The organism is Pseudoalteromonas sp. Ld20, from assembly GCF_045064175.1.
Classification (GTDB): domain Bacteria; phylum Pseudomonadota; class Gammaproteobacteria; order Enterobacterales; family Alteromonadaceae; genus Pseudoalteromonas; species Pseudoalteromonas neustonica.
This window is the reverse complement of the sequence record NZ_JBISHB010000041.1, coordinates 57,672-114,372: the sequence shown is the minus strand read 5'-3', so window position 1 is coordinate 114,372 and position 56,701 is coordinate 57,672. Positions and strand designations below refer to the sequence as shown.

At 40.3% G+C, this 56,701-nt stretch carries 55 protein-coding genes and 7 tRNA genes; 41 read left to right on the top strand and 21 right to left on the bottom strand.

From position 1 onward, the window contains the following. Positions 1-167 precede the first annotated feature (167 nt). Positions 168-809, top strand: coding sequence for a GNAT family N-acetyltransferase (locus ACJJVX_RS16215; protein ID WP_054205447.1), 642 nt, complete (start codon positions 168-170; stop codon positions 807-809). Between the two features lie 666 nt (positions 810-1,475). Here the strand turns inward: ACJJVX_RS16215 and ACJJVX_RS16210 are convergent. Together ACJJVX_RS16210 and ACJJVX_RS16205 are read right to left on the bottom strand one after the other, a co-directional pair. Next, on the bottom strand, positions 1,476-1,775 hold the full coding sequence (locus tag ACJJVX_RS16210) for a DUF3301 domain-containing protein (protein WP_054205446.1): 300 nt from the start codon (positions 1,773-1,775) through the stop codon (positions 1,476-1,478). Further along, positions 1,776-2,804 carry a DUF3549 family protein gene (locus ACJJVX_RS16205; RefSeq protein WP_054205525.1) on the bottom strand — a complete coding sequence of 343 codons (1,029 nt, stop codon included), beginning with the start codon at positions 2,802-2,804 and terminating at the stop codon, positions 1,776-1,778. It abuts the gene before it with no gap. A 104-nt stretch (positions 2,805-2,908) separates the two neighbouring features. Between ACJJVX_RS16205 and ACJJVX_RS16200 the strand changes: the two genes are divergently transcribed. From ACJJVX_RS16200 to ACJJVX_RS16190, 3 genes are read left to right on the top strand one after another with little or no spacing between them, the layout of a single operon-like run. Then, positions 2,909-3,229, top strand: a complete 321-nt coding sequence (locus ACJJVX_RS16200; RefSeq protein ID WP_054454201.1) for a YqcC family protein — start codon at positions 2,909-2,911, stop codon at positions 3,227-3,229. Beyond that, positions 3,222-3,986, top strand: a complete 765-nt coding sequence (truC, locus tag ACJJVX_RS16195) for a tRNA pseudouridine(65) synthase TruC (protein ID WP_054205444.1) — start codon at positions 3,222-3,224, stop codon at positions 3,984-3,986. Before ACJJVX_RS16200 ends, truC begins: the two co-directional genes overlap by 8 nt. Then, complete coding sequence (locus tag ACJJVX_RS16190) at positions 3,986-4,435, top strand: flavodoxin (RefSeq protein ID WP_054205443.1); 450 nt, start codon at positions 3,986-3,988, stop codon at positions 4,433-4,435. The genes truC and ACJJVX_RS16190 overlap by 1 nt, the downstream gene beginning before the upstream one ends. Positions 4,436-4,485: 50 nt before the next feature. Here ACJJVX_RS16190 and ACJJVX_RS16185 read toward each other — a convergent pair whose 3' ends face one another. Together ACJJVX_RS16185 and gloB are read right to left on the bottom strand one after the other, a co-directional pair. Then, entirely contained in the window at positions 4,486-6,069 is a 1,584-nt protein-coding gene (locus ACJJVX_RS16185) for a LysM peptidoglycan-binding domain-containing protein (protein ID WP_054454206.1), read from the bottom strand. A gap of 136 nt (positions 6,070-6,205) precedes the next feature. After that, a complete protein-coding gene (gene gloB, locus ACJJVX_RS16180; RefSeq protein ID WP_054454208.1) occupies positions 6,206-6,991 on the bottom strand; it encodes a hydroxyacylglutathione hydrolase in 786 nt (261 codons plus the stop codon). Positions 6,992-7,043: 52 nt separating this feature from the next. On the opposite strand from gloB, the gene ACJJVX_RS16175 reads away from it, so the two are divergent. After that, positions 7,044-7,802, top strand: a complete 759-nt coding sequence (locus tag ACJJVX_RS16175; protein ID WP_054454210.1) for a class I SAM-dependent methyltransferase — start codon at positions 7,044-7,046, stop codon at positions 7,800-7,802. Here ACJJVX_RS16175 and ACJJVX_RS16170 read toward each other — a convergent pair. Together ACJJVX_RS16170 and rnhA are read right to left on the bottom strand one after the other, a co-directional pair. Continuing rightward, positions 7,773-8,636, bottom strand: a complete 864-nt coding sequence (locus ACJJVX_RS16170) for an MBL fold metallo-hydrolase (RefSeq protein WP_054454212.1) — start codon at positions 8,634-8,636, stop codon at positions 7,773-7,775. The genes ACJJVX_RS16175 and ACJJVX_RS16170 overlap by 30 nt on opposite strands. An 85-nt stretch (positions 8,637-8,721) precedes the next feature. Next, positions 8,722-9,189, bottom strand: a complete 468-nt coding sequence (gene rnhA, locus ACJJVX_RS16165; protein WP_054454215.1) for a ribonuclease HI — start codon at positions 9,187-9,189, stop codon at positions 8,722-8,724. Positions 9,190-9,257: 68 nt separating this feature from the next. Between rnhA and dnaQ the strand changes: the two genes are divergently transcribed. From dnaQ to ACJJVX_RS16115, 10 genes are all read left to right on the top strand, one after another. Continuing rightward, positions 9,258-9,971 (top strand): DNA polymerase III subunit epsilon, encoded by a 714-nt coding sequence (dnaQ, locus tag ACJJVX_RS16160; protein ID WP_054205437.1) that lies wholly within the window; start codon positions 9,258-9,260, stop codon positions 9,969-9,971. Positions 9,972-9,979: 8 nt separating this feature from the next. Next, positions 9,980-11,356 (top strand): TIGR03503 family protein, encoded by a 1,377-nt coding sequence (locus tag ACJJVX_RS16155; RefSeq protein WP_054454217.1) that lies wholly within the window; start codon positions 9,980-9,982, stop codon positions 11,354-11,356. A gap of 98 nt (positions 11,357-11,454) precedes the next feature. Beyond that, positions 11,455-11,531, top strand: a tRNA-Asp gene (locus ACJJVX_RS16150). A 26-nt stretch (positions 11,532-11,557) separates the two neighbouring features. Further along, a tRNA-Asp gene (locus ACJJVX_RS16145) sits at positions 11,558-11,634 on the top strand. A gap of 41 nt (positions 11,635-11,675) precedes the next feature. Beyond that, positions 11,676-11,752: transfer RNA gene (locus ACJJVX_RS16140), tRNA-Asp, on the top strand. Between the two features lie 30 nt (positions 11,753-11,782). Then, positions 11,783-11,859: transfer RNA gene (locus ACJJVX_RS16135), tRNA-Asp, on the top strand. A gap of 38 nt (positions 11,860-11,897) precedes the next feature. After that, positions 11,898-11,974, top strand: a tRNA-Asp gene (locus tag ACJJVX_RS16130). Positions 11,975-12,011: 37 nt separating this feature from the next. Further along, positions 12,012-12,088, top strand: a tRNA-Asp gene (locus ACJJVX_RS16125). A 54-nt stretch (positions 12,089-12,142) separates the two neighbouring features. Continuing rightward, positions 12,143-12,219: transfer RNA gene (locus ACJJVX_RS16120), tRNA-Asp, on the top strand. 293 nt (positions 12,220-12,512) lie between these two features. After that, positions 12,513-13,226, top strand: coding sequence for a helix-turn-helix domain-containing protein (locus tag ACJJVX_RS16115; RefSeq protein ID WP_054454220.1), 714 nt, complete (start codon positions 12,513-12,515; stop codon positions 13,224-13,226). A 68-nt stretch (positions 13,227-13,294) separates the two neighbouring features. Here ACJJVX_RS16115 and ACJJVX_RS16110 read toward each other — a convergent pair whose 3' ends face one another. Then, positions 13,295-15,220: a S9 family peptidase gene (locus ACJJVX_RS16110; protein WP_054205621.1), complete on the bottom strand. Its 1,926-nt coding sequence runs from the start codon at positions 15,218-15,220 to the stop codon at positions 13,295-13,297. A 163-nt stretch (positions 15,221-15,383) separates the two neighbouring features. Between ACJJVX_RS16110 and ACJJVX_RS16105 the strand changes: the two genes are divergently transcribed. Together ACJJVX_RS16105 and ACJJVX_RS16100 are read left to right on the top strand one after the other, a co-directional pair. Further along, on the top strand, positions 15,384-15,974 hold the full coding sequence (locus ACJJVX_RS16105) for an ATP-binding cassette domain-containing protein (RefSeq protein WP_405632400.1): 591 nt from the start codon (positions 15,384-15,386) through the stop codon (positions 15,972-15,974). Beyond that, positions 15,971-17,080: a DUF6136 family protein gene (locus ACJJVX_RS16100; protein WP_054454222.1), complete on the top strand. Its 1,110-nt coding sequence runs from the start codon at positions 15,971-15,973 to the stop codon at positions 17,078-17,080. The genes ACJJVX_RS16105 and ACJJVX_RS16100 overlap by 4 nt, the downstream gene beginning before the upstream one ends. A 9-nt stretch (positions 17,081-17,089) precedes the next feature. Here ACJJVX_RS16100 and fadE read toward each other — a convergent pair whose 3' ends face one another. Next, complete coding sequence (fadE, locus tag ACJJVX_RS16095) at positions 17,090-19,546, bottom strand: acyl-CoA dehydrogenase FadE (protein WP_054454223.1); 2,457 nt, start codon at positions 19,544-19,546, stop codon at positions 17,090-17,092. Positions 19,547-19,831: 285 nt separating this feature from the next. Between fadE and ACJJVX_RS16090 the strand changes: the two genes are divergently transcribed. Continuing rightward, positions 19,832-20,596 (top strand): class II glutamine amidotransferase, encoded by a 765-nt coding sequence (locus ACJJVX_RS16090; protein ID WP_054205625.1) that lies wholly within the window; start codon positions 19,832-19,834, stop codon positions 20,594-20,596. A 114-nt stretch (positions 20,597-20,710) separates the two neighbouring features. Here the strand turns inward: ACJJVX_RS16090 and ACJJVX_RS16085 are convergent, their stop codons facing one another. From ACJJVX_RS16085 to cmoA, 5 genes are all read right to left on the bottom strand, one after another. Then, positions 20,711-21,496, bottom strand: coding sequence for a DUF3108 domain-containing protein (locus ACJJVX_RS16085; protein WP_405632573.1), 786 nt, complete (start codon positions 21,494-21,496; stop codon positions 20,711-20,713). After that, on the bottom strand, positions 21,450-22,097 hold the full coding sequence (purN, locus tag ACJJVX_RS16080; protein WP_405632396.1) for a phosphoribosylglycinamide formyltransferase: 648 nt from the start codon (positions 22,095-22,097) through the stop codon (positions 21,450-21,452). The genes ACJJVX_RS16085 and purN overlap by 47 nt, the downstream gene beginning before the upstream one ends. Then, positions 22,097-23,149, bottom strand: a complete 1,053-nt coding sequence (purM, locus tag ACJJVX_RS16075) for a phosphoribosylformylglycinamidine cyclo-ligase (protein WP_054205628.1) — start codon at positions 23,147-23,149, stop codon at positions 22,097-22,099. The genes purN and purM overlap by 1 nt, the downstream gene beginning before the upstream one ends. 191 nt (positions 23,150-23,340) lie before the next feature. Further along, positions 23,341-24,309 (bottom strand): tRNA 5-methoxyuridine(34)/uridine 5-oxyacetic acid(34) synthase CmoB, encoded by a 969-nt coding sequence (gene cmoB, locus ACJJVX_RS16070; RefSeq protein WP_054205629.1) that lies wholly within the window; start codon positions 24,307-24,309, stop codon positions 23,341-23,343. A gap of 15 nt (positions 24,310-24,324) precedes the next feature. After that, entirely contained in the window at positions 24,325-25,050 is a 726-nt protein-coding gene (gene cmoA / locus ACJJVX_RS16065; protein ID WP_054454227.1) for a carboxy-S-adenosyl-L-methionine synthase CmoA, read from the bottom strand. Positions 25,051-25,165: 115 nt separating this feature from the next. On the opposite strand from cmoA, the gene ACJJVX_RS16060 reads away from it, so the two are divergent. Continuing rightward, the gene (locus ACJJVX_RS16060; RefSeq protein WP_054205631.1) at positions 25,166-25,852 is read left to right on the top strand and encodes a DUF3334 family protein; all 687 of its coding nucleotides are present in this window, start codon (positions 25,166-25,168) and stop codon (positions 25,850-25,852) included. Positions 25,853-25,999: 147 nt separating this feature from the next. On the opposite strand, the gene ACJJVX_RS16055 is transcribed toward ACJJVX_RS16060, so the two are convergent. Beyond that, on the bottom strand, positions 26,000-27,256 hold the full coding sequence (locus tag ACJJVX_RS16055) for an adenylosuccinate synthase (RefSeq protein WP_054205632.1): 1,257 nt from the start codon (positions 27,254-27,256) through the stop codon (positions 26,000-26,002). 122 nt (positions 27,257-27,378) lie between these two features. On the opposite strand from ACJJVX_RS16055, the gene ACJJVX_RS16050 reads away from it, so the two are divergent. Then, positions 27,379-28,269 (top strand): LysR family transcriptional regulator, encoded by an 891-nt coding sequence (locus tag ACJJVX_RS16050; protein ID WP_054454230.1) that lies wholly within the window; start codon positions 27,379-27,381, stop codon positions 28,267-28,269. 123 nt (positions 28,270-28,392) lie between these two features. Continuing rightward, the gene (locus ACJJVX_RS16045) at positions 28,393-29,406 is read left to right on the top strand and encodes a DUF5924 family protein (RefSeq protein WP_054454232.1); all 1,014 of its coding nucleotides are present in this window, start codon (positions 28,393-28,395) and stop codon (positions 29,404-29,406) included. A gap of 56 nt (positions 29,407-29,462) precedes the next feature. Here the strand turns inward: ACJJVX_RS16045 and ACJJVX_RS16040 are convergent, their stop codons facing one another. Both ACJJVX_RS16040 and ACJJVX_RS16035 read right to left on the bottom strand, forming a co-directional pair. Continuing rightward, entirely contained in the window at positions 29,463-29,963 is a 501-nt protein-coding gene (locus tag ACJJVX_RS16040; RefSeq protein WP_054454234.1) for a M48 family metallopeptidase, read from the bottom strand. A gap of 38 nt (positions 29,964-30,001) precedes the next feature. Then, positions 30,002-30,850 carry a DUF72 domain-containing protein gene (locus ACJJVX_RS16035; protein ID WP_054454236.1) on the bottom strand — a complete coding sequence of 283 codons (849 nt, stop codon included), beginning with the start codon at positions 30,848-30,850 and terminating at the stop codon, positions 30,002-30,004. A 270-nt stretch (positions 30,851-31,120) separates the two neighbouring features. Between ACJJVX_RS16035 and aspS the strand changes: the two genes are divergently transcribed. From aspS to ACJJVX_RS16020, 3 genes are all read left to right on the top strand, one after another. After that, positions 31,121-32,899, top strand: a complete 1,779-nt coding sequence (gene aspS, locus ACJJVX_RS16030; protein WP_342883456.1) for an aspartate--tRNA ligase — start codon at positions 31,121-31,123, stop codon at positions 32,897-32,899. A 219-nt stretch (positions 32,900-33,118) separates the two neighbouring features. Beyond that, positions 33,119-33,346, top strand: a complete 228-nt coding sequence (locus ACJJVX_RS16025) for a hypothetical protein (RefSeq protein ID WP_054205638.1) — start codon at positions 33,119-33,121, stop codon at positions 33,344-33,346. Then, positions 33,339-33,929, top strand: a complete 591-nt coding sequence (locus tag ACJJVX_RS16020; RefSeq protein WP_054454240.1) for a pentapeptide repeat-containing protein — start codon at positions 33,339-33,341, stop codon at positions 33,927-33,929. The genes ACJJVX_RS16025 and ACJJVX_RS16020 overlap by 8 nt, the downstream gene beginning before the upstream one ends. Positions 33,930-33,959: 30 nt before the next feature. On the opposite strand, the gene ACJJVX_RS16015 is transcribed toward ACJJVX_RS16020, so the two are convergent. Then, a complete protein-coding gene (locus ACJJVX_RS16015; RefSeq protein ID WP_054205640.1) occupies positions 33,960-34,283 on the bottom strand; it encodes a hypothetical protein in 324 nt (107 codons plus the stop codon). A gap of 175 nt (positions 34,284-34,458) precedes the next feature. On the opposite strand from ACJJVX_RS16015, the gene ACJJVX_RS16010 reads away from it, so the two are divergent. Then, on the top strand, positions 34,459-35,211 hold the full coding sequence (locus tag ACJJVX_RS16010; protein WP_054205641.1) for an alpha/beta hydrolase: 753 nt from the start codon (positions 34,459-34,461) through the stop codon (positions 35,209-35,211). Positions 35,212-35,242: 31 nt separating this feature from the next. Beyond that, entirely contained in the window at positions 35,243-37,249 is a 2,007-nt protein-coding gene (locus tag ACJJVX_RS16005; RefSeq protein ID WP_405632385.1) for a DUF2207 domain-containing protein, read from the top strand. 61 nt (positions 37,250-37,310) lie between these two features. Here the strand turns inward: ACJJVX_RS16005 and ACJJVX_RS16000 are convergent, their stop codons facing one another. Then, positions 37,311-38,513 carry an alpha/beta fold hydrolase gene (locus ACJJVX_RS16000; RefSeq protein ID WP_405632382.1) on the bottom strand — a complete coding sequence of 401 codons (1,203 nt, stop codon included), beginning with the start codon at positions 38,511-38,513 and terminating at the stop codon, positions 37,311-37,313. 267 nt (positions 38,514-38,780) lie between these two features. Between ACJJVX_RS16000 and ACJJVX_RS15995 the strand changes: the two genes are divergently transcribed. Together ACJJVX_RS15995 and ACJJVX_RS15990 are read left to right on the top strand one after the other, a co-directional pair. Beyond that, positions 38,781-39,620: an isopenicillin N synthase family oxygenase gene (locus ACJJVX_RS15995; protein ID WP_054455511.1), complete on the top strand. Its 840-nt coding sequence runs from the start codon at positions 38,781-38,783 to the stop codon at positions 39,618-39,620. 364 nt (positions 39,621-39,984) lie between these two features. Beyond that, positions 39,985-41,409, top strand: coding sequence for a DEAD/DEAH box helicase (locus ACJJVX_RS15990; RefSeq protein WP_054205646.1), 1,425 nt, complete (start codon positions 39,985-39,987; stop codon positions 41,407-41,409). Between the two features lie 46 nt (positions 41,410-41,455). On the opposite strand, the gene ACJJVX_RS15985 is transcribed toward ACJJVX_RS15990, so the two are convergent. Further along, positions 41,456-42,199: a DUF3307 domain-containing protein gene (locus ACJJVX_RS15985; protein WP_054455513.1), complete on the bottom strand. Its 744-nt coding sequence runs from the start codon at positions 42,197-42,199 to the stop codon at positions 41,456-41,458. Next, positions 42,196-42,822: a hypothetical protein gene (locus ACJJVX_RS15980; protein WP_405632379.1), complete on the bottom strand. Its 627-nt coding sequence runs from the start codon at positions 42,820-42,822 to the stop codon at positions 42,196-42,198. The genes ACJJVX_RS15985 and ACJJVX_RS15980 overlap by 4 nt, the downstream gene beginning before the upstream one ends. A 189-nt stretch (positions 42,823-43,011) precedes the next feature. Between ACJJVX_RS15980 and ACJJVX_RS15975 the strand changes: the two genes are divergently transcribed. The 13 genes from ACJJVX_RS15975 to ACJJVX_RS15915 all read left to right on the top strand — a co-directional run bounded on the left by ACJJVX_RS15975 (position 43,012) and on the right by ACJJVX_RS15915 (position 54,751). Further along, entirely contained in the window at positions 43,012-43,551 is a 540-nt protein-coding gene (locus ACJJVX_RS15975) for an NYN domain-containing protein (RefSeq protein WP_405632377.1), read from the top strand. Between the two features lie 126 nt (positions 43,552-43,677). Continuing rightward, positions 43,678-44,106 (top strand): hypothetical protein, encoded by a 429-nt coding sequence (locus ACJJVX_RS15970; RefSeq protein WP_054455517.1) that lies wholly within the window; start codon positions 43,678-43,680, stop codon positions 44,104-44,106. A gap of 1 nt (position 44,107) precedes the next feature. Next, the gene (locus tag ACJJVX_RS15965; protein ID WP_054205650.1) at positions 44,108-44,320 is read left to right on the top strand and encodes a helix-turn-helix transcriptional regulator; all 213 of its coding nucleotides are present in this window, start codon (positions 44,108-44,110) and stop codon (positions 44,318-44,320) included. A 364-nt stretch (positions 44,321-44,684) separates the two neighbouring features. Beyond that, a complete protein-coding gene (gene nagK / locus ACJJVX_RS15960; protein WP_054205651.1) occupies positions 44,685-45,599 on the top strand; it encodes an N-acetylglucosamine kinase in 915 nt (304 codons plus the stop codon). Beyond that, positions 45,599-46,717 carry an N-acetylglucosamine-6-phosphate deacetylase gene (nagA, locus tag ACJJVX_RS15955; protein ID WP_054205652.1) on the top strand — a complete coding sequence of 373 codons (1,119 nt, stop codon included), beginning with the start codon at positions 45,599-45,601 and terminating at the stop codon, positions 46,715-46,717. Before nagK ends, nagA begins: the two co-directional genes overlap by 1 nt. Before the next feature lie 64 nt (positions 46,718-46,781). Further along, complete coding sequence (gene nagX / locus ACJJVX_RS15950; RefSeq protein WP_054455519.1) at positions 46,782-47,927, top strand: transmembrane glucosamine N-acetyltransferase NagX; 1,146 nt, start codon at positions 46,782-46,784, stop codon at positions 47,925-47,927. 216 nt (positions 47,928-48,143) lie between these two features. Continuing rightward, positions 48,144-48,938 carry a glucosamine-6-phosphate deaminase gene (nagB, locus tag ACJJVX_RS15945; RefSeq protein ID WP_054205654.1) on the top strand — a complete coding sequence of 265 codons (795 nt, stop codon included), beginning with the start codon at positions 48,144-48,146 and terminating at the stop codon, positions 48,936-48,938. Positions 48,939-49,376: 438 nt separating this feature from the next. Continuing rightward, the gene (gene nudC / locus ACJJVX_RS15940) at positions 49,377-50,300 is read left to right on the top strand and encodes an NAD(+) diphosphatase (protein ID WP_405632372.1); all 924 of its coding nucleotides are present in this window, start codon (positions 49,377-49,379) and stop codon (positions 50,298-50,300) included. A 43-nt stretch (positions 50,301-50,343) separates the two neighbouring features. Next, positions 50,344-51,528: a cystathionine beta-lyase gene (locus ACJJVX_RS15935; protein WP_170173504.1), complete on the top strand. Its 1,185-nt coding sequence runs from the start codon at positions 50,344-50,346 to the stop codon at positions 51,526-51,528. Between the two features lie 120 nt (positions 51,529-51,648). Further along, the gene (locus ACJJVX_RS15930; protein WP_405632370.1) at positions 51,649-52,467 is read left to right on the top strand and encodes an ABC transporter permease subunit; all 819 of its coding nucleotides are present in this window, start codon (positions 51,649-51,651) and stop codon (positions 52,465-52,467) included. Then, positions 52,464-53,375 (top strand): ABC transporter ATP-binding protein, encoded by a 912-nt coding sequence (locus ACJJVX_RS15925; protein ID WP_170173419.1) that lies wholly within the window; start codon positions 52,464-52,466, stop codon positions 53,373-53,375. The genes ACJJVX_RS15930 and ACJJVX_RS15925 overlap by 4 nt, the downstream gene beginning before the upstream one ends. Further along, positions 53,375-53,749, top strand: a complete 375-nt coding sequence (locus tag ACJJVX_RS15920) for a PH domain-containing protein (protein WP_405632368.1) — start codon at positions 53,375-53,377, stop codon at positions 53,747-53,749. Before ACJJVX_RS15925 ends, ACJJVX_RS15920 begins: the two co-directional genes overlap by 1 nt. 207 nt (positions 53,750-53,956) lie before the next feature. Beyond that, positions 53,957-54,751 (top strand): putative porin, encoded by a 795-nt coding sequence (locus ACJJVX_RS15915; RefSeq protein WP_054205660.1) that lies wholly within the window; start codon positions 53,957-53,959, stop codon positions 54,749-54,751. An 85-nt stretch (positions 54,752-54,836) separates the two neighbouring features. On the opposite strand, the gene ACJJVX_RS15910 is transcribed toward ACJJVX_RS15915, so the two are convergent. Continuing rightward, complete coding sequence (locus ACJJVX_RS15910; protein ID WP_054205661.1) at positions 54,837-56,681, bottom strand: M2 family metallopeptidase; 1,845 nt, start codon at positions 56,679-56,681, stop codon at positions 54,837-54,839. Positions 56,682-56,701 lie beyond the last annotated feature (20 nt).

Here is a 56,701-nt window from a genome sequence, read left to right as displayed (position 1 = left end):
TATTTATATCATACTCCTTGATGGTTACGTTAAACCAGTGATAGAACTTTATAATGAGTTATTAGAGTTTAACTCCCGCTGAATTTGCCTTTTAAAGCGCATAGGAATATACCTATAGTACTTAATGTATAAAAATTAAAATAAGCAAACGCTAATAAGGATTAACGATGACCGTCGAAACACAAAGTGAGACATTTCGAGTGCAATACATTGCTGCCGAAGATATCAGTATCGCAGCGAGCTTAATTTATCAAGCCTATCATGATGATCCTGTTTTACAGAAAATGCTTAATTACAGTGAAGCAGCCAAAGGGCCCTATGAGAAAAAACTACGTTCTTTAATTCGCGAAGAACTCAATACATTTTGGCAAGAAAAACAACCCTTGATAGGTTTATATAAAAATGAACGATTAAAAGCAGTAGCCAGTGTTTTTGAATCACAAAGCCAACTACAGGCGCAACGATATTGGCATTGGCGCTTAAAGTTAATGCTCAGTGCTGGCTATTTACAAACGAATCAGTTGATTGATAAAGAGCAAACGATTCGTGATGCCTTAGTTGAGCAAGGTAACTATTACTTTTTAGCCTTTATTGCGGTTGATCCGCATTTTCATGGTCAAGGGCTCGGCCGTTATTTACTGCGCGGTTTAGATGACCTTGTAAAAAGTAATAAAGAGTCAAGTGGAATGGCAGTGTTTGTAACGCAAGGAAAGCATACGGCTTTTTTCAAAAGTGAAGGCTTCACGTGTTTACAGACGCTTACCTTTAACAGCGTACAAGGTGAGCTGTTATTTAAATCGGCTCAATAACATTGACCCAATTAAAACGGCCATAATGGAAGTTTGCGTGTAGGATATATCTTACAGTGGTGTGCGCTTTATCAGTTAATTTTACGTATCTGTATTGTTTTTTTTATTTAATTCATTGTTTTTAATGTACTTTGTGTTTTTTGCAAAAATGTTACATGAAAATAATTATTATTTGCCACTATCGTTAAGTCCCGTTTGCTTTAAACTTTACTTCATCAAGACGATACAGACTCAATGATTGAGCTGGTGCCAAGGAAACGGATTACGGCAATTAAGCAAGATGCTTAGCAGGAAGCAAACGGACAAGTTAACACGGATGCAAGGATGAGTTAGGACACCGCGAGGATGCGGAACATTAGCGGAGCTAATGATAAGGATAACCCAAAGGATTATATTACAGGAAGTAATAGGAGCGTTTGGAGACGCAGGATGGCCAAGGTGGCAAGAGGATAACACTAGGATGTGTAGGATATTGCATTGATGCAACGTGAGGGTGTATGAGGATGTATACCCGTTCAGGGGAAAGATAAAAAGGGTGCTTCGGCTTAGGTATGGATGCCTTATTATGGATGAAGTAAGATTTAGGCGTAACTATATGTTACGCCTTAGTTTTTTGTGTTTCATGTCAAACTATTAAACCTCAAAATATTCCTGATTATTTTCTAACTAGATCTTGTGCGGTGGCACTAAAACGCTCTGCAGCATTTCGTTTTCCATAAATAAAACACCTTGATAAGCGTTTTCACCATCACTGGAGAATTCAAAAGTAAACTCGCTTTTGATCCCTGGTTTGCCGCTTTTTAAAAGCCCAAAGCGGCGTTTAGTACACGCGACACTCATTAATTGCACTTGGAGTTGCTCACTTTGACGTTTTGCATGCGCGTTAGCTGCTTCGGCTACTTTACGATTTAGCCAAAAGAAATAAATTACACTGCCAATAAGAATGAATGTCCACAAACTTGCCATTTAAGAAAATAACCTTCCAATTGCTCGCGCGAGGGTTTCGCTGCGATTTTCTTTACGTAGTAAACCTAGTAAGTGTGGTCTAACACTTGGTATTGCAACTAAATCAGCAAAAATACTTGGAAAAAGCTCTGCTATTTCTTGGTGGTGGGCGCAGTTGTCCATAAAAATATGTAAGCGCTCTGCGTCGGTAAGTAAATTAAAACAGCGTCCAGCAATAGTTAATAAAACATCCGACTCGGTGGAAATGTCTGATTGTAAAATGCTATCGACTAATTGTGCGGTGAGTGTTTGGGCTTGTGCTTTTGACATCGCACGTAATGCGCAGCATAACGCTAGAGTATCTTTTTGCGCAATAGCATGCTGAGCATAGCTCAGTAGTTGCTCGCTAAAAGCGGGTGGTATTTCTACGTGTTCAAGCATCGCGCTGAGTGGTTGTAATACATCGGCTGGCAGATGCTCCCATGCTTGTTGTAATGCAGCTTGGTTTTTACCGTCATTTAAACGCAGTGCAAAATCAGCAATACCTTGTATCGCAACACTTTGCCAATTTTCAAAACCTAATTTTCCACTAAAATAAAGTTGTGTATATTCGTAATATTGTGATGCAGGTTGTTTTAATAATACTTTTAACAGCGCATTGAACGCAGCAAGTTTATTCGCATTGGGTGTGAATACATAAGGGTTGTTATCAAGTTTGCCGTCAGCGTGTGCGCCTGTTAAGTCATTACCTAGTGCTTCTATGACCATATTGGCAAAATGATCGCGACTTGCGCAAACAAGTTTGCTTTGTTCATCAACTGGAAACTTTAAAAACCACACATAAGGTTCACTGCTGGCTTTACGATCCCAAAATTGAATGGCTAACCATGCATGGCCTGCCAATGGAAAAGGATAGGGGATCTGTGCTTGCTCAATAGCTAAAAATTGCTTTTTATCTAGTTTGGTAATATGTCTACCAATATCAAAAACGCGCCAATTTGTGCCTGCGCCATCAAGTAATTGCCCTAAGGTTGCGATCTGCTCGGTCATAATGATCCAATGATTTTTTACTGCAAAATTAGTTAAATTATACGTCATAGCAGGCCATGAGGGAACAGGGTATAATTAACCAATATTTATCAAAGAGGGTGGTTATGTACCAATTAACCCAAACCTATTTAACGCAACTTAAAGCTTTATTAAAGCAGCATCAACTTTGGCAAAATGAACCTATTGATGTTCAAGCGTTAGACTCAACAGTGCCTTTTTGTCACGATACAATGGCGTTTGAGCAGTGGTTACAATTTGTATTTATTGAAAAAATGCAAATGTTAGTCACTCATCAACATCCATTACCAAGTAATTTTTCAATTGCGCCGATGGCCGAGCTAATGCTGACAAAAAAAACCGGTGCGGCAGCCATCACTGCATTACTCTCTGAGCTTGATAACATTTTAGGAAGTGGTCATGAATGAACGCCCTGAGCCAATTGAATTTGGTGAATTAGAGGTTTTATATCGCGATGAAAACTATATTGCTATTAACAAACCATCAGGTCTGCTGGTTCATCGTTCATTTTTAGATAAGCATGAAACACAGTTTGCAATGCAAATGTTACGAGACCAAATAGGTCAGCATGTTTTTCCAGTGCATCGTTTAGATAGGCCTACCTCGGGTATATTGCTTTTTGCATTAAGCTCTGAAGCTGCGCGTGATATAAATCAGCTTTTTATTGATGGTCAAATATCTAAACGGTATTTAGCGTTAGTACGTGGTTTTGCACCAGAGTCGGTATTTTTAGACAAGCCACTTAAAGAAGAGCTTGATAAAATAGCTGATAAGTTTGCAGATCAAAATAAGGAGCCACAAGAGGCGCAAACCCAGTTTAACTGTTTACATCAAGCTACGTTGCCGATCCCGATTGGTAAATACCCCACTGTACGTTATTCGCTGGTGGAATGCTTTCCTAAAACGGGGCGAAAACATCAAATTCGCCGTCACTTAAAACACTTATCATTGCCAATTATTGGTGATGTAAATCACGGTGATAATCAGCATAACCAGTTTTTTAGAGAGCATTTTGAATTACGTCGATTAATGTTATTTGCAACGGAGCTTAATTTTGTGCACCCTTATACTCAACAACTGATCAATATTAAAGCGCCGTTAGGTGAGGCAATGCTTACTATTTGCCAACAACTTGGCTGGCCAAATACAGAAAAGGATTATTAATGGCACATATTAGTATTTTTGTAGGCAGTGTTAATGGCGGCGCAGAACGTTTAAGCGATGATATTGCAAAAACAATTGAGCAAGTGGGTCATACAGCCGTTGTAATTACTGAAGCATCACTTGATGATATAAAAAATGCCTCGCATATTTTAATTGTTACCTCAACTACAGGGCAAGGTGATGTGCCAAGTAATTTAGCGGGGTTATATTTTGCTATGAATAGCACTTCCCCTATGTTGACAGGCAAACCTTTTGGCGTGATAGCGATGGGAGATAGGTGCTATGGTGAAACATTTTGTGGAGCAGGGAGAAGCTTTGATGAGTTATTACGCGACTTACAAGCAAAGCCTGTTGGTAATCGCTTAGAAATAGATGCCAGTGAAAACTTTGAGCCATGGCCAGTAACAGAGCCTTGGCTAAAGCTGTGGTTAACGAAGCTTCCAGAGTAAGTAAAAAGAGCGCATGAGCGCTCTTTTTATTAGTTATGTTTTAGCTTACGTTATGTGCTTTTTACATCAACTTTTAGCTTTAACTTTTGCCCGGGTTGTAAGTATTTTTGCCCTGAGAGATCATTCCATTTAATAATATCGTTGATCGTTAGGTTAAACTTAGATGCAATGCGCGCGAGTGAGTCACCGCGACGGACTTTATAGATAATCGTACGGTTGGTGCTAATTAATGCTGTTTGGGTGTTCTTAGCACTTTTATACACAGTTAGCTTTTGGCCTAAACGTAATACGCTATTCTTTTTAAGTTTGTTCCATTTAGCGAGCTCATTAATGGTTACATCGTATTCTCGACTTATATCCCATAACGTATCACCACTTTTAACCGTGTGAGAGAGCTTCTTTTTCGTGCTTTTATTCACGGCCATGCGTACTTGTTTGGGTAAGTGCGCGCTATTAATCGCACCATCACTTAATGGCACGAGTAACTGTTGACCAACACGAATTGTATTTGATTTAAGTTTATTCAGTGACTTAATTGCAGCGGCGCTGGTTGAGAATTTATTAGCAATAACCGATAAGCTATCACCATTGGCGACAATATACTGCTGCCAGCGTAAGCGATCTTTTAAGTCAGTTTTTGCGAGTAACTGCTGAAATTGTTCTACTTTATCAGAGGGTAATAATAAAAAGTGTGGGCCATTAGGATCTGTTGCCCAGCGGTTAAAGCCCGGATTTAAACGATACAACTCAGTTAAGCTAATATCGGCCATATCTGCGGCGAGTGCTAAGTCAATTTGTGAGCCAATATCAACGACTTCGACAACTTGTGCATTAATGATCGGATCCCATTTAAGACCAAATTCTTCTTGACGTTTTAATAAGTCAGACAAGGCTAATAGCTTTGGTACATACGCAGTGGTTTCACTGGGTAAATCAAGAGACCAAAAGTCAGTTGGCAAATGCTTTTTACGGTTCTTTTTAATTGCGCGTAATAAGCGACCTTCACCTGAGTTGTATGCTGCTATAGCGTTGAGCCAGTCACCTTCAAGGGTTTTATGCAAATACGACAAATAATCAAGTGCCGCACGGGTTGATTGTACAATGTCACGACGGCCGTCGTACCACCAGTTTTGTTTTAAATCAAAACGTTCCCCTGTTTGTGGCATGAATTGCCAAATACCAGAAGCTGTACGGTGTGAGTAACCAAATGGGTCGAAAGCACTTTCAACAATGGGTAATAGCGCAATTTCAATTGGCATTTCACGTTTTTCAACTTCTTCAACAATAAAATGCAGGTACGGCTCGGCTCGTTTCGAAATGCGATCTAAATATGATTGATGACGGGCATAGTAATTACGCTCAGTAACAACAGGTCGATTTTGTGGCACTTCAATCGATAATTGGTAACGGATTCGTTCCCACACATCATCAAAAATAGGCGGCGCTTCATCAAGTTCGTTGACTTGTTGATATTGCGCATTAATCATTAATGCTTCGCTGATGTCGTTAGGGCTTGCGCCATTAAGCTGCTGCTCTTGTTGATTGACAATAACGTCATCAGATTGTGTTGATGTCAATGTCTGACAACCACTTAGCGTTAGTGCCAAGGCTAAAACGAGGGGGGATTTCTTCATAAATACCAATACATCAGGTAAAAAACTCGGCAAATACTACCCGTTATGACACGGTATTACCACTTTATGACCGTTTTAAATATGCAATAATGGGCTGTTTATCAGCTAACTAAATAATCTGTTTAGATTTTTTACACTAAAAATGATCTTTCCACGCTCTAAGACTTGCAAAGCGTTGCCAAGGTTCATTATTTTGTTTTAGTTGTGTTGCCATTACGCAAAATTTCTTTGGTAAGTACTCTGTTATTGATGACAAATCACTGCGCATAAATGGGTTTATTTTTCGCTCTTGTTTTAATGTGCTTGGCAGCGTGATTTCATTTTTCTGACGCTTTGCCCTCACCCAGTCATTGTAATAAATCAGATCTGGATTGTTAGGTTCTACAGCCAATGCAAATGCTAGGTTGGCTTGGGTGTATTCATGAGTGCAATAAATTTTACAGTCATCGGGTAGCGTTTTTAGTTTATCGAAAGAGTGATACATTTGCTGCGCCGTGCCTTCAAATAAGCGTCCACATCCACCACTAAATAACGTATCTCCAGTAAAAGCTAAAGTGGGATGGGTATAGCAAATATGATCCAGCGTATGTCCAGGTGTTGTCATAATAGTAAATTGAGTCCCCAGAACCGTTAAACTATCGTTATCCTTGAGCGGCTTAGTTATTCCTTTAAATGGACTGTTGTGTGGGCCATATACGTCAATATAATTAAATTCCTCGCACAAAGTGGCTATGCCATCAGTGTGATCATAATGATGATGCGTGATTAGAATTCCTGCGAGGGTTAAACCATGTTTTGCTAAATGTGCTAATACAGGCTCTGCTTGACCAGGATCGACAACCCAAACTTGATCACATTCAGCTCGACTTAGGCACCAAATATAATTATCAGAAAAGGCTTTAATTGCTTTGACTTGCACCATGTGGCATTGCTCTATAAAGTGACGATATTAAACATTATAACGAGCTTAGCGCATGAAACCAGCCCTTAGTTTTCAAGAAGGACCCAAACCACTGTCGTGGCAAGAGTTTCCTCATGGTGACTACTTACGTTGCGATATAGAGCGAAAAATGGGGAAGTGGTTGCCGCGTATGTTTGGCTATCACATGCTCAAGCTTGGTAATTTAAGTGGTGAACTCAATACCAGTGAAAGCACTATTAAACACCAAGTTTGCGTCGCTGAATCTGGACCATTTACAGGGGTGGTTGCTGATATAGATGAACTGCCATTTTATGAGCACAGCGTTGATGCATGTATTTTAAGCCATTGCTTAGAATATCATTCAGATCCACACCATATATTACGCGAAGCACATCGTACCTTGATCCCTGGTGGTTATATAGTTATCACCGGCTTTAACCCATTTAGTTTATGTGGGCTTGCGCAGTTATTACCTTTTAGTGGCCAAAAATTGCCATGGACTGGGCGCTTTTTTACACCTGCACGGGTAAAAGATTGGCTTAATCTACTGGGATTTGAAATTGTCAGCGATGAGCGTTTTATTTATTCTTCACTGGCGCGTGGTAATCGGTTGTCTCGGTTTGCACCATGGCGACGCTTTACAAAACAATACCTAAAGCCAATGGGGAGTGTTTATATGATCGTAGCACGCAAACGTGTTACACCACTGACCCCGATAAAACCTAAATGGCATGCACGGCCACAGTTTTCACCTGTAAAAGGAGCGGGCCTTCGCCAAACCTCAAAGCAGCACCGTGAGCGGGATCGTTAAATATCGTTGCCTATTTTGTTGAGGTTGCGGCAACTGGCCTGCGCGAATATTCATTTGTATTGCCGGATGTAGTAATTTTGGCGCGCTGAGTGTTGCATCACGGTTATTACGCGTTGCAATATAATCCTGTTCGGTGGTTTGTAAGTGTATATTGCTAATACGTTGCTCTTTTACAGATGTTTTATTAGCAAGTGCGCGGCCATTAGGTTGGTAGTCATGGCACATCCATAAAATCGTTTCATTTGGTAAAGCTAAAATGCGTTGCAACGACTGATATAGTTGCTCAGCACTGCCACCAGGGAAATCACATCGCGCCGTGCCACTATCTGGCATAAAAAAGGTATCGCCTACAAATAAATTACCGGCAATAAAAAAGCTGACGCTATCAGGTGTGTGACCAGGTGTTGCTAGTACTTGCACAGTATGCTCGCCCAGCGTAAAACAGTCGTTATCACTAAAAAGTAAGTTAAAAGGGACTCCATCGCATGGCATATCAATATTGTAAAGGCGGCTAAAGTGAGCTTGTACTTGGACTATATTTTTACCGGTAGCCAATTTGCAGGGATTATATGCACCTAAATGCTGTTTTATGTAACTTGCAGCAGTAATATGATCAGCATGAGCGTGTGTTTCTAATATCCATTCTAATGTCAGTTGTTTACGGTTGATGTGAGTAATAATGTCATCAGCAGTTTCAAAGCTTAATGTACCGTTCGCCGCGTCAAAATCAGCGGGGGCATCGATCAACATGGCTGTTTTAGTCGTTAGGCAATAGACTAAATACGTAAATGTAGCACTTTGTTGATGAAAAAAAGACTCGACTGAGATAGACATTTTACAACTCCACTATATGATATATCTAAATCTTATATCATATAACCAAGTTGTAAAATAGTGTGCGATGAATTACCACCTGGTATTATTCAGGGTTATAACCTTCATCGAGCAATAAATCTTTGCTGCCTGCGGCATCACGGGCTAAATCATCAACAATTTCATTGTATTTATTGCCACTATGGCCTTTTACCCACTTCCACGTAACGTTATGGCGGGCACAGGCCTCATCAAGACGTTTCCATAAATCAACATTTTTCACCGGCTTTTTGGCGGCAGTTTTCCAGCCACGCTTTTTCCAGTTTGCAACCCATGACTCAATACCTTGCTTTACGTATTGGCTATCGGTAGTAAGATTTATATCGCAAGGGCGGTTTAGACTTTCAAGTGCAACAATGGCTGCCAGCATTTCCATGCGATTATTGGTCGTGAGTGTGTAGCCTTGGCTTAATTTTTTTTCGTGGTCATTATAAAACATAAAAATACCATAACCGCCGGGGCCCGGATTACCTAAACATGAGCCATCGGTGTAAATCTCTACGGTTTTTTGCACTGTTTTCCCTTGATCTTATGTACAATAAAGTGATTATAGAAAGATACCAGAGTCAGGCTAAATTCGATATGGCACGTAGACAAATAGTTTTAGATACAGAAACCACCGGCATCGACCCTAAACAAGGGCACCGCATTATAGAAATAGGGTGCGTGGAATTAGTGAATCGCCGCCTTACGGGGAATAACTTTCATGTATATATTAACCCACAGCGAAAAAGTGAAGAAGAAGCTATTGATGTTCACGGTATCACCAATGAGTTTTTACGCGATAAACCGTTGTTTCATCAAATAGCTCAAGAATTTTTAGACTATATTAAAGGGGCTGAGCTAGTTATCCATAATGCACCGTTCGATGTTGGTCATATGGATAATGAATTTGCCTTGCTTAATCAGGGCTATCAAAAAACCCATGATTACTGCCAAGTTCTCGACACCCTCAAAATGGCGCGTGACTTGCATCCAGGACAGAAGAATAACCTAGATGCGTTATGTCGTCGTTATGATGTCGATAACGCTAAGCGTACGTTACACGGCGCGCTACTGGATTCTGAGATCTTAGCGGATGTTTATTTAGCGATGACGGGTGGGCAAGTAAAGCTCAACCTAAATCAAAATAAAAATCAGGGCAGCGAACAGCAGCAAAAAGAAATTCGTCGCTTAGACCCAAACCGAGCCCCTTTAGTTGTATTACACGCGACCCACGATGAGCAGCTCGCTCATAACGAGCGACTAGATATAGTCAATAAAGCTGGCGGCCAATGCGTATGGCGCGCCGAATAAGGCAAAACATGAGAAGTATACTGTTAGCTGTGTGTTTAGCATTCATGCTACCGAACACTGGTAATGCAACAAGTGAAGATAAAATTACGCTATTACAGCGCGATGGGCAGCAAAATGAAATTCCATTGCTTGAAAATCGTTTTCGCATTGATCACAAAATTGATGAAATAACATTATTGTTTTTTCGTAAGCCCGGCTCACCTGCTGTTGTACTAGTTAGACCCGATGGTAGTAAATACTATTCAACGTCGCCGCGCAATGACGCAAACCTAGAATGGTTTGATGAACTTAGCTATGATTTGATCACGATTAAGCAGCCAATGGCTGGGCCTTGGCAAGTGGTTGGCAGTATTTTACCTAATAGCCGTATAGTGGTGCTCGGTGAAATTGAGTTGCAGGTTGATCCATTACCGTCGCTGTTGTTTCGTGGTGAAACAGTCAAAGTCACAGGAAAGGTTCTCAATGATGGTGAACCTATTAAAGTTGGCCTGTTTCGTGATGTGGTTAGTTTACATGTAGACTTTATAAGTACTAATAATAGTGATTACGCAAATTTTGGTGCCGGAACACAAGCTGTTGCAGAATTTAAAGATGACGGGCGTGGTTTTGACGAACGCCCTAAAGATGGTATTTTTACTGGCGAATTCAAATTAGTATTTCCAGCAGGGCAATGGCAACCCGAGCTGTATATTGAAACCCCATTATTAAAACGCACCGTTGTACAAGATATGATAGAAGTAAAAGAGCCACCTTTTAACTATACAATCGCGTTAGCTGAAGATGATCTGCAAGAACATCAATTAACAATTACCCTTGATAACCAAATAGTGCAACCAGAGACGGTGTTGATCCAAGGGAAAATTTATTACCCCAATAATGAAGAGCAAATGTTCACGCTTGATGCCAATAAAACATTAACACGAGAGCTTGCAATAAAAAATTATGACTGGGGACGATACAGTGTTGAGCTTTCTGTTTTTGGTACAAATATTAATGGCCGAGAATTTATGGCGACTCTACCTACATATAAATTTGAAATAGAGCGACCAATTGAAGCCGTACCAGAAATTGAAAAGCCGGTTATGACAGCAGCCCAGCTACAAGAAATCGAAAAAGCGGCAAAAGAAGCCGAAGCAATGTCGACTATGACGCTAATTAGTTTAATTATTGGCGGGAATTTACTGGTTTTATTACTAGGCGGGTTAGCAATTCGTGTATTTGTACAGAAAAAATCAATTTTGCCAAAAATCAATTTACCGTTTTTGAAGAAAAAATCAGCAGTGGATCCAACGCCGCAAAGTAATGAAAAAAAAGAAGTTGGTGAAAATGGTTCAAAAAATGACAAATCAGGTGAAATTTTAAACCTTTCGATGTCGGATGACTAAAAAGGCTGTAAAAAAACAAAAAAGCCCTTGACGAAATAGGTGTTGGTTCGTATTATTCACGCCGCTGCCAAGGGAGACCTAGACAGCAACGAAAATAAGGAGTGGTAGTTCAGTTGGTTAGAATACCGGCCTGTCACGCCGGGGGTCGCGGGTTCGAGTCCCGTCCACTCCGCCAATTTTCGAAAACTTGTAAGTAAAGCTGGAGTGGTAGTTCAGTTGGTTAGAATACCGGCCTGTCACGCCGGGGGTCGCGGGTTCGAGTCCCGTCCACTCCGCCAACGCTTACACAACATATGGTTGTAAAACATATTCTTATTATGGAGTGGTAGTTCAGTTGGTTAGAATACCGGCCTGTCACGCCGGGGGTCGCGGGTTCGAGTCCCGTCCACTCCGCCAATAAGAAAAATAACAGTTTAAATATGCGCTGGAGTGGTAGTTCAGTTGGTTAGAATACCGGCCTGTCACGCCGGGGGTCGCGGGTTCGAGTCCCGTCCACTCCGCCAACTATTTAAACAATGTTATATTACAAAATTTGTATGCTGGAGTGGTAGTTCAGTTGGTTAGAATACCGGCCTGTCACGCCGGGGGTCGCGGGTTCGAGTCCCGTCCACTCCGCCAACAAATTAAGTAATAACAAGTATAATGATATCTCTGCGGAGTGGTAGTTCAGTTGGTTAGAATACCGGCCTGTCACGCCGGGGGTCGCGGGTTCGAGTCCCGTCCACTCCGCCACTTGATATCATGAATAAAATTAGTAAGTGCATTACCCCATGCACATACCACTGCGGAGTGGTAGTTCAGTTGGTTAGAATACCGGCCTGTCACGCCGGGGGTCGCGGGTTCGAGTCCCGTCCACTCCGCCACTTGTTATTTCCTCAATAACAAGTTTATAAAATCCTTGTATAAATCTTTTAATAAAACATACTTTGGCTATCAGCTATCAGCTATCAGCTATCAGCTATCAGCTATCAGCTATCAGCTATCAGCTATCAGCTATCAGCTATCAGCTATCAGCTATCAGCTATCAGCTATCAGCTATCAGATCGACTCTTTTATACTAACCTGTTAATATTCCTTATTATTCTTCATTATTCAGCTTCTTATATCTGTATGAATAGCTAAGAATCTAGTCTCACTTTAAAAAGGAAGCACTAAGATGAGCACATTAGGTCAACAACTAAAGCAGTTAAGAAATAATAAAAAATTGAGCCAACCTGAATTTGCAGAGCAAGTGGGTATAGAGCAAAGTTATCTATCAAAGCTTGAAAATGATAAATCCATCCCTTCTAATGAAATATTTAGATCTTTGCTTCGAGCATTAGATATGTCTATCGATGAGTTTATGAAACCGCTTATGACCAGTGATGACAAAGTAAGGTTAATTCAAATACCAGATGTGGAGCAGTGGATTAAAAGCCAAGCCATTAATACTGCGGTCAAACAACGGAAATTTATTTATTGTGCTATGTTTTTAATATCGTTTGGCTGTGCGTTGTTTTATGCAGGGCATAAAAACTACGTGTTTAATGAACAGTTTTATGAATATCAATCTATTGGTGTTATTAAACCGAATGAGCCATTAGAAATTTTTAATCATTGGCGAACGCTTATTGTAGATAAAACTAAAGTTGATGAAAAGCGCAGAGAGATGATAGCAAGACGTGTTGAATTGAGTCAGTTTATCTCTGTGTATAAAGGTGGATCATTCTCTGAAAATGTGGACGGTGGGACGCGAGTATATACTTTTAAAAGTAAATTGCAGCCTATTCCCCATTATGGCAATAACTGGCTTGAGTTTATTGGACTATTCGCAGCATTGTTTGGTATAGCACTGGCAGTATTTGAGCCAAAGTTAACACGCCACCAATAAAAAGCTGCATGCTAACAAGCACACAGCCTTTATTTTAAATTTAGCCCATACTTGTATGGGCTAACGCACTATTTTAAATAGGTATCTAAAAAGTTTAAGTAAGCGTTAGAAGCCGTAATACGGTTTTCTTTTTTACTAAAACCATGGCCTTCATCATCAAACAACACATATTCTACGGGTACGCCATTGGCTTTTACCGCAGCAACCAGTTCATCACTTTCTACTTGTAAAACGCGAGGATCGTTCGCACCTTGAATAACCATCAATGGTTTGGTGATATTCTTAGCGTGAAATAATGGCGAAATAGCACGATGACGTTCACCGTCAGTCGCTGGATCGCCCATTTCATCGTACAGTGACTTTTTAAAGCTTTCCCACCAAGGCGGAATAGAATTTAGGGTACGTACCCAGTTTGTAACGCCAAAAATATTAATGCCGACTTTAAATTCTTCCGGTTCAAAAGCCAGTGCTGCTGCGGTCATAAAGCCGCCATAGCTGCCGCCCATAATACCGATTCTATCAGCATCAACCCAATCCAGACCTTGTAAGTGCTGCTTACCAAATACAATATCTTGTAAGTCGTCGGTGCCGTGTTTTTTATCATCTAGGTGGAAAAATGTTTTACCATAGCCTGAGCTGCCACGGTTATTAACGGCAAAAATGGCGTAACCATGATTCACTAAATGTTGCTGCATAGCACTGTAACCGGTGCGGCTTTGCCCACCTGGTCCGCCGTGCACCCAAATAAGCGCAGGAACTTTATTTGTGCTGCTTGCTTGTTTTGGTTTGTATAAAACGCCAGGTATTTCAAGGCCATCAAAACTTTTAAAGCGAACGATTGTGCTTTCAACTAAGTCGTTTTGGTTAATTTCTTTACTTAGCGTATTTGTAAGCTGTTTTGCTTGATTGCTGCCAACTTGCCACACAAATAAATTACTTGGCGACGTATCTGAGTTTAGATAAAACGCCATCGTTTTTTCATCGCTTGAAAAGTTAACGCTGCGCAAGTTGCCTGCGGGTAATGTCGGCATCGCAATTTCTTTGCCTGTTTGGGTATCGATCACGGTTACTTTGGTGCTCGCATCAGCATTTACACCACTTACTTGATAACGGCCTGATTTAGAGAAGTAAATAAAACTCACATCCCAATCATCTTTTAATGCAGCGCTATGTTCACCGGTGGCTAAGTCATAACGCCATACCTGTGAAAACTCACCTTTAGCGTCTGTTGAGTAATATAAATATTTGCTGTCAACAGAGAAGGTGTCAGGGCTGTACTGTGCTGGTGTGTCATGCTTTGAAATTAATTGCGGTTTGAGTGATTTTTTATAGGTATCAAGAATAAAGGTATCGCTGTCTTTATTGGTATTACTTTTAGATAAAGCGATATAGCGACCGTCGGGGCTAATTGCACCTACGTTTAGGCCTAATGTGTTTTGATAAACAGGCGTTATTTTATATGTTTTGCTATCAACGCGGTACAAGTCCATAAACTTCGCGTCGCGTTTATTACTGGTGATAAAAAATTGGCTGCCATCTTTAGTAAAACCTGCAAAACTTGCGCGGGTTTCATCCCCTGGCGTTAAATCTTTGACTGTGCCATCAGCTTCGCGTACGTACACGTGGTAGCGTTCGTTACCGCCTGAATCTTTGGTAAATAATACCCGATCATCATTTGGGAAGTAACGCACAGGGTAGGTGCTGTCTTCAAAATTAGTTAAACGGGTTTTATCGCCAGTTGTAGCGTTTACTTCGTATAGGCTATAAATACCACTTTCATCACTACTAACTAAAATTTTGTCGCCTGTTGAGGAAAAACTATTGCCCCTGATTGAAGTCGTATCAAAAAAGGTGTCAGCATTATACGTTTTAATAGATTGAACTTGCGGAGCTTGTGTACTTACGGCGCTATTTGATGGAGTCGATTGACTACACCCGCCCAATGCAAGTGTTATTGCACAGGCAACCGTTGCGAATTTTAAAGATTGTTTCATGGTTACATTCCTTGATTTATTGTTATGACGTTTTTAGTCTTACCTGAACACTTTTTAAACGCAAGTGATTAATGATTGTTAACTGCAACAAAGTGTTACAAAGGTTGTATCGTTTTAAATACGGCTAGCGATATAATGCTTACTCATACAAAAGGAACTATTTATGATTGAAGTCATTGGCTTAAATAAACAATTTACAACCAACGCGCTATATAGTGACTACAGCATTACATTTACAGCCCCACGAGTGTGTATTGAAGCACCTAATGGACAAGGTAAAACCACGCTACTGATGATGTTAGCGGGGCTTGAAAGCAGGCAAAGTGGTGAGTTTTTATTTTCCGGAAATACGCTCAATGACCCTCATAATCAGGTTGCGATCGCCAGTGACAGAATTGCGTTACCTGACTTTTTAACAGCTAAACAGATTATTAATTTATCTGTGAGTGCACTGAGGTGTGATTGGCCTTCAGCACTTATTAGCGGTTTTAACTTCAATGAATTTTTAAATACTCGCTTTGATGTGTTGTCATCGGGTAACCAAAAAAAATGTCAGTTGATATTGGCTTTAATGCGTGGCGCACCTTATTTATTACTCGATGAGCCCAGTGCAGCGCTTGACCAAACGAGTATCCATTATTTATTAACTTTACTTGATGATTATTTACTCGATAAACCAGATGGGCAAATAATTATTACCTGCCATGAACCCGAAGTGTTTATCGAACATGGCTTTGAGTGTATGTCTTTATGAGTAGCATAACTATTAAGCAAACAATTACTCAATATCACGCATTTATGGATTATCGCTATCAGGCCTATAAAAATGAACTTGCGCAATTGTTAGTGCAACTTAAAAATTTTGGCTTATTATTTTTTGTGGTGTTGGGATCGGCCATGCTTGGTATGATACTGCTACTATTTTTAGGACTGGGCAAAATCATCGACAGTGCTGATGCGCCGCAACACGGTGCACAAATGGCGTGGCTGTACTTACTATTGCAAAGTGTGATGCTTAGTGCGATGAAATCCGCTATTAAAAATAGTCAACAACGGCTATTTCAGCGAACGATTGTAAAGCCTGGCTGGCTTAAGTTAATGGATATTAAGTTATTACTATTAAGTAATGGGTGGTTGGTAGCAAGCGCGGTTATTGCGTTTGATTTAACCCTTACACAGTGGTTAAAAGCCCCGCACTTCATACTGTTTATGTCGCTACAATTTGGTTTAGGGATTTTATGCTTATATAACTCTCGGGCATTGACGATCGGTTTTTTATTGAGTGCTATTTTAGTATGTGTTCCTGTTGAAATACAGCCACTGATTTATCATCTCGGGTTTGTTTTACTATTTACGTTGAGTTTATTTATCCCTCAGGTAGCGCTAGGAGCTCGGTTATCTGTCAGTTCATTACTGAGCTTTTGGGTGATGTTCTTTGTTAACCATACATGGGTTTTAGTATGGCGATGTGCGCTTTTACTGTGTGTATTTATGTCATCAAGTACATTATTGCATGAGCGGCCTGATTTAGCGGAGATATTCACTATTCTAGCTCTGGCTTTTATTGTGTTATTTACCAGTTCTTTGCAATTTGATTGCGGTAAACTGCATGAAAAGTACCAGCTATTTTTTAAAGCGAATAACCAAGCAAGGCGTTTCTTTATAAGCCAGTTCGTTCCTGGCATGATATTTTTTAGCATAGCGCTGGCTGGGTTTATGGCTTTATCTAAGCAAGAAAATTATGTATTGCTGATTATGAGTTTAATATGGTGTGGCTTGCAGCTCTTTGCAGCGAAAAAAAAACCAGCGCATTATGCGCTGGTTTGGATATGTGTAACTGCGTTACTACTTGCTTTTTAATTTAAAAGGTTAAGCAGCATCTGCTTTTTTAGCGGCACTGTTACGTGCCGCTTTACCTGCAAGTAAATCAGCAGGGTCAAAGTCATCAACGTTAATAACATCTAAGCGCGCTTTTTCAACGCTTGCCAGCTTGTCAGCTTCGGCTTGCGTTAAAATACCGGCTTCAAGTCCCATTTGTGCAACTTTATCAAGTTGGAAGAATGGCAGTTTAAGGCCTTTTTCACGACATACTTTGTCAAATAACGGCTCAACTGCAAGTACGTCTTTAAGCGTTTGTTCTTGACGCCCTACTAAGTTAAGCGGCTCATTTTTCAAGTATACGTAGCTTGCTAAACGATTACGCGTTTCGCTTGGTACTTGGAGTATTTGTGCCAATTTATGCTCCAGTTTGTCGGTAGGTTTACGAACCGGGCGACCAAACGGGAATAACAGAAGCTTAAGTGCCGCGCGTAGCGGGGCAGATGGCATGTTATTAATTAAATCAGCCAGCGCACGTTGGCAGTGGTAAAGATGATCTTGACAGCTCCATTGTACAAGCGGTAAGTCTTCTTTTTTACGGCCTTCGTCGTTATAACGTTTAAGCGTTGCAGACACTAAATATAAGTAACTAAGTAAATCACCTAAACGAGCAGAGATACGTTCTTTACGTTTTAATGAGCCACCAAATACAGCCATACTGATATCAGACATTAGTGCAAGTGATGCACTAAAGCGTGACGCTGTACGATAAAACTCAGCTGTTTCGTCTTTAAATGGTGTAGTTGCAAAGCGTGCACCAGTAAAGGTCATCCACTTAGTACGTACTAGGTTAGACAGTGTAAAGCCAATATGACCCATTAATGCTTTATCAAATACCGCAAGTGCTTCTTCACGATCTTCAATTGCGCAGGCACCCAATTCAGTCAGAACAAATGGGTGACAGCGGATAGCCCCTTGACCATAAATAATCATATTACGGGTCAAGATATTTGCACCTTCAACGGTAATGGCAATCGGTGCACCTTGATAGCCACGACCTAAATAGTTATTTGGCCCAAGCATAATACCTTTACCGCCGTGAACATCCATCGCATAGTTGGTAGAGTCACGCATTTGTTCGGTTAAATGATATTTAATGATTGCAGATACAACCGATGGTTTTTCACCTAAATCAACAGCACCGGTAGACATGCTAACGGCAGCATCGGAGCTGTACGCATATCCTGCAAGTTTAGCAAGTGACTCTTCAACACCTTCCATTTGGCCAATAGGTAAACGGAATTGACGACGAATACGACTATAAGCGCCACTGGCAAGCGCAATTGTTTTAATACCACCGGTTGAGTTTGATGGTAATGTAATTGCACGGCCAACCGATAAACACTCAACGAGCATACGCCAGCCTTGGCCTGCCATTTCTGGGCCACCAATAATGTAATCAAGCGGTACAAAAATGTCTTTGCCTTGAGTCGGGCCATTTTGAAACGGCACGTTCAGTGGAAAGTGGCGACGGCCAATTTCAACACCCGGCATATCCGTTGGGATCAATGCACAGGTAATGCCTAAATCTTTAGTGTCGCCTAATAAACCGTCGGGATCTTGCATTTTAAATGCAAGCCCAAGTACTGTCGCAACAGGCGCAAGGGTGATATAACGTTTATTCCACGTTAAGCTCAAGCCAATGACTTCCTCGCCTTCCCACATACCTTTACAGACAACGCCATAATCTGGAATTGCACTGGCATCAGAGCCGGCTTCTGGTGACGTTAGGGCAAAACATGGGATCTCTTTACCACTTGCAAGACGTGGTAAGTAATGATCTTTTTGTTCTTTTGTACCATAGTGCTGTAATAACTCGCCTGGGCCTAATGAATTAGGGACACCAACAATAGACGAAAGTAGAGTCGATTTACTGGTTAGCTTTTGTAATACACATGACTGTGCAAATGCAGAAAATTGTAAACCGCCATATTCTTTTTTGATGATCATGGCAAAGAATTTATTATCTTTAAGGTATTGCCATACATCTTGCGGTAAGTCGGTTAACTCGTGAGTTGCTTCCCAATCGTCCAACATGCCACATACCACTTCAACTGGGCCATCGATAAAGGCTTGCTCTTCGATAGTTAGTTTTGGCATTGGATATTGGTGTAACTTATCCCAGTCTGGGCGACCGCAAAAAAGATCGGCTTCCCACCATGTAGTACCTGCATCAATGGCTGACTTTTCAGTTTCAGACATTGTAGGGGTTACTTTTTTGAACATGGCAAAAACAGGTTTAATAATATATTGCTGACGAATGCCAGTAACAGATAATGGCACTGCGATGATCAAAAAGATCAACCAGCTAATTGCGCCAAACGCACCTGCAAAGGTACCAATGACAAGTGTTGCGATAGAAACGCCAAGGGCAGTATTCCAGCTCGCTCTGTGGTAACTCGCAATGCTAAGCAGCACGATTAAACCAAGTGTAAATATGAGTGTCATGTATTCAATCCTTAATAGAGGTCAGACCACCTCTGTTAGAGTAGCGTTAGATTAGTTAATTATCAAGTGGCTAAATGAGAATAATGTGAGTTTAGTCACATGTTTGTAACGAGTATAACTCAAGGCCTCAAACATAAGCTTGCCTTGCACTTGCTAATGCTTAACAATACTTAGTATTACAGTGTGAGCCGATTGTGAGTGTACTTTTTAATTTCTAAAATAATCGGATGTACAGCTTAGATCTATAAGCTATTAACAAGTTAATTTTAAAGGTTAATTTATTTTATGTGTGAGTTGCTTGGGATGTCGGCAAATGTGCCTACGGACATTTGTTTTAGTTTTTCAGGCTTGTTAGAGCGTGGTGGAAATACAGGTCCTCATCGGGATGGGTGGGGAATTACATTTTACGAAGGGAAGGGATGTCGTACGTTTAAAGATCCTGAGCCAAGCTATCGATCTGAAATTGCAAAACTCGTTAAAGCGTATCCGATCAAAAGTGTGTCGGTGATAAGTCATATTCGCCAAGGTAACCGGGGCGAAGTGTGCCTTGAAAATACGCATCCATTTACACGTGAACTGTGGGGTAGAGAGATCACCTATGCACACAACGGCCAGCTTTCTAACTATCATGATTTGAAACCTGACTTTTATCGTCCTGTGGGTGATACCGACAGTGAGCTGGCATTTTGCTGGTTATTGGATAAAATTCGTGAAAAATACCCTCAGTGTCCAGAAAATATGGCCGTTGTGTTTCGCTATGCGGCAGAACTGGCACATACGCTGCGTGAAAAAGGGGTATTTAATATGCTCCTTACAGATGGTGTATATGTACTGGCGTATTGTACTAATAATTTACATTGGATCACTCGCCGTGCACCCTTTGGAAAGGCTACGTTAATTGATGCCGATATGGTGGTGGATTTTCAAAAAGAAACTACGCCAAATGATGTTGTGACAGTTATTGCGACTCGCCCTTTAACAAACGATGAGCGGTGGCAAAAGATGGAGCCTGGTGAGTCTGCATTATTCAAAATGGGTGAGTTAATTTAGCCGTCAGTTCTAACGTTTGAATTTAACTCATGTGGGTATAAGATGAAATGCTCAAGTTATAATTATCATACTTGAGCGTTTCATCTTGGATAGAGAAACAAATTTACTCTGGTGCTATTTCGCTTTTACTTCTTCAGGTAAAGCAACAGGGCTGGTTACAGTAAACGATTTAAGCTGCACTTCGAATTGTTCTACACCTTTTTCGCCTTTCCACATTCTTACCAGCATGTAATCCATTTCAGGGGCAAACCAAGCAAGAGCTTGGCGTTTATCGTTATCGTATAAACGTTTCACTTTAATTGCTTCAATATTGCCGATAGGTAATGAAATAGTTTCTTTACCTACAACTTCAAAGTTGTAGTCTCTACGGTTGCCTTTTTTATCAATTAGCGGGTATGAAAAGCTGGTTTTACCCATTTTTAGTTCTTCACGCACTTGTACTTGATATGACAACGAATCTTGAAATTCATCGGTCCATTCGCAATCGAGAGGGTATTTGCTTTGACTGCTGTTAACTATCTTTTTTTCATTATCAAATTCGATAGCGTAATCTTTATCAGGCCCTGTGCCTTTGCGTTCCATCGTGTAGTTGAGCGGTGTGATTTTCGTATTACCGTAAATGAAACGAGAGGTTTCTTTACGTGAATCGGAAAAAATCATCCATTCAATATCACTGTGATACGTGACTTCATAGGTGTCATCATCGAGTTTTTTGAGAGTACGAATTGCTTTGCCATGATTTTCGCCTTTTCTGAGGACATCATAACTTGCTTCATATTGAGTAAGGTCACCAGCAATTAAACTAGTAGGAAGTAATAAAGTGCCCGCACATAATAGCAAGGCACTTAGTTTTTTATTCTGGGTAGTGCGCGCCGTGTGCAGGAAGTTGTTTTTCGTCAAGAACTGCATAATCTGCTTCCATAGTAAGTCGTTGTTCACTGAACCACTTGACCACCAAAGGATAGATTATATGCTCTTGTGCATGCACGCGTTTTGCTAATGTGTCAGCAGTATCATCTGCCAGCACTGGAACTTTGGCTTGAAGAATGACTGGACCGCCGTCTAATTCTTCAGTAACAAAGTGCACACTTACGCCATGAACGTCATCTTTTGCATCAATAGCTCTTTGGTGGGTATTCAGCCCCTGGTACTTAGGCAACAAAGAAGGATGAATGTTCAACATTTTTCCTTTAAATTTTTGCACTAAGCTAGGAGTAAGAATACGCATAAAACCAGCTAATACAACTAGATTTGGTGCGAAAGTATCTATAACGTTCATTAATTGCGCATCGTAGGCTTCGCGCGAGTCAAAATCTTTATGGCTAAGCACAGCTGTTGCTATGCCCGCTTGTTTCGCTCGCTCAAGGCCATAAGCGTCTGCTTTATTGCTAATAACAGCCGCTATGTTTGCGTTTATCTCGCCACTATTACAGGCGTCAATGATGGCTTGTAAATTAGAGCCACTGCCTGAAATTAAGACTACTAGACGAGAACGGACCATTAATCACGGCCGCCTAGGATTTCTACTTGCTCCTCGCCTTCTTTAGCATCGTGGATTTCACCAAGGTGCCATGCGTTTTCGCCAAGATCTTTTAAAATCGTTAAGCTTTGCTCAAGCTTGTCAGCCGGAACAACTAATACCATGCCTACGCCACAGTTAAATGTACGGTACATTTCATGGGTAGTGATGTTACCGTTTTCTTGTAACCAGTTGAAAATACCAGGCCACTGCCAGCTATCACCTTTGACAACTGCTTTTGCAGATTCTGGTAATACGCGTGGGATATTTTCCCAAAAACCGCCACCAGTAATATGCGAAAGGGCATGTACGTCTACTTGTTTGAATAACTCAAGCAATGGTTTAACGTATATGCGTGTAGGTTCAAGTAGTGTTTCACCTAATGTTTTGCCTTCAAATTCTGCACTTGTATCTGCGTTAGATACTTCAAGTACTTTACGAATTAAAGAAAAGCCATTTGAATGAGGGCCACTAGATGCAAGAGCGATAAGCTGATCGCCTGCAGCTACTTTAGTACCATCGATAATATTTGCTTTTTCAACTACGCCAGTACAAAAACCAGCCATGTCGTAATCTTCGCCTTCGTACATACCCGGCATTTCAGCAGTCTCACCACCAATTAATGCACAGCCTGAGATCTCACAGCCTTTACCGATGCCTGTTACTACATCTGCTGCAGTATCTACATCAAGTTTGCCTGTTGCGTAGTAATCTAAGAAGAATAACGGCTCAGCACCTTGAACGATAAGGTCATTTACACACATAGCAACTAAATCGATACCAACAGTATCGTGCTTTTTAAGGTCGATCGCTAAACGTAATTTAGTACCAACACCATCTGTGCCTGCAACAAGTACTGGCTGTTTATAGCCAGCTGGGATTTCGCAAAGTGCGCCAAAACCACCGATTCCGCCCATAACTTCTGGACGACGCGTTTTTTTAACTACGCCTTTAATACGCTCAACAAGTGCATTACCGGCATCGATATCTACGCCCGCGTCTTTATAACTTAGAGACTGTTTTTGTTCGCTCACAGGTTTTCCTCAAAAAAGTTGCATGTGGTTGCTTAGAAACGCGCGTATTTTACAACAATTGCAAGGGCGCGGCTAGTTCAAATAGTAAGTTTACTATTATTGACAAGGACAGTTGTCCGTATAATGACACAATAGATTTAGCTAACAGGTGCTAGGTAGTTCCTAGCACCTAAAACTTAGTCCCTTTTGTATTAAGCCTTTGCAGTCAGAATTGCACGTAAGGGGGCTGGGTAGCCTTCAATGGTTTTAGTGGTATCATTTGGATCGAGAAAATCGATAAGCGATTCGTTTTCCATCCAATCTGATTTACGTTGTTCTTCAAGTGTTGTAATTGCACAGTCTTTAATTTTCACATCTTTGAAGCCAACACGCTCCATCCATAGCTTAAGAGCCGCCGTGCTTGGAATAAACCACACGTTACGCATTTTTGCATAACGGTCAGTCGGTACTAATACTGTATTTTCATCGCCTTCAATAACTAAGGTCTCAAGTACTAATTCACCACCTGGGCGAAGTTGTGCCTTTAGTTGGGCTAAAAAATCAATGGGTGAACGACGGTGATAAAGTACACCCATTGAAAATACAGTATCAAAGGCTTTTAATTCAGGGAGAGCTTCAACGCCAAGTGGCAATAAATGGACGTTTTCATCAGGGTTAAAATGTTTGATAGCTTGAAACTGACATAAAAATAAATCAGAAGGGTCAATGCCGACCACAAACTCAGCGCCTTCACCACGCATACGCCATAAGTGATAGCCCGAGCCACAGCCAATATCTAATACTGTACGCCCTTTAAGAGGCTCAATATGTGGCAGTAAACGATCCCATTTCCAGTCACTGCGCCATTCAGTATCAATCTCAATGCCGTGTAGGCTAAAAGGACCTTTACGCCACGGCATCATGCGTTTTAATAAATGGATTGTTTGCTTTTGTTCGCCGTCGGTCATTTCGCCGGGTGCGCCAATCTGCACTTTATCAGTGATATTTACATGTTTGGTCGTTACTTCTGGCAGGTTTTTTAACACTTTTTGCCATTTAGGCAAGTCACCGTGACTGGCCTCGTTTTGCCAATGTTTTAATTGACTAGGCAATGTCTCGAGCCAATGGCTAAGAGGGCTTTGCGCAATGGCAGCATAAAATTGATTAAACCATGAAGACATTAAATATTTCCTAAATTACTTAATTGCTACTAATGAGCAAAAATTAAAACATTGATACCATACTTGAGTTTGGCTAAAACCAATATCACTGAGCCGTGTAAGGTGTGCGTTTAGCGTATCTGGACGCATTACATTTTCAATTGCCGTGCGCTTTTGGCTTATTTCTAATTCAGAATAGCCATTGTGGCGTTTAAAGTCATGATGTAAATCAATCAACAAATTATCGCATTGCTCATTTTCACCTTTAACTTTTTCGCTTAACAATAATACGCCACCGGGTTTTAAATTTGCGTATATTTTTTCAAGTACCGCTTGGCGTTGTGCTGGTGGTATAAATTGCAGCGTAAAATTCATTGCGACGACTGATGCATTTTCGATATTTAACTCGTTAATATCGCCAAGCGTTACTGTAACAGGGACTTCTGAGCGAAAGCCGTGTAAATGCAGTTTACACCGTTCAACCATGGCCTCTGAATTGTCGACCGCAATAATCTGGCAGTTATCGGTACGAATATTACGGCGTATACTCAATGTAACCGCACCAAGCGAGCAGCCTAAATCATATAAGTTTGAATTACTCTGTGCGTATTGACCCGCTAATTTGCCCATGGTGCTTACAATAGTGGCGTAACCCGGCACAGAGCGCTGGATCATATCTGGGAAAACTTCTACTACATGTTGGTCAAAGCTAAAATCTTTAACGGCTTGCTCAGAGGCATAAATACTGTCTTTTATGTTCACACAAACAGTCTCTTGAAAAATAATAGGGCTATTTTAGCATTTTATACTGGATAGTCAGTGATAATTTCAGTAGCTTGGCTAGAATAATGAATAACAAGTATAAAAAGAGAAGTTTATGAGTAAAAGTAAAGTAATAAGCACAGATGATATATTGGCCACTCTTTGTCACTCCGTAACGGGAGTACTTTCTTCAGCCAGCGGCAACAGCATTAGTTACTCAGCAATGGTACAAAAAATAACGCGTACCTGTATGCGTCCAGACATTGGCTGTTTTGTATTGTTCGATGGTGGGTTTACTGGTTTAGTTATTACAAACTTCACTTCGCAAGCTGCGATGGAAATTTATCACGATTATATGCGTAATATGGGTATGCCTGAAAATGAGATTGCCCACAGTCATTTATCTGATGATGTATCAAATGTACTTGGTGAATTAATGAACCAAATTGTGGGTGACTTTACGTCAAAAGTGCGTGAGCAACTACATACTTCTATCACCCAAAATCAACCTAAAATGATGGCCATCAACAAGCAAGTGCAAATATCTGTTGATACCACTATGGATAGACCACAAGCACGGCGAGTGACATTTACCACCGCTAAGCAAAATATCTTTTATTTAGAATTAGCGATGGATAAAACTGAATTTATCAAATTGCATGATTTTGATATCGTAGAGGCTATAGATCCTGACGATATTATTGAAAATGAGGCAAAGCAAAAAGCTGAAAAAGCGAAAGCTGCGGATGATGCAAAAGCAATCGACGCTGATGACGATTTTATGGCAGAGCTTGGGCTGTAAAGTCACGGAGTTTTAAAGCTGTAAGTATAAAAACAAGAGCGCGAGTGTACCTTGCGCTTTTAGATTTAAGTATGAATCCACTTTTTAATTAATCTGGATCCAAGACTTTAGTAATATGGGTTTCTAAATGAAACCCATTTATACATATTAGCGAATAATCATTTGCTCACGCTCTGGGCCCACAGACACCATACTTACAGGTACCCCCATCAGTGTTTCGATGCGTTCTACATAGTGCTGCGCTGCAGTAGGCAGACTGTCGAAGGTACGACAACCAGTAATATCTTCATCCCACGCTGGCATGCTTTCATAGATTGGCGTTAAGGCTGCTGTTTGTGGCCAAATAGGGTTTTCGCTGTGATCGCCGGCATAACCAACACATATTCTTAAATCTTTCATGCCAGATAGGCAATCAATTTTAGTTAATGCAATTTCAGTGGCAGCTTGTAATTCAACTCCGTTACGGGTGGCAACTGCGTCAAAATAACCCATATCACGTGGGCGGCCAGTCACTGCGCCATATTCGTTCGCGCTTTCACGAAAATTGTCTTGCTCTGCCATGGCGGTAACTAATGTGCCTGTACCGACAGATGAGCTAAATGATTTAGCCACAGCGATAACACGCTCAGGGTGCAAAGCTGGCAGCCCACTGCCAATTCCTGCATAGGCGGCAGTAACGTTTGATGATGTAGTATACGGGTATTCGCCGTAAACTAAATCGCGGCCTGCGCCTAATTGTGCTTCAAACAATAAATTGGCATTTTGCTTTTGCAGGGCTTTTAAAGGCTCTGTTACATTACAAATAAACTCACGCCACGGGGTAGTGACGTCTAACAGCCACTGAGTTATTTGTTCTGCTGTTTGTGAATAATCACAACTTGGGTATAGGGCTTTTAGCTGCGGCATTTTCCAATCCAGCATAAACCGAATGCGCTCTAATAAAACCTCAGGTTGATTTAGCCAACCAACTAAAATGCCTTTTTTCATTACGCGATCGCCGTATGCGGGTGCAATTCCTTGACGAGTAGAGCCGTAAGCGGCGTCACCTAGACGTACTTCTTCGAGGGTGTCTTCAAGGGCGTGTAACGGCAAGCAAAGGGTTGCACGATCAGAAATACTCAGCTTTACCTCAACGCCAGCGGTTTTAACTTCAGCGATTTCTTCGCTTAATGCAGCAGGGCTTATCACCATACCTGGGCCTAATACGGCAATACAATCTGGATTAAAAATGCCGCTTGGTAATTGGTGTAGTTTAAACGTGCCAAACTCATTTACAACGGTATGACCGGCGTTGTTACCACCTTGAAAGCGAATGCTTGCAGATGCGTTCTCTGCTAAAAAATCGACGATACGGCCTTTGCCTTCATCACCCCAGTTTGCACCTACAACAACAATTGACGGCATAATTTAATCTCCAAATTGATTGAATGAATATGGTATGCTCACTATCTAAATAAGAGAAATTAATTATAATTATTATCCTGATAAGAATTTCATATCGATTTTAGATAATTAAGGTCATCAAGATGTTAGATATTCATTGGTTAAAAACCTTTGTCACATTAGCGGAACTAAAACATTTTGGTAAAACCGCCAACGCACTGCATATGACACAGCCCAATGTTAGTTTGCATATTAAGCAACTAGAAAAAATGACACGGGTAAAATTGATAGAACGTAATCCCTTTAGTTTGACCCAAGCAGGTTTACGGCTATTAGAGTCTGGACAAAAAACCTTATGGGAATTACAAGTTTGCCAATCTGACTTAAATGCGATTAATGAACTACGCCAAGGCACACTGACAATTGCCGCCAGTGATATAATTTCTCGTTTATTGTTGATTGAGCCTTTTCAGTTGTTTAAATGCCAGTTTCCGGGCATTGACTTTACTTTGCTCAATACAACGTCTTCGCAAGCGTCAGCATTGGTTAAAAGTGCTGAGGCAGATTTAGGGTTTGTTATTGCCCAAAAAGAAAGTGAGCCGCTGCATTTTACGAAATTACAGCAGATAAAATGGTGTGCATTAGGTAATCATCTAAAGTTATGGCAACAAACCAAAAACGATAACAATATTACACTGACTGAGCCGCCAACATTAATCTTACTAGGCCATGATACGCGAACCCGAGACTTGCTCGATAGTGCTTTGCCATCTTTAAATTTACCAAATTATCGGGTGATGGAAGTGGGCAGTGTGGATGCACAAATTGATTGGGCTGAAGCGGGCTTTGGAGTTGCAATCGTGCCGGAGTTTTCACTGCTAAGTAAAGCAAATTTAACCACCACCGTCACCGCCTTACCACAGTTTCCAACTACGAGTTTAGGTTACATTGTGCGGCAAAACCAGGTGCTTTCAAAAGCAATAAAACAATTGCTGCATTGGGTGAGTGAAGAGATCTCACGTAGTTATCGTTAACAAGCTTGATAGCAATAGTTATTTCTTCGTTAATTTTAACAACAAAAAATGTAATACTTTCATGTATATATTAAGATGTGGTGCTAGCTGAAATTATACAGACTTATGCGGATCCTCTATTAAATGAGTTATTTTAAAAATTTAATCACAAAATTTATTATGATGATGCAAAAGCGGCCGGGTTTATTGGCGGTATTTGCGTTTTGTAGTGGTGTAGCAAGTTATGTGTTGGTTGAGCGTAAAGAGTCATTCTCGCAAATTATAGCCATACTACTGCTAGTTAGTTGGATATGGTTGATTGTAGATAACTGGCTGCGGGATAAAGTGGAGCAGCGCTTTGGCGTAGCAGTTTCTCCTAATTTTATGCGTTTTGCTTTGCAAATGGTGCAACAAGAAAGTTTGTTTTTTGCTTTACCCTTTTTTCTTGCTGTTACTTCTTGGAATCATCCGCAAGCTATTTTTACATCACTAATCATACTCTGTGCGTTTATATCAGTTGTTGATCCGCTTTATTATAGAAAATTAGCTAAACACAGCATTTTCTTTACGGTATTTCATAACTTTGCATTGTTTGTGGTTATTTTAGTCACTTTGCCAATATTACTTAATCTCACTACAAGCCAAAGCTTAGGAGTCGCATTAATAACCGCAATTATTTTTACTCTACCTAGTTTAGGTAACTTGATGCCTAATGCTCGATGGTGGCGTTTTCCTTTGTTAGTTTTACTGCTTTGCATTTTAAGTGCGGGTTTATGGCAGTTACGCAGTTGGGTGCCGCCAGCGGCTTTGCGATTAACCGATATCACTTTATCTCACCAAGTTGATGTGGAACAGCGCAAACCTGTGGGGAGTATCAAGCAACTAGATACTTACTCATTGCATGAGCTTGGTTTGTATAGCTGGACCGCGGTTAAAGCGCCGAGAGGGCTAAATGAAAAAGTATTTCATGTTTGGCTACTTAACAATAATGTTGTTGACCGTATTGCATTAAATATTACAGGCGGACGAGAGCAAGGTTATAGAGCATGGACACATAAAGTAAACTTCCCAGCAAACTCAGTTGGTAAGTGGCAAGTACAGGTTGTTACCGAATCTGGGCAATTGATTGGTTTAACTAAATTTACGGTTACTCAGTAGATTTGTTTGTTAGCAAAACCAATGGAGTTGCCACTTTCTGTCGTGGGCAATAATGTTTACTTTAAATATGGATTCTTTCCTTGCGTTACTAACACACAAAATATTCGTAAATCGAGCTCTAGCTGGTGGTATAGGGGTTCCATGTGACAGCAAAGTGCATAAAAGCTTTTGTTATGGTCTTTTTCCTTAAAGTGGGCTAGTTCGTGTACAACTAGGGCTTTTAGTAATTCCTCGGGCGCGCGCAGTAAGTCACTGTTTATGGCCAAATCATGTTTACGGGTTTTGCCTTGCATACGATAGGTGTGAGTACCGAGTGCATTAGTGACCATATCGCCTTGCTTTTTAAATGCGGCGCGGCCAAACGGGGGCGCGTTTTTTAAATAGCGCTTTTTAAGTTCGGTGGCATAAGCATATAACGATTTATCGCTAGTGATGGTGTGAGGGCGAGGGTATTTCTTGGTTAAATATGCGCCGTGTTTATCATTATCAATAAGCTCCATGACTTGGTTGACAATTTGCTCTGGGTAGCCGGTAAAATAGCGTTTAAAATCACTCATTCAATACTTCTTTATTGTTAATTATATTTTAGCGGAATTTAAAATAAACTTGCTTGACTGGCTTCTTTTTCACCAATGAAAGGGGTTAGTACCGGGTGTTCATAAGCCAAATCTTTACAAAACTCGCGGGCTAATAATGGCGCTTGACGGTTATCTGCAGTATGAAAAAATACATACGGGTGTTTGCCTTCATCAAGCCATTGTTGCACTTTTTTCAGCCACGGTCGGTAATAGCTTTTATAGTCGTGTTCTAAATCGGCAATCACAAAACGAGCCATAGGTTGACTGCCAGTCGCAATGGCATGCACAGGTAAATGTGGCTTTTTTTGCTGGGCATCAATGAGCGCATCGGTATTTGGTTTGACTGCAAATAATGCGCGGGTATCCATAGCGATACGATTGATGTTATTTGCTATTAATAGCTGATTAAGGGCAATTTCGGCTGCGCCTTTTTTAAAAAATTCAGGATGACGAACTTCAACGCCGTAGCTTAAGCCTTTAGGGAGTTTGGTAATAAATTGCGCTAATAGGGGGAGCTGTTGAGGGCTAAAGCTACTTGGCAATTGCAGCATTATTTGCCCAATGTGGGGCAATATTGGTTCAAATAAGGTAAACCATGCGCTGAGCGCGTCATCTATATGAGTAAGCTGTAACTCATGACTAAAACGTCGGTGAAATTTAAAGGTAAATTTAAAATCACTGTCCACTGATTCAATCCAACGTGTCAGTGACTCGGCACTTGGATCGGCATAAAAGCTGGTATTACCCTCAACTGAATTAAATGTACGCGCGTATTCTCGCAGCATATCAGCATTTTTACAGTGACTAGATAACAAATTGCCTTTCCACGCGGTACTTGACCACTGCGGACACCCTAAATACAACATAAAATGGCTATAAAATTGTGTGTTTTAGCAAGTATATCAAATCTGTAAACTCAAAGCATAGAAGTGGTTTTTTAGGTCGCATTGATACAGGTTAGATCAAATGACAAAATGCAGCGTTTCATGTAAGTTTAATTCCAACGACACTCGCATCTTGAGGTAACTTGGGTATAATACCCAGCCTAAAATGATTTATAAATAGTGGCTTATCTCCCTCCAAAACAGCAATTTTTAGGGGAAGCGGCTATTGGTCTTTACACTGACAGGAATACTATGCGCTCTATATACTGCGGACAACTAAATAAAACACACGTAGATCAAGAAGTTGAATTATGTGGTTGGATCAATAAACGACGTGACCTTGGTGGACTTATCTTTGTCGATTTACGCGATAGAGAAGGTTTAGTACAAGTTGTATTCGATCCTGAAGTTGAAGGCTTAATGGATACAGCGAATACGTTACGTCAAGAATTTTGCGTACAGTTAAAAGGGGTTGTTCGTGCACGCCCAGAGAGCCAAATCAATAAAGATATGGCAACGGGTGAAGTTGAAATTTTAGGCACAGGCTTAACTATCATCAACCGCTCAGAGCCATTACCGCTTGATTTTAATCAGGTAAACTCTGAAGAGCGTCGTTTAAAATACCGTTACCTAGACCTTCGTCGTTTAGAAATGAGTGACCGTATTAAGCTACGTGCTAAAGCAAGTAGCTTTGTGCGTCGCTTCCTTGATGAAAATAACTTTTTAGACATAGAAACCCCAGTACTGACTAAAGCAACACCAGAAGGTGCGCGTGATTACTTAGTACCAAGTCGCGTTCATAAAGGCAGCTTTTACGCATTACCGCAGTCTCCACAATTGTTTAAACAATTGTTGATGATGTCTGGTTTTGACCGTTATTACCAAATCGTTAAATGTTTCCGTGATGAAGATTTACGTGCTGATCGCCAACCTGAATTTACCCAAATAGATATAGAGACCTCGTTCATGAGCTCTGATCAAGTCCGTGGTATGACAGAGAAAATGATCCGCGAAATGTGGCAACAGTTGCTAGATGTCGATTTGGGTGAGTTCCCAATCATGCCATACTCTGAGGCAATGAGCTTATATGGCTCTGATAAGCCAGATTTACGTAACCCAATGAAACTGATTGACGTTGCTGATTTAGTAAAAGACGTTGAGTTTAAAGTATTCTCTGGCCCTGCAAATGATGAAAAAGGCCGTGTTGCAGTATTAACTGTACCGGGCGGTGCATCACTTTCGCGTAAGCAACTTGATGACTATACTAAGTTCATCGGTATTTACGGCGCGAAAGGTCTTGCTTGGATGAAAGTAAACGACCGCGCTGCAGGCGTTGAAGGCGTACAATCACCAATCGCTAAGTTTTTAAATGAAGGCGTGATCAACGAACTACTTGCGCGTACTAACGCACAAACTGGCGACATCATTTTATTTGGTGCTGATAAACGCAACACAGTAAATGAAGCAATGGGCGCACTACGCATTAAAATTGGCCTTGATTTAGAAATCACAAATCTTAATAGCTGGGCACCACTTTGGGTTGTTGACTTCCCAATGTTTGAAGAAGATGACGAAGGCACATTACATGCCGTTCATCACCCATTTACTGCGCCGAAAGATGTGAACGCAAGCGAACTTGAAGCAAACCCTGCAGCGGCTATTTCAGATGCATACGATATGGTATTAAATGGCTACGAAGTAGGTGGTGGTTCGGTACGTATTCACAACGCCGATATGCAAGAAGCGGCATTTAGAATCTTAGGCATTGATGCACAAGAGCAACAAGATAAGTTTGGTTTCTTACTTGAAGCACTAAAATACGGTACGCCACCGCATGCCGGTCTTGCGTTTGGTTTAGACCGTTTAGCAATGCTACTGTGCGGCACTGATAACATTCGTGACGTGATTGCTTTCCCTAAAACCACACAAGCATCGTGTTTATTAACCAACGCACCAAGCAAAGCCAATGTAGACTCATTGTCAGAGTTGGCAATTAGTGTTGTTGAAAAAGCTGAAAAGTCAGCAGAATAAGTTATTAATTAGCACTTAACCGCGCAATTGATTAAAAACCCTTAAGTGTTGGCTTAAGGGTTTTTTTATGGTGTAATAAAATTTGTTTAATCTCTTTGGGTTCAATTTCCCGGCGTAACAGTTTTTGACTTTCGGCTAATTTAGATACTCTACTCTGCTTCTCGAAGCGAAAAGCCTTAGCGCGGGGTAATTCATTAAGAAATATATTAAGGACAGTAAATGAATATTAATGCGACGTTGCTTGGTGAATTTTTGGTTTTTGTATTTATAGTATGCATCCCATTATTTGCATGGATAAGTTATCGCCTTGGTAAAAGAAAAACAACAACACCGGTTATCGTTGCTGTAATTGGCGGGCTATTATCAATTATTCCTCTTTTTGGGTTGATTTATATTGCGGTTCTTGCTTTAAAAAACGATTTAGAGGTTAAGCCTTCTAGTGTTTAAAGAGTTAGACTATTACGATCAGCAATTTTCAAAATGTGCTGTCAACGCACAACGTTTTAGTAACATAGAATTTGAGCAGTGCCAGTTTATTGAATGTGATTTCAGTGACAGCCAGTTTAGTAATTGTCGTTTTATTGAGTGCGAATTTATTAACTGTAACTTGAGCGATTTGAATTGGGGTTATAGCGCGCTTGAAGACGTAAGCTTTGTTGATTGTAAACTCAATAGTATTCAATGGGTGCAGGTAAATTGGCCGCAACTAGCACTTACATCATCGGTGAGTTTTAAAAATTGCCAGCTCAGTCATAGCTCGTTTTATGAGTTAGTGTTAAAAGAGCTGACTATGACAGGCTGTTTTGCGAAAGATGTTGATTTTAGACACGCTAATTTAGCGGCTAGTAATTTTAGTGACACTGATTTTAGAGATAGTCTGTTTCATCAAACACATTTGAATAAAGCAAACTTTGTCGGCGCGACGAATTTTAATATTGATATAAAAAATAATAATGTTAGTAATGCGAAGTTTGAGCGTTTTGAAGCGTTAAATTTACTCAGTGGACTGGATATCGAGCTGGTAGATTAGCCGTTATTACACGGCTAATTTAGAGCTGAATTAGCAGGCAGGGCCATTTTTATTTCGTGCGCTGGCAAGTGCTCTGGCGATATCAAGTAGTGCAGGGGTAATATCACTTGCACCATCTTTAATTAGTTTTGATACATCACCTGACGAATACAAGCTATCACGCGGCGATTTAATACCTAACTCACGTACAAAATCTTTAGTTTTACCTGTACTACCTGTTTCAATAAATTTAAAAATAATACGCTCGTTATTATTTTTTGGCTCTGTTTCTAGCGTTTCGATTTCAGCTTTATACGCTTCAATTCTGCTTTGTAAAATATCGATACGTTCTTCGATGCTATTGTATGATTTCATGGATAGGTTCTTTTCTAAATAAACGTTAGGACAATGGCACTATTATCGCATAAATTTAAAATAATTATTTCTTTCTTTAAGACTGTTAATTGTTCTTAGCACTTCGTTTTATTGCAATTAATATTCAAAGCCTTAAAGTACTTTGTAATTTAAATAAAATAAGCTAGGCAAATTAATGCCACTACCTTTTAAGTACTTTGTGAGCTTCTGTTTTCTCATAGTCAGTGTAACCGCGAGTTCCGCAACAAACAGCGAAGTGATTGTTGATAAAGCGCGTGCTCGCGTCATCCCGATCAGTATTTCATTACCAGCATATAACGAGCACTGCAGCCAACAAACAAAATGCCCAGTGGCATTTATTAGTGCTGGCTATGGGATTGCGCATACTGACTATCAGTTTGCGGTAGATGTTTTTACAGCTAAGGGTTATTTAAGCATTGCTGTAGCTCATGAACTAAAAAATGATCCTGCGCTTAACTCTAATCCTCCCTACATGGCAACGCGAATAGAAAATTGGCATCGTGGTGTAGTCACTCTGAAATTCTTAGTTGAGAAATTATCCGCTAAATATCCGGCGTATGATTTTAGCCACCTGACTTTATTTGGTCACTCAAATGGTGGTGATATATCTGCACTCTACGCAGCTATCTACCCAAATGAGGTGAGTAATGTGATCACCTTAGATCATCGCCGTATGTTATTACCTCGCAATAAAAACATTCGGGTTTTAACGCTGCGCGGCAGTGATTATCCTGCTGATACGGGGGTATTATACACCGCAGACGAACTTACAAGTTTCCCTGTGGATCAGTTTTTTTTACCTAATGCACGCCATAATGATATGTTCGATGCAGGGCCTATTAAATTGCTCAATAAGATGAAAAGGCATTTAAACGAATTTTTGGTACATCAAATATCTAATGAATAGATAAACGTTATTTATAAGGAATTAATTTACAATGAAGTGTTTTTTGCAAGGAAGCATAATTTTATTGCTTTTTTTTACGTCGCTATTTTGCATGCAAGTCAAAGCATTAGACTCAACACAAGGGCTTTATGTAACGATAGATGTTAAACCTAATGGCGATCTTGTAATTACAGAGCAGTTTGATTTAATCGCAGGCGGTTATATTTTTGAACACGGTATTTATAGAGCAGTCCCATTAGTATTAGAAGGTCAATATGGTGGCCAGTATCTAGCTGGTTTTAAAATGTTAAGCGCTCACTTAAATGATAAACCCACCCCTTATTTAGTGACGTTTTCAGAAGGTCAGGCCATTATTAAAGTGGGAGATCCAACTAAAAAATTAGCTTTAGGGCAAGCTAAGTTTGTTATTTCTTATCAGCTATCAGATAAAATTAGGTTTTTTCAAAATCATGATGAGCTTTTATTTCATGCGATACCTTATCAATGGGCAACCTCAATAGAGCAGTCAAAGGTTGTAGTTAATCTACCTGAAAAGTCACGTGCATTGCAGTGGCTTGCGTATACAGGTTCTTATCGGGAAAAAGGCAGCGATTACTTTGCCCAGAATCCAAAACAAAACGAGTTTAGGTTTACTGCTAAGACTGTTCTAGGTCAGAGTCAGGGAATGACTATTGTGATTGCGTTACCTAAAGGTGTAATAGAACAACCATCGCTGTTTTATCTTATATTTTTATTGGAGTTTATCGAGTGGGTTATAGCCATAATATTTTTAGGTGCAGTCGGTAGCTTTATTTATTGGTCTTGGCGTAAATTCGGCCAATACCCTGATGAAAATGTTGAACTTTTAGAAGTAGTAAAAATACCAAATGAACTTTCCCCGGCGCTGATCCGAGGTATCACCAAGCATGGATTTTCTATGAAATGCTCAATCGAAGAGTTTACATCAACCTGTGTAAGCTTGGGAGTTAAAGGTTATTTAGACTTAAAATACACTCAAGAGTTGAGTACTGAGACGGTAGTTGTTGGCCGATATTACTCACATTCATTGTTACTAACGGTTAAACCCAACTTTCCTAATAAGGCCCTGCCAAAAAATGAGCAATGTGTACTTGATTGGGTTATCAATGAAGGTGGTTGTTACGTTATTAGTAGCGATAATAGAGAACCAAACCGTCAGCTTTTTAAGTTGTTTAGTAAAGCGTTGAGAGCTGAGGCAAAAGACGCAAAAATTTTTACCTGGAATTTCAAGTACACACTCATTACTGTTGGTTTATCGAGTATGTTTGTCGGCGTTCAATCGGTTTTAGGCGTATCAGATTGGATTGATATACTGTGGGGGCCGCTGGTGATAGTGATGACTTTTCCCATATTTATTTTATGGTTTGCCATTTACGAAAGCATTTTTGATAAAGATAAAGATAAAGATAAAGATAAAGATAAGCCTGCGTCACAAATAAAAAATAAAGCGCTGATGATTGGTGCTGTATGGATCCCATGGGTTGGTTTACTGTGCTACTTTTTACCATTATTGTCGTTATCGAGCGCTTTTTTAATACTTTTTTGTCTGTCAGCAGCGCACTTAAATTACGCTCCCACCCATTATGGCCGACAATTATTAATCAGTGCGTTACAGATAAAAAAATATATAGAGGCCGAAAAAGAACCTGAGGATGATTTTTTACTCGATGCATCGGAATATGAAACGTTGCTACCATATGCTATTTCATTAGAGCTTCAAAAAGTGTGGTGTAGTCGATTTGATAATGTTCAGAAAATGAAAAGAAAACAATTTAGAAAACTGAAAGCACGTAAGAAACGATCATCTTCTGATAACCTTAATCCATTCAGGTACAAGCCTATTTGGTTTTTGGGTAGCTTTTCAGCTCAGTCAGAATTTGTTAATTCGTTAGAGAGCATTAGTTATTCGGCCACTGGTAATTTAGGCGCTTCATCTTCTACGACTAGTTCGGGGTTCTCCAGTGGTAGTGGTTTTTCTGGAGGCGGCGGTGGAGGTGGAGGCGGCGGCGGAGGTTGGTAGGTAAATGATAAAAACAAATTTTTATACCTGTAAATCAAGTACCTGAAAAGTAACTTTGTTATTAATATACTAGCTCACTTACGATCAGTGGATTATTATGCAAGGTTTTATGTACCGGGCATTTATCGGCTATTTCCAACAGGCGCTGACGTTGTTCGTCTGTTAAATCGCCCACTAGGGTGATTTTGCGTGTGATTGCTTCAAGATTACCGGTTTGTTCGCAATCGTGACAATCAGTGTGGTAGTCACGAGTGTGCTCAAGTTCAACTTTGACGTGTTCTAGCGGTAGGTTTTTTCGGTTTGCATACATACGCAGCGTCATAGATGTGCATGCACCAAGGCCAGCTAATAAGTGGTGATAAGGATCTGGCCCTAAATTACTGCCGCCAACTTTAAGAGGCTCATCAGCGAGCCATGTGTGATCTTTAGTACTGACGTGCTGAGTAAATACATGGTCTTTTTCTTCAACGAGTACATTGCCATTATTAAGTTTGGCTGTGTATTCACTTTTATCATATTTTACATAGCGTGTTGCCCATGAGGCAATTATGTGTGCCACGTAGTCTGCGTCTTCTTTATTGGTGAGTAAATGGTCTGCATCATCTAAGCTTATAAAACTCTTAGGGTGTTTTGCCGCAGCGTATATTTTTTCAGCTTCTGAGATTTTAACCGTGGCATCAATGGGGGAGTGCATCACCAATAACGCGCGTTTAAGCTTACTAATATGACTGCTATCGTATTTAGCAATATCGTCAATAAACTGTTTTTTAATGGTGAATTCTCGACCAGCTAAGCTGACTTTTGCTTCACCAGCGCTGTTGATCTCGTCTAAATGAGCAGCAAAATTATGGGCAACATGCTGTGCATCTGATGGCGCGCCAATTGTTGTGATTGCTTGAACTTCATTCATATGTTCTGCTGCCGCAAGTACAGCGGCACCACCTAAACTATGACCAATTAATAACTGGGGAGCCTTATAATGATCACGTAAGTGATCTGCTGCGGCCACTAAATCTTGAATATTTGATGAAAAATTACTGTTAGCAAAATCACCGTCACTGTTACCAAGGCCTGTAAAATCAAAGCGTAATACCGCAATGCCTTGCTGAGTGAGTGCTCGGCTAATTCTACTGGCGGCAGCGATATCTTTACCACAGGTAAAGCAATGTGCGAATAGGGCGTAAAATTTTATCTCACGGGTGGGCATTTCAAGTTGTCCGGCGAGTGTTAAGTCGCCACTTTTAAAAGAAATTTTTTGGCGCATAGGTGACCTTTTAGGATTGAAAGATATTATCGAAATAGGATATGAAAGAGTAGACCATAAAATTGTGCTTATGATTTCAATTAGTTTCGTGCTTTACCTACAATAGCAACATTTTGATTTACATCAAGTAATAAGCGCTTACCAAATTAAGGCGGACATAAGTCCTTATGTTTTTAAGGCTAGTTTATTATTCTCGCGAAGCGCTACAATGGAGCAACTGCTATGATTAGCAAAGGCTTTTGACAACTTAATTCATTGGATACGAACATGCAATTACCTACCGTTGATTATAAAGCGAGCGATGCGGCCGCTCAATTTGTTGAGTCTCTTAGAAATACGGGCTTTGGTGTATTAAAAAATCACCCAATACCACAGTCATTGGTTGAGTCAATTTATAAAAATTGGCAGGCTTTTTTTAATTCAGAACAAAAAAATGACTTCTTATTTTCAAAAGAAACGCAAGATGGTTATTTCCCACCGTCAGTGTCAGAAGTGGCAAAAGGGTTTACGGTAAAAGATATTAAAGAGTACTTTCATGTTTATCCAAATGGTCGTGTTCCTGCTGAACTTGAAGCTGATGTGCGTGAGTACTACCGTTTAGCAAACGAATTTGCAGCAGAGCTATTAAGCTGGGTACAAGCTGAAGCACCTGCTGATGTGCGCGCTAAATTCTCGATTGATTTAAAAGATATGATTGCGAATTCTGAACAAACATTACTGCGTATTCTTCATTATCCGCCAATGACTGGCGATGAAGAGCCCGGTGCGATTCGTGCTGCTGCACATGGCGATATAAACTTATTAACAGTATTACCAGCGTCAAATGAGCCCGGCTTGCAAGTGCAAAAAACAGATGGTGGTTGGTTAGACGTGCCGTGTGATTTTGGCAGTTTAATTATTAATATTGGCGATATGCTTCAAGAGGCATCGGGTGGCTATTTTCCATCGACTATTCATCGTGTAATTAATCCTACGGGCAAAGCGTCTACAAAGTCGCGTATTTCTCTTCCTTTGTTTTTACACCCACGCCCGGACGTTGTTTTGTCTGAGCGATACACGGCTGATAGCTACTTACAAGAGCGCTTGCGTGAGTTAGGGGTTAAATAATACTCACGTAATAAGCGTTTTCCTAAAGCGGCCATTGTGCCGTTTTTGTGTTTTATAGGCCCTATACCAACTAGCATAAATATTTGAACAATTTAACGAATTAAATCACGCTATAACGCCGTTAAAAATTTTTTATTTAGAACAACTAGATATAGAAACTTTTGCCTAGTTATAGCGCAATTTTCTTGTCATTAAATAGACCCCATATCTATCCAGATTGGTATTACTCTTAGGCTTTGCTCTGCATGACACTATTGTTGTATTAGCTGTCTTGCTGTAAACGTGAATATTCAATGCATTATTGGTCACGATCGGTATAATGCGCGCAACTGGCCGCTTTGGCCTTATTTAAAAGAGAGTTTATATGAGTTTTGATGGGTTAGGTTTATCACAGTCTTTAGTTAATGCAGTTTTAGAAAAGGGCTATGAAACGCCAACACCAATTCAGGCTCAAGCCATTCCAGCGATCATTGAAGGTCGTGATGTGATGGCCGCAGCACAAACGGGTACAGGTAAAACAGCTGGCTTTACATTGCCGCTTATTGAGTCATTGGCTAAAGGTCAAAGAGCTAAAAACAATCAAGTACGTGCGCTTATTTTAACGCCAACACGAGAACTTGCATTGCAAGTAAGCGAAAATGTTGAAGAGTATGCAAAGCACTCTGATATTAGCTCATTTGTTGTGTATGGTGGTGTTAAAATAAATCCACAAATGCAACGTTTACGCAGAGGTGTTGACATTTTAGTTGCAACGCCTGGTCGGTTAATGGATTTACATAATCAAAATGCACTGAAGTTCGATACCCTTGAAGTGCTTGTGCTTGATGAAGCTGACCGTATGCTTGATATGGGTTTCATTCATGATATTAAACGTATCATCAGTAAGTTACCGGCTAAACGTCAAAACTTAATGTTCTCAGCGACTTTTTCGGATGATATTCGTGCGCTTGCAAAAGGGTTAATTAATGATCCTGTTGAAATTTCTGTTGCAGCCAAAAACACCACCGCTAAGAGTGTTACTCAATCAGTGTATGCTGTAGATAAAGCACGTAAAACTGCGCTGTTAAGTCATTTGATCCGCACGAATGAGTGGCAACAGGTATTAGTATTTAGTCGAACTAAACACGGTGCTAACCGTTTAGTTAAACAACTAGAGCGCGACGATATTGTAGGCGCAGCTATTCATGGTAATAAATCTCAAGGCGCACGAGTAAAAGCACTTGATGGATTTAAAAACGGTGAAGTACGTGTACTTGTAGCGACTGATATTGTTGCTCGTGGCCTAGATATAGTTGAATTACCACATGTTGTTAACTATGACTTACCTAACATTTATGAAGATTACGTTCACCGTATTGGTCGTACTGGCCGTGCGGGTGCAACGGGTCATGCAATTTCATTTGTAACAAGTGATGATGCTGCTGACTTATATGGTATTGAGCGCTTTATTGGTGAGCTAATTCCACGCGCCAAAGAGCCGGGTTTTGAGCCAACGCAAGGTGTGCCTGAGCGAGATCTTGATGCGAGACCAATCGCACCTAAAAAGCCTAAAAAAGCTAAACAGCCATTTAATAAGCCTAAGTCTGATAACAGTAAACCAAACAGTAAAAAACCGAATAACGGTGGAAATGGCACAGGCCCACGCCGTGGTGGCTCAGGTAAAAAACCGGATGCGAATAAAGCTGGTGGTGAGCAAGCGCAAAACCCTTGGGCTAAGCGCCAGTCAGTAAGTGGCAGTGGTCAGCGCCGTCGTCGCCCAGATAATAGCGGATCACAAGGTAACTCGTAAGTTATACTGAGTCGTTTTAATTAGCGCCATTTCATATGGCGCTTTTTTATGCCCTGAGATAATTAATTGCTAGGCCAATAAATAGAGTAACGGTGACACTTAATAAAGTACCGAGCATGACATATTCAGTTAGCTTTTTATCTTTACTGGCGCTTAAGTCACCAAATCTAAACACCGATTTTGCAGCCAGTAAAAAGCCAACCCCCGCAAATTGATCTAATAAAATAAAGGTAAGCATTAGTACGCGCTCTAACATGCCAATACTTTGCCCAGCAGCGGGCAAACTGCCTGTGGCACTAAAACCAGCGGTTATTCGCTCCAACATCATACGGATAAATACAGCACTGGGACTGAGTATTAATAAATAACCGCACAAGACCCATAATGTGGAAGGTGCAATTAACCATTGCCATACGGCTATAAAAAAATCACTGTTATCACTTAGCCAAATAGCCAATAGTAAAATTACGGCTAAATGAGCAAGCTGGTCAAATATAAAAGGCACGACTCCTTTGCTTGAATACGATTTAGCGAGGTCAATGAGATAATGGGTCACCATAACGATAGCTGTTGCGCCACAAATACGTAATACGTCTTGCCAGCCATAAATAAGCTCCCACCATGTAACAATTAAAGCGGTCGTTACGCCATGAACGAGTACATGTAAATACAATTTTTTAGCACGAAAATGACGCGTGTTACGATTATTTACCCAACTCATCGGTTGCCAGTAAAAGTCAGCTAATATGTGGCCAATTACTAATGCAGCCATCAATACAGTAAAACTCATGATTTGACTCCTTTGAGAGTCGAAATAGTATCTTCAGCATAATGTAAAAATCGTTCAATTAATTGGTAGTGTGCAAGATTGAGTAATTTGGTTACATTTTCCCGGCTTGTTTTTAATTGCTTTGCCAGTTCGCTATGCTGCTTGTTTTTTGCGGTTAAATACACATACAGAGCATTTGCCTGTTTTGCCGTCATTTTAGTCAACAAGGTATCAACAAAAGCTATATTTAGCGCAAGACCAGGGTCTATATTTTGATTGGCTATATTTAAAATTAAACGTTGGTTGTTTATTTCGTCTAAACTGCGCCCTGACATTGTAAATGCAGAGCCGGTCGCTGTTTTGATATCTGCACGTGCGTTGTCAATTTCGCCAATGGCTAGACTTTGGCGGATTTCATACCCAGCTGCTTTTATATTTAAATATAGCAGTAAGGCAACCATGCAAACGTATTGCGGTTGCTGGAGCTGAATTTGAAATGCATCACCGCGATAAAGCGTACTTTGCCCTTGCCATGTTTGAGTTATAGCTCTTAGGCTTTGATCAAGCTGGTACAGCATTGCATCGTACTCATGCTGAGGAATATTCTGTGATTTAATTACATCACCACTTATCACTGCAATCATAAAATACCTGTTAGTATAGCCAATATAGATAAGTAACCATTTTAGGTTACATTGCAATATGTAACCTAAAATGGTTACATTGGAATATGTAACTAATTTAGGTTACTAACGATTAAAAAGCAAGGATGATAGAGTAACGACAAGATTTGGCACGCCCTAATAAGTAACGATGTTTATGAGGAAAATAACATGACAGAGCAAACGCAGATACCAGCGAGTACACAATCAGAGCTTGTGACAGGTAAGAACTCAAGTAAACCGCGAGTAGGTATTTTTGTTGATGTGCAAAATATTTATTATACCTGTAGAGAGATCTATCGGAAAAACTTCGATTACAATTCTTTTTGGGCAAAAATAAGTGATGAATATGAAATTGATTGCGCGATTGCGTATGCAATTTATCGAGGTGATGAAAAACAATCTCAGTTTCAAAATATTCTTCGTGCGATTGGTTTTGAAGTAAAGTTAAAGCCATTTATTCAACGTCGCGATGGCAGTGCAAAAGGTGATTGGGATGTAGGGATCACAATAGACATGCTTGAATACGGTAAAAAGCTTGATAAAGTTATCTTGCTCTCTGGTGACGGTGATTTTGCTTTATTACTGGGTCATTTAAAGCTGCAGTATAATGTGCCTTGTGATGTATATGGAGCAGATAGGTTAACAGCCGAAGCATTAAAGCAAAGTGCTGCGCAATTTTATTGTATTGATGATTCACTCCTTTTATAGAACACATGTATTAAATAACTAATCTTATGTTAAAAATATTTGACATGGTTATAAAGTAGACTTATAGTTTCGATGTTAAATATATTTAACATTAAGTTTGTTTTACTTAACTTTAAAAGGTGGGTTATGAGTTATACACAAAAATCACGATTACTTGAGATGGTTATCACTTTAATTGTATTGTTTAATTATATGCAGTCAGTACTGTCGATGACACCACAGGCACAAATGGACGTAACATTGGCCAGTGGTCTATTGATCTCGTTAGCAATACAAACGGTTGCTATGCTGATTGTAATGCACATTATATTAGCTGCATTTAATGCAAAATATGCCAATCAAGCAAAAGATGAACGAGAGCAAAGCATAGCGTTAAAGGCCAAAAGTGTGTCGCTGTTTATTTTGCAAATTGGGGTTGTACACACGGTGTTTTCAATGTTGATTGGGCCACAATATGGGTTGCCAATAAGTCCATTGCATCAATTGGTGATTGTTGCACTATTAAGTGACGTGATAGGCAAAGGTGTTGAAGCATGGTTATTGTATAGAGGCTAGCATGGCAAAATTACCAATTACAAATACGATTAGGGCGTTACGTTTTGAACACGGAGAAATGACCCAGCAACAGTTAGCCGAGATTGTGGGGGTAACGCGACAAACAATAGCAGCGATTGAAGCCGCAAGATATTCACCTTCTTTAGAGGTCGCTTTTAAAATAGCCATTGTATTCGGTCAACCGTTAGAAAAAATATTCCAATACAATCGGTGATACTTTACTAAATTATTATTTTAGGTAAGCTGATACATTACTGTATTGTTTTTATGCTGATTTGGTACTAAAAGTAATACAGTTAGCTCTTTTATTGTTCAAAAATGACGTAGTAAAACTAAATAATTAGCTAATATGTTATCAACACAAACAAGTTTTTATTTTATTTTCGTTAATTATTCATTCTAATTCAGTATTTTAGCAATAAATATAAAAGATATATGAATTTTTATAAAAAATATAATGACAACGCTGTCATTTGTTGTGTAACATTAATTCAACATGGGTTGAGGGTGAATCGCATTAAGACAATAAAAAAAGTGCGGTTATTACAAATATAAAAACGAAGGTTAGAGGTCGTTACATGATGGCTAAGAGTGCGAATAAGGACCAATTGTTTATTGGTATCGATGGTGGCGGAACAAAGTGCCGTGCAACTATATACTCTGCACAACATGGAGTATTGGGCACCGGCCTAGGTGGCCCCGCGAATCCATTACATGGGTTAGAGCGCACATTAGAGTCAATAATGGTGTCTACACAATTAGCAATGCGTGATGCGGGTTTGCAGTTAGAAACTGTGCATCAAGTGTATGCCGGCTTGGGCCTTGCGGGTGTTAATTTACCTAGCTTGTATGAAAAAATTAGTGAATGGGAACATCCATTCAAACAAATGTTTTTGACCACAGATTTACACACAGCATGCATAGGTGCCCATGAAGGTGGTGATGGCGCGGTGATTATTACAGGAACAGGCTCATGTGGTTTTTCACATGTTAAAGGCCAATCTGTTAATTATGGCGGTCATGGTTTTGCTTTAGGTGATAAAGGCAGTGGCGCATGGATGGGGCTTGAAGCAATTAAAGCTGCACTCGTAGATATCGACGGGCTAGGTCCTCACACTGCAATTAGTAATGTTATAAAAAACCACTTTAATACAGACACTGCAATGGGGATCGCTGAGCAAATGGCAGGGCAGCCTTCAAGTAGTTATGCAAAGCTGGCGCGTTATGTATTTGATGCAGCTCACGAGGGCGATGTAATTGCGTTAGCAATTGTAAAAGAGGGTGCCGATTACGTAAGTAAATTAGCCCACCGGCTACTTGAAAATAACCCCCCGCGTTTATCTATGATCGGCGGCCTTGCAGAACCATTAAATAAATGGCTTGATCCTGCAATCGCTAAGCTAGTTGAAGTACCAAAGCAACCACCAGAAATGGGGGCAATCTATTTTGCACAGCAATCTGTACTTGAACAAAATCAAAAGGTAGCGCTGTAATGAAAACTTTCTATCGTGCGGCTCGCTTATTTACCGCTGAAAATTTTATCGATAATGCATTATTTAGTGTTGAAAAAGGCGTATTTAATTTAGAAACTGAGACGACAGATCCCGTTATAGAGCTTGATGGCTTAGTTGCTCCAGGATTTATTGATGTGCAAGTTAACGGTGGTGGCGGTGCATTTTTTAATGCTGATCAAAGTACTGAATGTTTGGATCGCATTGCTAAAGCACACGGTCAATTTGGTAGTACCGCATTAATGCCAACCTTGATCACTGATAAAGTTGAGGTAATGCAAGCGGCAGCCGATGCAACTGCAAAAGCGATACGTGAAGGCGTACCTGGTGTATTAGGTATTCACTTTGAAGGCCCGCATTTGTCTTTTCCAAAAAAAGGCACGCACAGTGAACAATTTATTCGCCCAATCAGCGAACAAGAATTTGCCATTTATGCTCGCCAAGATTTAGGCATAAAAATGGTCACGTTAGCACCTGAAAATGTCAGCATTGCTGATGTTGAACGCTTAGTGGCGTGTGGCGTAAAAGTATCGATTGGTCATACAAATGCAGACTATGCAACCACAATTGCAGCACTGAATGCAGGCGCAGATGGGTTTACACATTTATATAATGCAATGTCACCGTTTACCTCGCGTGAACCGGGTGTCGTTGGTGCTGCGCTGTGGCATGATAATAGCTGGTGTGGGCTTATTGTTGATGGGCATCATGTTCATCCACTGTCGGCGCAATTAGCGATTCGCACAAAGCAACGTGGCAAAATCATGCTGGTAACAGATGCTATGCCGCCAGTAGGCACTGATGACATGGAATTTGATTTTTTCGATGGACGAAAGGTAATTCGTACCGGCGATAGACTCAATTCAAGTACTGGTGAATTAGCGGGCAGTGTATTAGATATGGCAAGTGCTGTGCGCAACACGGTAAATACATTAGATGTTAGTTTAAGCGAAAGCTTACGCATGGCAGCATTGTATCCAGCACAATATTTAGACCTCAAGAAAAAGGGACGTTTACTTGATGGCTTTGACGCAGACTTTGTGGTGCTTGATGAGCATCAATATGTCAAAGGCACTTATATTGCAGGTATTGCAATTTAACGTTTCCCTGGAAAAAACCCCGCAGCTTCATCGCGGGGCTTTTTTGTTTCTATGAGTAAAAAATATGACAACAACACAACACAATACCGATAAACCAGTTAGAAAGCGCCTTGCATCACTTGATGCTTTACGTGGCATGGATATGTTTTGGATTTTAGGCGGGCAGTCTATTTTTGCCGCCTTATTTATTTTAACTGGCTGGACCGGTTGGAAAGTATTTGAAGCGCACACATTACACAGCGCATGGCACGGTTTTACATTTTATGATTTAATTTTTCCGCTGTTCATCTTTTTATCCGGTGTGGCGATGGGCTTAGCGCCAAAACGAATTGATCACCTTCCTTGGCTTGAACGCAAAGTCTACTACCGTAAAGCGATAAAACGCTTGTTTTTGCTGTGCGCATTGGGAGTAATGTATAACCACGGGTGGGGGACAGGCATACCCTTGGCGTTTGATGAAATACGTTATAGCAGTGTGCTTGGACGAATTGCAATCGCGTGGTTTTTTTGCGCCATGTTGGTGTGGCATACCAGTCTTCGTACTCAAATTATCACCGCGATAAGCCTGCTGATTGGTTATTGGATTCTAATGTGCTTTATTCCTGTACCAGGAGGTACTGCGGGTGATTTAAGTGCTGCTGGAAGTTGGAACGCATGGTTTGATACGCATTTTCTTCCAGGGATCAGTTATCAAAATCGCCCCGTAGATCCGGAAGGTGTACTATCAAGTTTACCTGCGATTGTTAATGCTTTGATAGGCGTATTTGCGGGTCAACTGATTGCTAGAGCAAACCAGATAGGCGAGTGGAAAACCGCAGGTGTTTTGTTTGCCGCAGGTGTAGTCAGCGTGTGCTTAGGGTGGTTGTGGGATTTACATTTTCCTGTAAATAAAGAGCTATGGACTAGTTCGTTCGTACTGGTAACGGTTGGCTGGAGCGCAATACTATTAGCGATTTTTTATGCATTGGTGGATCTTTTGAATGGCCAAAAGCTGGCATATCCATTTGTTATTATCGGCGCGAACTCAATTATTATTTATTTAGCATCTAGTTTAGTTAATTGGACCTTTATTAGTAAGAGCGTATTTGGTGGGTTTATTAATGCAGTACCGCCTTCGTGGCAACCAGTTATGGCTGTAATAGCATTGTTATTAGTACAAATATTACTTTTACATTGGATGTATAAGCGCAAGATTTTTGTCAGCGTTTAGCCGCGAATTGTATTCAAACGGTAAAATGTAATTTTTTTATTCACTTTTACTTTACAAACTAAATCGAAGTGGTAATAATGACAGCGTTGTCATAATGGTATTAACCAAACAGTGTATCCCTGTTTGGTTTGATCTAAGGCCCAATTCGATTGCACGTGGGGTTGGGACTTAGATCCCATTTTTTCATCAACTAATTTAATAACTGAGCAAACTAATATGCAAATAGTAATTTTAAATGATGCAGCTGCTGTAGCGGCATATGGCGCAAATATCTTCGCAGCACAATTACAAAAAAAACCAACATCAGTGCTCGGTTTAGCAACAGGCTCTACGCCGGTTGCTTTATATCAAGAATTAATTGCTAAAAATAAAGCAGGTGAGATTTCATTTTCACATGCAACCTCATTCAATTTAGATGAATACCTTGGTTTGACCGGTGAACACCCGCAAAGCTATCGTTACTTTATGAATGAGCAACTATTTAGTCATGTTGACATAAATAAAGAAAATACCTTTGTTCCAGCGGGTGATGCAGAAAACCCAATCACGGCTTGCAAAGAATACGAAGCGAAAATTGTTGCCGCCGGTGGTGTAGACGTACAATTGTTAGGTATTGGGCGTAATGGCCATATTGGATTTAACGAACCCTCTTCAGGTCTTCGTTCACGGACACGTGTTAAAACACTGACCAAAGCAACAATTGATGATAATGCCCGCTTTTTTGGTGCAGATGAATATCAGCCTCATCTATCAATCACCATGGGTATTGGCACTATTTTAGAAGCCAAAAAAGTTGTGTTACTTGCAACCGGTGAAAATAAAGCGGATGCAGTACATGCCATGATTGAAGGCCCATTGATGGCTGCATGCCCAGCATCAGCCCTACAACTTCATCAAGATGCTGTCATTGTGATTGATAAAGCTGCGGCAAGTAAATTAGCTGATTTAGAGTTTTATCAGCATATTGAAGCCGAAAATCAAAAGTTACAGGCGCATTTAGCAACCTTGTAATGATGAAATAAATTTATTGTGTGTTCAAAAGCCCGAAAGGGCTTTTTTTTCGTCTGTAATAAGATAAATGTATACCCAAACCACCTCAAAATGCGAGCGTCGTTGGAATTAAAAGTGATTTAGGCAAGGCATTGATTGCAAGTAATAGTGGTTCTATTGTTAAAATCAATCCCTTATAAAAGTAACGCAGTATAAATCGCTTTTAAACCAACCCGTTGGGCGTTTCACAGGCACTTACTATCAGCGTTGTTACTTCTTAAAAGTGATGGTTCTTGCAAAGTAACGCCTTGATATTAAGCCCCTGTGAAACGCTGAATTCTGCATCTTGAGGTGGCTTGGGTATATACCTTTGTTCGCTATGGCGATTAGCGACTTGTTTAATGCAATTAATATAAGCTTATGGTAGTTTTAGCCATCTAAAAAATAAAAAGGATGAGCATGCTTAATTATAGTCAAATGCCATTAGATCGCGCGTCTAATTTGCGAAAAGACTCACAATGGTTAGCAACTCAACTCAACTTTCAAAGCCGTTGGATCCTAGTTCATAATAACCAGACTTTATTTGATGCTCAGAGCTTTACTGTCACATTTTTAAGTTTTAGTGATATTAACCACTTAGATTTAAGCGAAGCGATATTTTTAGGCTTGGACGAACAGCAAACCAGTTTTTTTGCACTCGATGTAAGTACAGTCGATGTGACGACTTTAGCGCCATTAACCGCTAATGCAGAATTTATTGATATTCGCCGTTATGGTGTGAACGTTGAGATTAAGCAAGGCTCCATTGCTGCTTTGGCGCGTGGACTTTGTTATTGGCATGCAACGCACCGCTTTTGTGGGCGCTGTGGTAGTAATAATATACTAGTTGAAGCAGGGCACTCTCGTTTATGCACGAATGAAGAGTGCAAACATCCAACCTTTCCACGTACCGATCCTGCCGTAATTATGGTCGTCACGCGCACATTTTCTGATGGTATAGAACGCTGTTTACTTGGTAGGCAAGCAGCATGGGCGCCAGGTATGTATTCGTCTTTGGCTGGATTTGTAGACCCCGGAGAAACACTTGAACAAGCTGTTGCGCGTGAAGTGATGGAGGAGGCGGGAATTGCAGTAGATAATGTACGTTATATCGCATCACAGCCTTGGCCGTTTCCATCTTCAATTATGTTAGGGTTTATTGCCGAAGCCGTTACTGAACAAATACAAGTAGATAAAGACGAGCTTGATGATGCGCTGTGGTTTAGTCGTGACGAACTTAATAACTTTGGTAGTTGGGATATCGAAGGCGAACACTTAAAGTTGCCCAGAGCTGATTCTATCTCTCGCTATATAATTGACTATTGGCGTAATTTAAAAGTTTAAGCAATGTGTAGTGTGTTCTAACGAAATATTTTAAGGATTAATGATGACGAGTAAAAGTAATAAAAACACTCTATTAGTAAGTACCGGGCGAAAAAAAGTGTACACGCACGGCGTAGTTAATCCCGTAGTACAACGGGCATCAACGATTGTATTTGATTCTGTTGCTGAACTAAAACAAGCCGCAAAAACCCGAGGTGATAAAACGCTATTTTATGGTCGCCGTGGTACGACGACACATTTTGCGTTACAAGAAGCAATCACAGAGCTTGAAGGGGGCGAAGGCTGTGCGCTCTATCCATGTGGTGCAGCAGCGATAAGCAGTGCACTCTTGGCGTTTGTAAAAGCAGGCGATCACATTTTAATGGTTGATAATGCGTATGAACCAACGCGCGATTTTTGCGATAAAATTTTAGCCGGATTCGGCGTTGAAACCACGTATTATCCGCCTACAATTGGTGCGGGTATAAAAACATTCATCAAAGAAAATACCAAAGTCTTGTTTTTAGAATCTCCAGGTTCTATTACGATGGAAGTTCAAGATGTACCAGCGATGGTTGCTGTGGCTAATGAACAAGGCGTGATGACAATGCTCGACAATACTTACGGCAACGGTTTGCATTATCGACCACTTGAGCATGGTGTCGATATCAGCATTCAAGCGGCAACAAAATATATAGTTGGTCACTCAGATGTGATGATGGGCGTAGCCGTTGCGAATAAAAAATACTGGCCTACATTACGTGAACAGTCTTACTTACTGGGTCAGTGCACATCAGCTGATGATGCATACTTAGCACTACGTGGCTTACGTACTATGGCTGTGAGACTCAATCAGCATGAAAAAGCAGCAATCGAAGTTGCTAAGTGGTTAGAGAGTCATCCATTAGTTGATCATATCCGCCATCCTGCATTTGACAGCTGCCCAGGGCATGAGTTTTTTAAGCGTGACTTTGATGGCAGTAATGGCTTGTTTTCCTTTGTAATGAAAGAAGGTAACCAGCAGGCGATAGATGCATTTTTGGATGGCTTAGATCATTTTAAAATGGGCTTTTCGTGGGGCGGCTTTGAAAGTTTAGTAACGGCTAACTTAACAATGAAAGGATTACGTTCACAAACAGGGTGGGAGTTAGGTCCTGTGATCCGGCTGCATATCGGCCTTGAGGATGTTGATGATTTAATCACTGATCTTAATCAAGCACTTGAGCTGTATAAGCAACATTTAAATTAAGTAAAAACATAATTTACATTCTTTGTTACAAAGCCAACGCCTACGTTGGCTTTTTTTTGCTAGTAATTCAATACGTTTGCACTTAATGTAAGGAAAACACTTTCACGATTAGGACTTTGTGTGACGCAATTAAACCCCAAGCGACTTTTAAATATTACTTTGTTTGAACTAACCCGACTGTTTTTAACTAAACGTGGCTTACTTGCCGTTGCTGCATTTACTATTTGTTGGTTGCTTATTTTACGCTACCCAGTAGGACAAGCGGTAAGCACTATGAGTTCACCTGAGCTTGCTGCAGTTGCTCAACATATATTTGGCGTCATTGGTTTAAGTAAACTATTAATGTGGCCTGAAGCTGAGTTGGCGATGTATTGGCTAATTGCTTTGTATAGCTTTCCTATTTTTTGCTTATTTTTGTGTAGTGACCAAATTGTGGGTGATAGACAACGCGGTACACTACGCTTTTTGTCATTACGGGCAACGCGCAGCGAAATATTATTTGGCCGTTTTTTAGGTCAGGTACTTATTTTAGCAATATTAATTACCATCACTTTAGTCGCAACAGTGGCAACACTTGCATTTAGAGAGTCATCGCTATTGTTAAGCGGGCTAAATCGCAGCCTAGTTTTGTTTTTCTATTTAGTGGTCACCGTACTACCATTTATTGCGTTAATGACGTTTTTAAATACTATTGCTCGATCTTCACGATTAACGGTGATCATGGCCATATTATTTTTTGCAATGGGTAATATTGTCGTTAGCCTTATGAGCTGGCAACTACCTATATTTGCTATTCTTAATTATATATTTCCCGGCGTTCAGCTTGAGCAGGTTGCAGGGCAGAATGCAGATTTATTTAGCAGTATAGGTATTCCTTTATTACAAACAGTGGTGTTGTTAGTGGCAGCACAGCGTATCTTCTCAAGGAGTTCACTATGAGTACATTAATACAGGCTAACGGACTCTCTAAACAGTACGGGGCTAAATTAGCGTTAGATCAAGTGAGCTTTGAAGTTAAAAAAGGTGCACCCGTAGCATTAGTTGGCCCAAATGGGGCCGGTAAAACAACCTTATTTAGTCTGTTATGCGGTTATATCATGCCTACATCAGGCAGTTTATCCATAATGGGGCACCGCCCTGGCGCAAGTGCATTGTTTGGAAAGCTATCAGCGTTGCCACAAGATGCCCAGTTAGATCCTCGTTTTAGTATTGCGCATCAGTTAACATTTTATGGGCAACTGCAAGGGCTAACGACTAAGCAAAGTCAATCAGAAGCTCTCAGAGTACTCGAATTAGTTGGTTTAGCTGAGGTTGCAAAACAACGCAGTGATGATTTATCGCACGGCATGCGTAAGCGCGTAACAATAGGGCAGGCTTTAATAGGCAAACCCGAAATTGTAATGCTTGATGAAGCTACAGCTGGGCTCGATCCTATTCACGCACGTGAAGTGAGAGAGCTTGTTTCAAACTTAAGTGAGGAAGCGACGTTTATTTTAAGTTCACATGACCTCACAGAATTAGAGCGATTATGTGGGCAAGTGTTACACCTTGATAAAGGTAAAATCACTGAACACCAAGCAAACAGCAATATAGAACAAACACAGCATCACATGACAATACTGTTTGCTGAAAACTATCCTAATATTGAGCAAAGCATTCAAAGCTTAGCAGCAGTTAATAGAGTTTATATGAGTCAAGCAAAGGAATATGTTGTTGAATATCAAAAAACAGCGTCTTTGTTTGATATTGAATTACTGCAATATTGCCATCAACAAGGCTGGCGCTATCGACAGTTAGTGAATGGTCATACATTAGAAAACCAAATATTTACACAGGAGAAAATATAATGGGTTTATTTAGCGGATTAATGGGTAACGCAAGTGAAGTTGATGATGCCGATTTAGAAAAGGTATTAACAAATACACTTGTCGAAGGTGAACAAGTTGAAAAAGCGTATAAAGTAGTACGTGATATGTTTATTTTTACTAATAAACGACTCATTTTAATTGATAAGCAGGGCGTAACGGGTTCTAAAATAGAGATGATCAGCATTGGTTACTCAAAAATAACTAAATTTAGTAAAGAAAGTGCCGGTCATTTTGATTTAGATGCAGAGTTAAAAATTTGGGTTGGCTCAGACCCTACGCCGATCAGTAAAGACTTCAAATCAGGCGACAACATCAACGATGTGTACCGTATTATCAGTCAATATGCGCTTTAAAGGAATAAACTAGTTTTTTCATGTATAGCAAAAATGTCCGCGTTTTTGCTATATAGATATCCCAGCCTTAACATCCCTTAACATTTAAGCAACTAAAAACAAGCACTTAGTTAAGTGTTTGTTCAGTTTGGGAACGTTAGCATGCCCACGTCTTAGCCAGTCGGCTAAAGACATAGCAATGTAACAATTTAATAGGGAAATCTTATAATGAAAAAACTAGCAGTGATAATTTCGAGTATTCTTCTTTCAAGTGCCGCGGCTGCTGCAGACACTTATGAATCAGTTAGCCATCTACAATATATGGATACAGATGGTAATGACACAATTAGCCTTGATTCAACATACTATTTCTCACCAAAAATGACACTAGGTCCTTATGACCAGTTCGAATACATCAATAAACAAAGTAATGTATACGGTAAGTATTCAGATGATGATTTTAGCGACCGAGCTACTGTGGGCGGTGAGTATTTTCTAGATAGTTTTGTACTTGGTGCTGAATACCAAAACCTAGATTTAGATCTTGGTTCAAGCGCAGATATGATTCAATTATCAGCAGGTTACTTTTTCAACCCTGACTTACTGTTAAAAGTAAGATTTGTTGATGTTGAAAATGCAGACAATCGTTTCTTTTTTGATGTAGCTTACAATCACAAGTTGAACAGCACTGATTATATCGGTTTTACTGTTACAGCAGATGATGAGTTTGATTATCGTGCGTTGAATGTTAAATATTTCATGGATCTTCAACAAGGTAACTACCTAACAGTTGAAGCAACAGTGTCAGATAATGACAATGCATCAAGTGATTGGGTTTTAGGCTCTAATTACTACTTCTCAAAAGCGACATCAGCGTTTGTTACATTTAATAAAAACGATGATTACACCTTGGGTGCTCAACATTTCTTCAATAAAAATGTTGGTTTAAAAGCGGGTTACGGTAATAACTGGGATGATTCTGGCTCAGATGCTTACTTTGCAAATGTAAGCTTACAGTTCTAATTTAATTTTTAACTGTAAAGTACTAAAAAGCCAGCTCACTTGAGCTGGCTTTTGTATTTTAGAATTGAATTATATTAAAACCTGCTTACCAACCGCATTGGCGACCTTTGTTTTGTTTATCAAGGTACTTTTGCAGTGGCGCAAAATAATCAAGTAGTGCTGTTGCATCCATTTCAGGCTTACCCGTTACAGTTGCTAAGGCTTCTTGCCAAGGGCGGCTTGAGCCCATTTCTAGCATAGTATTAAGCTTTTCACCGGCCGCTTTTGAGTTATAAACCGAACAGCGATGAATGGCTTCTTTATTGCCTGCTATTTCACATAAACTACGGTGGAAATCAAATTGTAAAATATGTGCTAAGAAATAACGCGTGTACGGCGTATTGCCCGGTACGTGGTATTTAGCGCCTGGATCAAAATCAGTTTCGCTACGCGCGATGGGTGCTTTAACACCTTGGTATTTTTCACGTAATTCCCACCATGCTTTATTGTAGTTTTGCGGTGTTACTTCACCAGAGAATACTTGCCAGCGCCATTGATCTACTAATAATCCAAATGGAATGAAAGCAACTTTATCTAATGCCATTTTCATTAATAGGCCAATGTCTTTTGATTCATCAGGCACTTGCTCTAATAAACCAATTTCTTTTAAGTATCCAGGCGTAACTGACAGGGCAATCGTGTCACCAATTGCTTCATGGAAACCATCATTAGCACTTTCTTGATAGTAAAGTGGCTGTGTATTGTAAGCGCGTTGATAGAAGTTGTGGCCTAACTCATGGTGAATAACAGAGAACTCTTCACCAGTGCGTTGAATACACATTTTAATACGTAAATCGTCTTTACTGTCAATATTCCACGCTGAGGCGTGACACTGAACGTCGCGATCGGCAGGCTTAGTGAACAATGAACGTTCGTAAAAAGTGTCTGGAAGTGCGTCAAAACCCATTGAAGTGAAGAATTTTTCTGCGCCGCGAACCATTTTAAGCTCATCGTACTTATGCTGCGCTAATAATGCTGTTACGTCATAACCAGGATCAGCATTTTCAGGTGCAACTACATCGTAAATATTGCCCCATGATTGCGCCCACATGTTCCCTAATAAATGCGCAGGAATAGCTTGATCTTGCGGTACTTTATCTTCGCCGTATTTTTCGCCTAGCTTAGCGCGAACATGGCAATGAAGTGAATCATATAGTGGCTTTACTTGGCCCCAAATACGGTCAAGTTCTTTAGCGAAATCATCGGCTGGCATATCGTATTTACTACGCCACATTGCGCCAGTGTCTGCATAACCAAGTTCTTTTGCACCTTCATTAGTAAGGGCAACTTGTTGCTCATAAAGCGGGCGCATTGGTTTTGAAACCTGACGCCAGCCTTGCCACAAATCAAGTAGCTCGTTGTAATCGCGGCTAGTGGCCATTTTAGACGTCATATCACCTAAGCTTAGGCAGTTGCCGTCTTCTTTACAGTATTTTCCTTTGCCGTAAATACCGCCTAGTTCAGCGACAAGCTGAGAAAGTTGCGCTGTTTTTTCCGCATTTTGTGGGGCTGGTAAAGTTAAAGCGAGTTTTAATTTATCAAGCTTACGACGTGCGTCATAACCCAGTTCAAGAGAATCAAATTGCGCAGCTTCATTTGCAAGGCGAACAACCGCTTCTGTCATCTTGCGATTTACTTCGGCCGAAAGTGCAGAGGTGTCGTGTGTAATAAAGTTAGCGTAAATCCATTCTGCGCGGCTTGATTCTAAATACAGTGCATTGAGTTCAAGCTCTGTTGCATCTAAAAAGGTTTGTGCGTCTTGTGCCGTCACTGGCGCAGGGCTGACAGCTTGAGCTGATGTGTTTGTTGTATCTTGGTTGCAGCCACTTAATGCTAATGTGCTGGCGACCATTAAAGCGCTCAAACTGAGCTTAAAATGTGGAGTAGTCATGTTGACCCTTATATTTGTTA

Excerpts from the sequence above, each read along its gene's own strand:
- ACJJVX_RS16215 (WP_054205447.1), top strand. The coding sequence starts at position 168 with ATGACCGTCGAAACACAAAGTGAGACATTTCGAGTGCAATACATTGCT.
- ACJJVX_RS16210 (WP_054205446.1), bottom strand. The coding sequence starts at position 1,775 with ATGGCAAGTTTGTGGACATTCATTCTTATTGGCAGTGTAATTTATTTC.
- ACJJVX_RS16205 (WP_054205525.1), bottom strand. The coding sequence starts at position 2,804 with ATGACCGAGCAGATCGCAACCTTAGGGCAATTACTTGATGGCGCAGGC.
- ACJJVX_RS16200 (WP_054454201.1), top strand. The coding sequence starts at position 2,909 with ATGTACCAATTAACCCAAACCTATTTAACGCAACTTAAAGCTTTATTA.
- truC (WP_054205444.1), top strand. The coding sequence starts at position 3,222 with ATGAATGAACGCCCTGAGCCAATTGAATTTGGTGAATTAGAGGTTTTA.
- ACJJVX_RS16190 (WP_054205443.1), top strand. The coding sequence starts at position 3,986 with ATGGCACATATTAGTATTTTTGTAGGCAGTGTTAATGGCGGCGCAGAA.
- ACJJVX_RS16185 (WP_054454206.1), bottom strand. The coding sequence starts at position 6,069 with ATGAAGAAATCCCCCCTCGTTTTAGCCTTGGCACTAACGCTAAGTGGT.
- gloB (WP_054454208.1), bottom strand. The coding sequence starts at position 6,991 with ATGGTGCAAGTCAAAGCAATTAAAGCCTTTTCTGATAATTATATTTGG.
- ACJJVX_RS16175 (WP_054454210.1), top strand. The coding sequence starts at position 7,044 with ATGAAACCAGCCCTTAGTTTTCAAGAAGGACCCAAACCACTGTCGTGG.
- ACJJVX_RS16170 (WP_054454212.1), bottom strand. The coding sequence starts at position 8,636 with ATGTCTATCTCAGTCGAGTCTTTTTTTCATCAACAAAGTGCTACATTT.
- dnaQ (WP_054205437.1), top strand. The coding sequence starts at position 9,258 with ATGGCACGTAGACAAATAGTTTTAGATACAGAAACCACCGGCATCGAC.
- ACJJVX_RS16155 (WP_054454217.1), top strand. The coding sequence starts at position 9,980 with ATGAGAAGTATACTGTTAGCTGTGTGTTTAGCATTCATGCTACCGAAC.
- ACJJVX_RS16115 (WP_054454220.1), top strand. The coding sequence starts at position 12,513 with ATGAGCACATTAGGTCAACAACTAAAGCAGTTAAGAAATAATAAAAAA.
- ACJJVX_RS16110 (WP_054205621.1), bottom strand. The coding sequence starts at position 15,220 with ATGAAACAATCTTTAAAATTCGCAACGGTTGCCTGTGCAATAACACTT.
- ACJJVX_RS16105 (WP_405632400.1), top strand. The coding sequence starts at position 15,384 with ATGATTGAAGTCATTGGCTTAAATAAACAATTTACAACCAACGCGCTA.
- ACJJVX_RS16100 (WP_054454222.1), top strand. The coding sequence starts at position 15,971 with ATGAGTAGCATAACTATTAAGCAAACAATTACTCAATATCACGCATTT.
- fadE (WP_054454223.1), bottom strand. The coding sequence starts at position 19,546 with ATGACACTCATATTTACACTTGGTTTAATCGTGCTGCTTAGCATTGCG.
- ACJJVX_RS16090 (WP_054205625.1), top strand. The coding sequence starts at position 19,832 with ATGTGTGAGTTGCTTGGGATGTCGGCAAATGTGCCTACGGACATTTGT.
- purN (WP_405632396.1), bottom strand. The coding sequence starts at position 22,097 with ATGGTCCGTTCTCGTCTAGTAGTCTTAATTTCAGGCAGTGGCTCTAAT.
- cmoB (WP_054205629.1), bottom strand. The coding sequence starts at position 24,309 with ATGTCTTCATGGTTTAATCAATTTTATGCTGCCATTGCGCAAAGCCCT.
- ACJJVX_RS16060 (WP_054205631.1), top strand. The coding sequence starts at position 25,166 with ATGAGTAAAAGTAAAGTAATAAGCACAGATGATATATTGGCCACTCTT.
- ACJJVX_RS16055 (WP_054205632.1), bottom strand. The coding sequence starts at position 27,256 with ATGCCGTCAATTGTTGTTGTAGGTGCAAACTGGGGTGATGAAGGCAAA.
- ACJJVX_RS16050 (WP_054454230.1), top strand. The coding sequence starts at position 27,379 with ATGTTAGATATTCATTGGTTAAAAACCTTTGTCACATTAGCGGAACTA.
- ACJJVX_RS16045 (WP_054454232.1), top strand. The coding sequence starts at position 28,393 with ATGAGTTATTTTAAAAATTTAATCACAAAATTTATTATGATGATGCAA.
- ACJJVX_RS16040 (WP_054454234.1), bottom strand. The coding sequence starts at position 29,963 with ATGAGTGATTTTAAACGCTATTTTACCGGCTACCCAGAGCAAATTGTC.
- ACJJVX_RS16035 (WP_054454236.1), bottom strand. The coding sequence starts at position 30,850 with ATGTTGTATTTAGGGTGTCCGCAGTGGTCAAGTACCGCGTGGAAAGGC.
- aspS (WP_342883456.1), top strand. The coding sequence starts at position 31,121 with ATGCGCTCTATATACTGCGGACAACTAAATAAAACACACGTAGATCAA.
- ACJJVX_RS16025 (WP_054205638.1), top strand. The coding sequence starts at position 33,119 with ATGAATATTAATGCGACGTTGCTTGGTGAATTTTTGGTTTTTGTATTT.
- ACJJVX_RS16015 (WP_054205640.1), bottom strand. The coding sequence starts at position 34,283 with ATGAAATCATACAATAGCATCGAAGAACGTATCGATATTTTACAAAGC.
- ACJJVX_RS16010 (WP_054205641.1), top strand. The coding sequence starts at position 34,459 with ATGCCACTACCTTTTAAGTACTTTGTGAGCTTCTGTTTTCTCATAGTC.
- ACJJVX_RS16005 (WP_405632385.1), top strand. The coding sequence starts at position 35,243 with ATGAAGTGTTTTTTGCAAGGAAGCATAATTTTATTGCTTTTTTTTACG.
- ACJJVX_RS16000 (WP_405632382.1), bottom strand. The coding sequence starts at position 38,513 with ATGCGCCAAAAAATTTCTTTTAAAAGTGGCGACTTAACACTCGCCGGA.
- ACJJVX_RS15995 (WP_054455511.1), top strand. The coding sequence starts at position 38,781 with ATGCAATTACCTACCGTTGATTATAAAGCGAGCGATGCGGCCGCTCAA.
- ACJJVX_RS15990 (WP_054205646.1), top strand. The coding sequence starts at position 39,985 with ATGAGTTTTGATGGGTTAGGTTTATCACAGTCTTTAGTTAATGCAGTT.
- ACJJVX_RS15985 (WP_054455513.1), bottom strand. The coding sequence starts at position 42,199 with ATGAGTTTTACTGTATTGATGGCTGCATTAGTAATTGGCCACATATTA.
- ACJJVX_RS15980 (WP_405632379.1), bottom strand. The coding sequence starts at position 42,822 with ATGATTGCAGTGATAAGTGGTGATGTAATTAAATCACAGAATATTCCT.
- ACJJVX_RS15975 (WP_405632377.1), top strand. The coding sequence starts at position 43,012 with ATGACAGAGCAAACGCAGATACCAGCGAGTACACAATCAGAGCTTGTG.
- ACJJVX_RS15970 (WP_054455517.1), top strand. The coding sequence starts at position 43,678 with ATGAGTTATACACAAAAATCACGATTACTTGAGATGGTTATCACTTTA.
- ACJJVX_RS15965 (WP_054205650.1), top strand. The coding sequence starts at position 44,108 with ATGGCAAAATTACCAATTACAAATACGATTAGGGCGTTACGTTTTGAA.
- nagK (WP_054205651.1), top strand. The coding sequence starts at position 44,685 with ATGATGGCTAAGAGTGCGAATAAGGACCAATTGTTTATTGGTATCGAT.
- nagA (WP_054205652.1), top strand. The coding sequence starts at position 45,599 with ATGAAAACTTTCTATCGTGCGGCTCGCTTATTTACCGCTGAAAATTTT.
- nagX (WP_054455519.1), top strand. The coding sequence starts at position 46,782 with ATGACAACAACACAACACAATACCGATAAACCAGTTAGAAAGCGCCTT.
- nagB (WP_054205654.1), top strand. The coding sequence starts at position 48,144 with ATGCAAATAGTAATTTTAAATGATGCAGCTGCTGTAGCGGCATATGGC.
- nudC (WP_405632372.1), top strand. The coding sequence starts at position 49,377 with ATGCTTAATTATAGTCAAATGCCATTAGATCGCGCGTCTAATTTGCGA.
- ACJJVX_RS15935 (WP_170173504.1), top strand. The coding sequence starts at position 50,344 with ATGACGAGTAAAAGTAATAAAAACACTCTATTAGTAAGTACCGGGCGA.
- ACJJVX_RS15925 (WP_170173419.1), top strand. The coding sequence starts at position 52,464 with ATGAGTACATTAATACAGGCTAACGGACTCTCTAAACAGTACGGGGCT.
- ACJJVX_RS15920 (WP_405632368.1), top strand. The coding sequence starts at position 53,375 with ATGGGTTTATTTAGCGGATTAATGGGTAACGCAAGTGAAGTTGATGAT.
- ACJJVX_RS15915 (WP_054205660.1), top strand. The coding sequence starts at position 53,957 with ATGAAAAAACTAGCAGTGATAATTTCGAGTATTCTTCTTTCAAGTGCC.
- ACJJVX_RS15910 (WP_054205661.1), bottom strand. The coding sequence starts at position 56,681 with ATGACTACTCCACATTTTAAGCTCAGTTTGAGCGCTTTAATGGTCGCC.